Raw genomic sequence first — 53,481 nt, 5'->3', positions numbered from 1 at the left:
ATCTTTTTATTTTTTTCCTTCATGAACTTCACCTCAAGTATACCTTATGCGAGGATCGACGAAAGCAAGTGCTATATCTGCAAGTAGATTCCCAATTTGAAGAAGTAGGGCAAGCAATAAAAGATAAGCCATAACAAGATATTGATCATGATTGAGGAGAGCACTGTAGAAAAACGGACCCATCGTCGGTATATTTAAAACTATGGAGGCGATTATCGTTGAACTAAAAACTCCGGGTAAAGACATCCCAGCAATTGTTACCAAAGGATTTATTGCATTTTTGACGGCATGTTTCCATGTGACATTCTTCTCACCTATTCCACGAGCCCTTAATGAAAGAATCATGGGAGAATTCAACACATCCATCATGTTACCACGCATAATTCTCATAAGCCCTCCAATACCTCCGGCACCAATAGCTATCATTGGTATCCACAAATGCTTAGAAAGATCTATGAATTTTGCCGTAGACCAAGGAGCTCCGATGTATTGAACAGAAAAAAGACCTCCGACAGATCTGCTTCCAAGAGATAAAGCCAAATACATCAAAAGCAATGCAAGGAAAAAATCCGGTATTGACATGCCAATATACCCTAAAAACGTAGCCATGTAATCTCCCACACCATATCTATGACGGGCAGAATAAATTCCAAGTGGAATTGCAATAAGCCATGTAAATGCCATAGAAAGTAAAGAAACCACTACTGTCCATCCCATGTATTGCCATATAAGATTTGCCACTGGCATTTGATAAGCAAATGAATATCCGAAGTTACCATGGAAAATTATATTTCCAAGCCAGTAAAAATACTGATCTATAGCCGGTTTGTTAAGACCTAATGTTTGTTCAAGCATCTGAACTGTTTGAGGAGACACTCTTGGGTTATCCATGTATTGACTTACAAAACTTCCAGGTTCTAATTTTATAATTGTGAAGCATATTACAGAGATTATAAACATCATTGGAATCATTATCAATATTCTTCTTATTATGTAGGAAAGCACGATCTCACCTCTTTTTGGATAAAGGGGTGAGATAACATCTCACCCCTTTAAATTTACTTCAAATACGTAGTATATGTAGTAGCAGCTATTTGATCATTTGATATAAAGAAGTTACCAATATCATTTTGAACGGCTACTAAAGTGTTTGGAACAGCGATAAAGATATATGGGATTTCAGTTGCATAAATTTCTTCCCATTGATAATAGTATTGTGCTCTTTCTGCAAGTGTCATCTGAGCCTGGCCCTCAGCAAAATCATTGTAAACAATCTTTTCCCACCACATCATATGATCAAATAAAGGTGTATGAGTTTTTGAATCCATAGTGGAAAGGTGATTTACATAAAGAGAATATCCCGGACTCCATATAGGCCTTCTCATAGCAGGATCTAATGCGTCTCCCCAACTAAACAAGCATGCATCAAAGTTACCTGCTATAACAGTATTTACAGTAACACCAAATTCCAAAAACTGAAGATTTAATTTTATTCCTACTTTTTGCAAATCCTTTTGATATATAACTGCTATTCCAGACATTGTAGGACTATCATTCCATGTTAAAAGTGTAAATTCAACAGGTTGACCATCTGGAAATTGTCTTACTCCGTTTGGTCCCATTTTGAGTCCAAGAGAATCAAGTATACCATTTGCCGCTTGAAGATTGAAATTTCTTGCAAGTGATGATGCCTCTGGATCGTAAAAAACATTTCCTGGAAGAACTGCCGGTATATCGCCGGTAAAATTTGCAAGTCCATTATAAACTTCATTTATTATCTCATTTCTATCTAAGGCGTATTCCATAGCTTCTCTAAATTGTAAATTTCTGAAAAGTGCTTTTAAATTCGGATTTTTATCATCGAAATTGAAGGTTATAAATGGGTGGGGAGTAGCATTCCCGCTCGATTGAAGATTATAGACGCTAAAGGGAGCTCCTGCCAATTGCTTTTGTTTTAGATATGGAAATTGGGAAGCACCTATTCCAAGCCAACTTATTTGTCCTGATTGGAACATTGCAAGTTGCGTTTGTGGATCTTTGACTATCAGAAAATCAACTTCATTAAAATATGGAAGTTGATTTCCGTATGGATCTACTTCCCAGAAATTTGGGTTCCTTTTTAAAATTACTTCTTGCCCAGGAATATATTTATACAACACATAAGGTCCTGTACCTACGATCTGATCTGGCGATGTATTTACAGTCCACGCCTGGTTGTAATAAGAAGGATCTGTGACTTTTGAATTGTATTGCGGCAAATAATTTGCAAGTATATGTTCTGGAAGAACATAAGATTTTTCTAAAGCTGTAAAAAATGGCCCATAAGGTTTTGGAAGTAATGCGGCAACCGTGTAATTGTTAATTTTTACCCATTTAATAGGAGTACCTCCAATTGTATATTCGTCCCATTCATTTCCAAGAGCATTTTTGTCCATCACGACATCATTAAAAGTAAAAAGCACATCATCGGCTGTAAATGGTACTCCATCTGACCACAAAACATGGCGAAGATGAAATATGACTTCTGTTCCGCCAGATGATATATCCCAACTTGATGCCAGTGCGGGTTCAACTTCATTGGTTATTGGATTGGCCTGAACAAGAGGACTAAAAAGTTGTCCATCAACAGTGTAGGCTGCCGATGATAACGTCCCGTAATAGTTCCAAGATTGTGGCTCAGAACCGAGTACTAAATACAAAGTTCCTCCGTATTTCCCCGGCCCTTGAAAAAGATTAGATGCTTCGGTAAAAGGATCTGATGGTAAGGCTGCAAATACGATAAAAGAAAGGACTGACAGGATCATCAGAATTACCAAAAACTTTTTACTCATTTTCAACCCTCCAATCTAAAATGCCCATTAGGGATACAACTAAACTTTGCTTATCGCCATTCTCACACTTCCACCACTTTTCCCTAACAACTCCTCCGCTTCTTTTACGGAAGAATTGGTTAAAGCCATTATTATGGCTACTTTTGGTCTCATTCCCGATACTTTCAACAATTCTTCGGCCTTTGACTTGGAAACGCCAGTTGCACTGACGATTATGTTTATAGCCCTTATGACTAATTTTTCGTTTATGGGAGTAACATCGACCATCAGATTTTTGTAAACTTTGCCAAGTTTTATCATCGAAATTGTACTTAACATGTTCAAAGCCATTTTTTGTGCCGTCCCGGCCTTTAGCCTTGTTGATCCCGTTACAACTTCAGGACCGGTTATGACTTCTATCGGTATATCAACCATAGAAGATAATTTAGCGTTGCCGACGTTGGATATAGATCCAGTTAATGCCCCAAGTTGTCTTGCCTTTTCAATAGCACCCATAACAAAAGGCGTCCTTCCACTTGCCGAAATTCCTATCACCACATCTTTGGAAGAAACATTGTTTTTCAAGATCTCCTGCGCACCACCTCCCCAATCGTCTTCAACATTTTCCAGTGATCTTATCATCGCCTCCGGCCCGCCGGCCAAAATGGTTGTAAAAGTTCCAACCGGTAAATTGAATGTCGGTACCGTCTCAACCGCATCTATCATTGCAACACGGCCGGAGGTACCGGCTCCGACATATACACATCTGCCCCCATTTTTTATAGCCGATGATATTTTTTCTGCCAGTTTAGATATACTTTCTAAAGTTTTTTCCACCGCCAAGGCTATTGTTTTATCTTCTGCGTTCATGATTTTTGCGATTTCCAATGAATCCATCTTATCTATTTCTGAAGTCTTGGGATTCGATCTTTCGGTTTCAAGTTCCTCTATTTCTTCAAATTTAGGCAAAATACACCTCCGGATTGTTTTGATAAACTTATAATGGTATATATACAAGTATGTAAAAATTATATATGTGTTTACATTCTTGAACAAATGTCATATTAAGTGGTTTTAGGCTTTATTTGGCGAATATAAACATTTATCTTCTAAAATCTTGATGTTTCAAAGATAATCATCGATTTAAACTTAATTTCATAAATATGATATACTGAAACATGAAAGAATGCCTGCCGGAGTTAAAAATTATTCGAGGATAAATTAAAAAGGTGAAAAGATGAAAACATGCAAATGGTACAACGTTTGTCCGATGAGGATGTTTTATGAAAAAGGTCTTTTGGAGGAACACTGGATAAAGGAATATTGTAAAGGTAATTGGGAAAATTGTGTACGTTATCAAATGGAAGAAAATGGAAAATACCATGAAGATTGGATGTTACCGAATGGGGTGCTCGACGAAAACTTGCACAAATATTTGAAGAATGATAACCTTTAAAAAAGGTGAATTTTATTTGATCGCTTTGTCAATTTGGAATTTTGTAAAAATAGGGATATAATAACTTTAGGTTTTGAGAAAATCACAGAATTTTTAAGGAGGCAACACGAATGAAAGGTACTGTCAAGTGGTTTGATTCAAAAAAGGGGTTTGGGTTCATAACGGCAGAAGATGGCACTGATATTTTTGTTCATTATTCAGCCATTCAAGCGGGGGGATACAAGGAGTTAAAGGAAAATCAAAAGGTTACTTTTGATGTTACGGAAGGCCCAAAGGGAAAACAAGCATCTAACGTTAAACCTGCTTAGAACTTATAGGCTGCTTCGTGAAAAGCGAAGCAGCCTTCCTATACCCATTGGTTTGGATTAAAAACAGATTCAAAAATTTTCAAGTCTTCATCCGAATAAAGGCACATTCTCACTAAATTTATCTGAGAATGATGTCGTGAAAAGTATGCGTTCAAAGTTTCATAAAAAATCTTTGCACATCTGTCTTTTGGGAAACCGTATATACCCGAACTAATGGCAGGAAAAGCGATGCTTTTGATTTTCATCTCATCTGCTTTTAAAAGTGCATTTTCAAAGGCAGCGGATAGTTTGCGATCTTCATCTCCTTCGCCCCATATTGGGCCGACGGCATGAATGACGAAATGCGCTGTGAGTTTTCCGCCCGAAGTTACTGCCACTTTTCCCGTTTCAACAGGACCGTATTTTGAGATGTAATCCCGTGATTCTTTGTCTATATCCGGCCCGCCTGATCTCGATATCGCAAGCGCAACCCCGCCGCCATGGGAAAGATGCGAATTGGCAGCGTTAACTATGGCTTCAACTTTTTCTTTTGTTATATCGCATTTTTCAACTTCTATTTTAGTTCCACCGATCTCAAATTTTAACATTTCACACCGGATATATCGGATTTAGAAACTCAGATGTATATTCGTCTAACATTTTAAAATCAACTTTCACTTTTGCGATATATTTTTTCTCCAAGAAAGGTTTCGCAATCTGCGGAAACAGAACGTAACTGAGTAAATCTTCGTCGTTTTGGGCAAGATCTCCTATCTCTTTTTTCGCTTTTCCAAGTACCGGATCAAGTAAATCCGCGGGTCTTACATTTATAGGTTTTTCATTTCCCAGTATTTTCTTTACAATTTCATCGCTTATCGGCGCCGGAGATTTTCCATACATGCCTTTAACGTAGTTTTTGGTTTCTTTGGTAACCATTTTGTATCTTTCGCCGTTCAAAACATTCAAAACTGCCTGAACACCAACAATTTGACTTGTGGGTGTCACAAGCGGAGGAAAGCCGAGATCTTCTCTTACCTGTGGAATTTCTTTCATAACATCATCGTATTTGTCTAAAGAGTTTTGAGCCTTAAGTTGACTTACAAGGTTTGAAAGCATCCCGCCCGGTACCTGCGCCGAAAAGATCCTTGAATCTATCGTTGTCATGGAAACATCATCTGTTTTATGGGCCGATCTGACTTTTATGAAATGTTCGTTGACATGATTTATTTTGTTCATGTCAAGATTCACAGAAAACTCTTTGCTGTCTTTCAAAGCCATTACGAAAGGTTCTGCCGCGGGCTGACTTGTACCGTAAGCAAGAGCACTTGTGGCCGTGTCTATCACATCGGCTCCTGCCTCTATTGCCGCCCAGTAAGCGGCGTCTGCAAGGCCACTCGTGAAATGAGAGTGAACTTCAATGGGAAGTGAAAAGTTTTTCTTCAATTCTTTTACGAGTGCATGTGCCATGGGTGCTGTCAGAAGGCCTGCCATGTCCTTTATGCATATCGAATCTATACCCATTCCCACGATCTTTTTTGCAAACTCGACGTATTTTTCTATCGTGTGAACAGGGCTTACCGTGTAACTTATGGCGCCTTGCACATGCGCACCGTATTTTTTGGCAAACTCTATCGGCTTTTCGAGATTTCTCGGATCGTTTAGGGCATCAAAAATTCTAACCACATCTATGCCGTCTTCTATCATCTTTCTTATAAAGAGTTCAAGCACATCGTCCGGATAATTCGAATATCCGAGAATGTTTTGACCTCTCAGAAGCATCTGTAATTTCGTGTTTTTAACGTGCTTTCTTATGATTTTTAACCTTTCCCACGGATCTTCGTTGAGATATCTCAAACACGAATCAAAAGTCGCTCCACCCCACATTTCAAACGCAGAGTAACCTATCTCGTCCATTTCTTCCAAAACAGGAAGCATTTCAGATGTCTTCATTCTTGTTGCAAGCAGAGATTGGTGGGCATCTCGAAGCGTTGTATCCATAAAATTAATTTCTTTCATAAAAGCCTCCTCACCAGATTACAATTTACCTGACTTTGAAAAACTGTAAAAGCCATCCGTGGCAACTACGACATGATCGAGTAATTTTATTCCGAGAATTTCGCCTGCTTCCTTTATCCTGTAAGTTGCATCTTCATCTTCCTTGCTTGGCTTTGGGTTTCCCGAGGGATGATTGTGCACCACGATAACACCGGAAGATGGATATCTAACGGCTATGCCAAAAATTTCTCTCGGATGGATTAAAGAAGAATTTGCCGTTCCAACGGTCACGTCTTTTACCGCTATGGCGCCAAGTTGCGAATTTACAACTATGACTCTGACATATTCAACAGGCATCAAGGTCATATCTTTGCAAAAATCATAGACATCATCCGCTGATTTTAAAAATTTCTTTTCTTTCAAAGATTCTTTCCACATTCTCTGTCCTATTTCAAGTGCGGCTTTAATCGTCAGCGCTTTTGTTTTGCCTATTCCGCAAGAAACATCGCGCAGTTCTTCGATTGGTGCATTTTTCATCTTAACAAAAGAACCTTCGAATTTGTTCATGATTTCTTCTGCAACTTCAACGACGTATTTGCCTTTTGTGCCGGTTCTCAAAAGAATCGCCACAAGTTCAGCGTCGCTAAGCGATTCTATTCCCCTTTCTATCGCCCGCTCTCTTGGCTTTTCCATATCAAATAAAGAGGCAGGCGTCCCCGAAGGAGAAAAACCTGTATTCGTTTTCAAGTGCTAATTTGTACGCTTCCATCACGAGATCCCTCCCTGCAAATGCCGAAACAAGCACTATCAAAGACGATTTGGGAATGTGAAAATTGGTTATCATCGCATCTACGACTTTGAATTCGTAAGGCGGGTATATGTAAAGAGACGTGTTACCGTAAAGATTTCCGGTTTTAGCCCACGATTCAAGTGTTCTGACGACGGTTGTGCCAACCGCGAAAACCCTGCCTTTTTTGTTAACTATTTCGCTGGCCACTTCCGGCGGAATTCTGTAAAATTCCGTGTGCATCTTGTGAGCCTCAACTTCATCTGTTTCTATCGGCCTGAAAGTATCAAGGCCGACATCAAGTGTTATCTTTAATATTTTAACACCCATTGCAGATATTTTTTCAAGCAATTCTTCTGTGAAGTGAAGTCCTGCCGTCGGGGCAGCAACGGATGCCGGATCTTTTGCGTAAACCGTCTGATATTCGGATGGATCAGACGTTGTTTTCGTTATGTAAGGCGGAAGTGGAATTTCACCGATCTTTTCAAGTTCGTCATCTTCGACATCGAATTGAAAATATCTTGTCCCATCATCCAAATGCTCTATGCATTTTCCTTTTGCACCGTTGAAAATGATCTCGGTACCGACTTTTATCTTGCCGCCGGGCTTTACAAGTGTTTGCCAGATTTTGTCTTCTATTTTTTTCAGCAAAAAAACCTCAACTTTTGCGCCGGTTGTTTTATGGCCTATTAACCTTGCATGTATAACTTTGGTCTCGTTGACAATTAAAAGATCGTCGTGATTTAAATAGTCAGTTATGTTGTAAAAGATCCTGTGTTCTATTTTACGGGTGTCTCTATGTATGACCATGAGTTTTGCGTGATCTCTGGGCGTTACAGGATTTTGGGCTATTGCCGATTTTGGAAGATAATAATCGAAGTCTTCTAATCTCAATTGATAATGCCTCCTGTGGTAAAATATATTCTGTATCAGATTATAACATCAAATGGAGGTTAAACTGTTGGCACTGAATACATCCAGGGATCTTGAGAAAGTCGTTATATACGAAGTTTTTGCAAGGGCTTACGGAGGTTTTTCAAACGTTGAGAAAGATCTCGAAAGAATAAAAGATTTAGGCGTTGATATCGTGTGGTTTATGCCCGTCCATCCGACGGGTGTTAAGAATAGAAAGGGTACACTTGGTTCACCTTACGCGATAAGGGATTACAGAACGTTAGATCCGTCTCTTGGCGGTGATGAAGATTTCAAACATCTTGTAAGATCAATTCACGATCTTGGAATGAAAGCCATGATGGATGTGGTTTTCAACCATATGGCAACAGATTCCGTTTTGGCATCTATTCATCCCGAATGGTTCATGAGAGATGGAAATGGCAATCCGACAAGGAAGGTTGCAGATTGGTCTGATGTGATAGATTTCGATTTTTCAAATGCCGATCTTTCGGCGTATCTTATAGATACCTTGAAATTCTGGGTAAAAACATACGATATCGATGGATTCAGATGTGATGTGGCCGGCCTTGTACCGGTGGCATTTTGGAACAGGGCAAGATCGGAACTTTCCGGTTTAAAGAATTTAATATGGCTGTCCGAGTCAAAGGATCCTTACCTTTATCAGGCATTTGACATAACTTACGATTACGATAGTTACGACATTCTAAAGGCTTATTTCAACGGAAATAATTCCCTTTCAAATTATGCCGCTAATTTCGAATATCAAAAGCAGATTTTCGACGATCATATAAAATTAAGGTTTTTAGAAAATCACGATCAGGAACGTATCGCAAAATATGTCTCGCAGGACAAATTGCGTGCATGGACGACCCTTTTGATGGCTCAAAAGGGCGCAACTTTGCTTTACAACGGCCAGGAGTTCGCGATCAAAGAGAGACCGGATATTTTCAACGAATTTCATTTCGATTTTTCAAATGGTGACGCTGATTTTCAGAATTTCATGAGAGAAACGATAGAACTCAAAAAAACAACGCCATCTTTATCTTACGGAACGATAAACGTGCTAAAGACAGATCACTACGCCTCGGCCATTTCCATTTTAAGAAGGGCAGACGGAACTTTGGTGCTTTACATAGGAAACTTTGATGAAGGAGCGGTAAAAATAACGGTCGATTTTGATGGTATCTTTTCGAACACTTACATTCACGCTTTTGACCATGTAAAAAAAATACCATATACTTTTTATGTAGACAAAAATGGAAAAGCCACATTTGATCTTGACGATTACATTTTGATATCGGCTTACAAAGAAGGTATTTGACATGGATATACTCAGATCTTTTTTGAATGAACTGAAAATGATTTACAGATCTAAAAGCATGATATTTTTAACGATAGTCGTTCCAATAGCGCTCATGCTTATTCTCGGCTATATCTTTCCAAGTATGATAAATCCCCAAAATTACAGGGTAGCCGTTTACAACGAAGATACCGGAGAATATTCAAAGGTCATTCTTTCTCTTGTTTACGGCATGCTTAAAGGAGACAGTTTTAAATCTGTCAGCAGTTACGCGGAACTCACAAAAGGTCTTAACGATGGAACTTTTGACGGAGCCATCGTCATACCGACGGGATTTTCAAAAAATGTCGAAAATTCAAACAATTTTTCTTTGAATTTCATGCCGTCAACCGCGAATATTCAAACATCCGTGGTGATATATCAAGCATTGCGATCTATTCTTTCCGAAGTAAGTAACGGCGTCATGATTTACAACATACTTGAACTTTACAAGAAACCCAACGCTAAAATACCGATAGGCCCTCCGCAACTTTCTTTTGAAGGACCGTCAGGCGCAAATTTGAACTACATAGATTTCATGATACCCGGCATTGCCGCTCTTATCGCGATGGCAAGTATAGCGATAACTCTTTCAACTTCAGTATCTTACGAAAGAGAACATGGAATTTTGAACGGGATCATCGTAAGCAACGTGAACAGGTCTCTTTATTTAAGTGGAAAGACGCTTGCTTACACGATGGATGGCGTTATAAAGGGTGCAATTGCTCTGCTGACGGCACAGATTTACTTTGGCAGTGGCTTTAACGCACCGTTGAGAACGCTTTTGATACTTGCACTCGGAAGTTTTGCCTTTGCAAGTTTCGGTATCATAATATCAACGCTTTCTCCCAATCAAAAGATATCAAGCGCGATAATAATAGGCTACGTGGTACCTACAATTTTTGTAAGCGGACTTTTCATGCCTATCGATCAGATGCCCCATGTAGCCCAGATAATTTCAAAATTCTTTCCTTTAACATTTATGGCAGACGCAATGCAGAGGGTTAACATATTGAATTACCAGATTTCGCAGATATTGACAGATATCATACCTCTTTTGATATACGCGGCCGTGGCGATTTTCATAGCCTTGATGGTATTTTCGAGGATAGAGAAATTAGAGGAGGTTTGAATGATATTAAGATGTCGTCCTGAATTTGTCGAAGAGATTTGGGGAGACGAAAGTCTCGGAAAACTTTACGGTGTTGACGGAGAAATAGGCGAGGTGTGGTTGTGCTCCGGTCATCCTGAAAGAAAAACGATGATCTTGGATGATAAAGGTGAACGATTTGGATGGGAAGACATTTTGAAAATATGGAAATTTGATCGTTTTCCTTTCCTTATAAAGCATATAAAAACAAAAGAATGGCTTTCCGTTCAGGTTCATCCGGACGACGATGCCGCAAAAAAAATAGGAGAACCCTGGGGCAAACCCGAGATGTGGTATTTCGTCAAGGGTGGAACTCTTGTCAACGGTCTCAAAAAAGGTGCCCTTGAAAAATTAAAAAATGGAGATCGACAGTGGGATTCATTGCTTAACTTTGCAAACGTGAAGTCCGGAGAAGGCATGTTCATAAACCCCGGAACGGTCCATGCCATAGGGCCTGAGATAGAACTTTACGAATTCCAAATGACTTCCGATGTGACTTACAGATTTTATGATTGGAACAGAGGAAGGAAAACGCATTTTGATGAGGCCATGGCGTGTGCCAAAGAAATAACTGCCGAACCTTTTGTTTTCAACAAACTCGAAACATCGCACTTCAAAGTTGAACTTTTGAACAACGTTACATTTGCCGATCCTAAGAGTGTTTACCTTTCTTTGAATTCCGTTTTTGGAAATAAAAATTTCAAAGTACCGACGGCTTACATTTCGAACGACGGCGGAGACTTTCTTTCTAACGGCATGACCTTTAAAATGACACTGCCATGAATTATTTTTCCGTCGCGATATCGAGATACCCGATCCAATCTTTGATCTACGCTTTCGACGGTGAAATAACGCCGGGCACACGCGTTATCGTGGATATAAGGAACAACAAACATATTGGATACGTGCTTGAAAAAGTTAATCAGCCGGTATTCAAAGTTAAGGGTATTACCGAGATCATCGACAAGACATCTTTCATAGATGAAAAGATGATGACGATTGCCAAAGAATCATCTTTTAAGTACATGACCCCTATCGGTGAAATTTTAGATCTTTGCTTTCCTCCTTTTAAATTCAAAGGAAAAACGTTGAAAAAAGAAAGTGCCGGGAAATATCTTTCCCTCAAAGTTTCCGTTTCAGATATCTTTAAATTGCAATTCGATAAAAACGAGACGAAAATCGTTGAATTGTTGCTTGAGAATGGTCCAATGGAATATGCTTACGCTTTAAAAAATTTTTCAAAGGCATCAATTCAATCTTTGCTTAAAAAAGATATTCTGGCAATCACGGACTTCATAAGCAAACGGCAAAACGTGAAACTCAGCGCTGTTCAAAACCAAATCGTTGAAAACATACTTTCAAAACCTTCGATACCCCATTTGATAAACGGAATAACCGGATCCGGCAAAACAGAGATATATTTCGAAATAGCAAGTCATGTTATCAAATCCGGAAAGCGTGTCTTGATACTGGTTCCCGAGATCATACTAACTCCTCAACTTATGATGAGGATAAGAAGAAGATTTCCGGAGATAAAAATAGGAATGTATCACAGTGCCCTCGGCGCATCAAGAAAAACCGAATGGGACGATGTCGTAAGTGGAAATGTCGATCTTCTGCTTGGGACACGCAGTGCCGTTTGGGTGCCCATGAAAAACATAGGTCTCATAGTTGTTGACGAAGAGCAGGATGAATCTTACAAGCAGTATGCGATGAGACCTTATTACAACGCCGTCGATGTGGCGCAAAGAAGATCGGAACTCGAAGGGGCAATTTTCATCCTATCCTCCGCAACGCCGAGGATCGAAACGTATCACAAGGCGATTAACGGAGAAATTGAAATCAACAGGATAGAAGAAAGATCTGTGGGGGAAATTCCAGATATAAAAATAGTGGACATGAAAGAATCGAGAAGTCAGATTTTCTCAAATGTCTTGATAAACAAAATCGAAGAAAATTCAAAAAACGGAAATCAAACTTTCTTGTTTGTTCCTAAAAAAGGGTTTGCAAGTCGAATTCAATGTGCCAATTGTGGCTACATTTTCAAGTGTCCCGATTGTGATGTGCCTATGGTTTATCACAAAATAGACGGCGTGCTCAAATGTCATTATTGTGGTCATACAGAACCGGTGCCGACGATATGCCCTGTTTGTGGATCTTCAAACCTTAAAAAGGGGGGGATAGGAACAGAACGCGTTGAGCGTGAAATCGGCAAAATTTTCCCAGCCCTCAGAATAAAAAGGATGGACAGAGAAGAGGTCAAAGACATCGCATCGGTAGAAGAGACTCTTGAGGGAATAGCAAAAATGGAATTCGATATAGTCGTCGGAACAAAGATGATAACCAAAGGACTTGATTTTCCAAATATAGGTCTTGTCGGAGTCATAGACGCAGATCATTCACTTGGAATGCCTGACTTCAGGGCAAATGAACGTACCTTTCAGTTGCTCTCTCAGGTCAGCGGAAGAGCTGGCAGAGGCGTAAAGGGAGAGGTTGTTATCCAGACTATGGAACCGGAAAATCCAATCATAAAGGCAATTATGGATCAAAATTATGATGCTTTTTACCGTGCTGAAATAGATAGAAGAAAGATGGCCGGATACCCTCCTTTTAAAGAACTCATACTGATAACGGTTGAAGACAAATCGCCCCAAGAAGCCCTGAAAAATGCTCAGAAAGTGAAAGATGTCATATCGCAGGGACCTTTTGAAATTTTGGGGCCTGCAGAATCACCGATTTTCAAATTGATGTCGAAATACAGGTATCAAATTCTTTTGAAATGCGATGATCTTGACAAATCAATTGATTTTCTGTCTTTAAATGTTAAAACAGAATTGCTTGGTTTCGATCCTTTGAACGTTTTAAAAATAGATGTTCAACCATACTCTTTTTAATGGGAGGATAATCCTTGGAAATATTACTCTACATTCTAACTTATGCGGTTGGTGTGTTGACCGGTTTTATGAATGTCATAGGCGGCGGCGGGTCAGTGCTCACCCTTCCGTTGTTGACTTTTCTGGGATTAAGCGTGGGGGCTGCTAACGGTACAAATAGAGTTTCCATTCTTCTCCAAAATATAGTCTCTACTTACCAGTTTAGGAAGGGAAAAATTCACATTTTTCGAACTGCTTTGCCCTTTGCGATAATAGCCTCCATAGGTGCAATAGCGGGCACTTTTGTCGTTGTGAGTATCAATCAGGATGTTTTGAAAAAGGTAATCGGCGTTATCCTTATAATAATGGGTTTATTCATAGTTTTCGAGCCAAAGGTATGGGAGAGCGGGTCGAATATACCTAAAAAGTTAAAGTGGATGTCATACGTCGCGATCTTCGCAATAGGCTTTTATGGTGGCTTTTTGCAAGCAGGCGTCGGGTTTTTCTTCATAGCGGCACTTACTTTTCTTGGCGGATTCGACATAGTCAAAACAAACGCCATAAAAGTACTCGTCATAGCGGCTTACACCGTCTTTTCTCTTGCCATTTTTGTTTCAAAAGGCATGGTAAACTGGCCAATAGGCATAACCCTTTCTTTGGGAAGCATGACGGGAGCCTACTTTGGTACAAAATTCACACTTCTGAAGAAAATGAAATGGATAAGATATGTCCTCTTTGCGGCCGTTGTCGTAAGCGTTATAAATTTTTTCATTTAAATAACCAAACTCATTTTTTCAACGCGCCACCCGCTACGTGCTAAAACTTAGAGTAAATTTATCTTAGATCCATTTTGAACGAATTTTCCCCTGAATTTGTCTTCTTTGATAAGCATGTGGGAGTCAAGATCGCAATGCACAAATGCCCCGGTTCCGGCGGCTATGTGAACGCTTTGAGTTATTCCAAGGCTTGACTCTGACATACATCCTATCATAAGACCTACATTGGCGGTTTTTGCCATCTCGATTATGGCAAGCGCATCCGATACGCCAGACTTCATCAATTTTATGTTTATGAAATCCACGCAATCGTTTTTCATCAAGTTGTAAGCGTCATATTTCGTCCTTGCGCTTTCATCCGCCGCAACGGGAATCGGAGATTCATGCCTTACTAATTTTAACCCTTCAAAATCATTCCAGATCACAGGCTGTTCGAATATTTTCACGTTTATCACGTTATCGTAAACGAATCTGGCAAATTGTATGGCCTCTTTTGGAGAATATCCCTGATTCGCATCGACGACGTATTCGGCACCTTTGGTCGCATCCGATATGGCTAAGATTTTGTCCATATCTTCTTTTAGGTTCTCGCCGACTTTTATCTTGAGCACATGAAATCCCTGAGAAAACGTTTCAATCGACTTTTGGACCATCTTCTCTAAAACATCTATCGAGACGGTTTTGTCAGTTTCAATTGTATCCTTTGATCCTCCGAGTATCCTGTAAACAGGAAGACCGATTGAATTGGAAAGTGCGTCCAAACTGGCATATTGAATGGCTGCTTTGATGCTCGGAGCGGATTTTGAAAGTCCATCCATTACTTTGAAAATTTTGGCGTAATCTCTGACATCTAATCCCCTTACCATCTCTTTTACATTTGATTCAAGTGCGACAAGTGATGAAACAATCTCTCCGTTAACCCTGTAAGATGGTGAGGCCTCACCCATACCTATCGTTCCATCGTCAAGCAAAAGTTTTATCTCTATGTTCTCGGCTATATTTCTTGAACTTCCGGTTATGTGGAAGGTTTCGTGATATTCATACCTTTTAACCTCAAATTTCACATCTGATATTTTCATATCCTCTCTCCTATTCTTTCAAGGCCCCTTGCGTGAGGCCCGATATTATGAACCTTTGCATGAAGGCAAAGACGATTATCGTCGGTATCAAAGCCACAACAAGTCCCGCGCTCAAAACTCCCCACTGTATGCCCGCCTTTGAGATGAACGAATAAAGTGCGACAGGTATCGTGTATTTATCATCCGAGTTCAAAAACAAAGCGGCGGTGAAAAGTTCGTTCCAGTCATTTATGAATGAAAAACTGAAGATTGCCGCAATACCGGGCATCGCAAGCGGAACGGTTATTCTAAAAAGTGCACCGATTTTGGAACATCCGTCGATCATCGCGGCCTCTTCGAGACTTCTTGGAATTCTGACAAAGAATCCCCGTGCCATTATAGTGCTGAAAGCGGCCGCTATGTTGACGTAAAGAATTCCAAGGCCGATAAGACTGTTTATGAGGTTCAATTGTGAGAACATCGAGTACTGCGGAACCATCAAAAGATATGCCGGTATCATCTGAGAAAAAAACAGCAAACCTATGACGAAGTTTTTAAGTTTGAACTGGTATCTTGCAAGTACATAGCCGCTGAATATCGAAATTACAGTGGATATGACGGATGAAATAGACGAAAGCAAAAGGCTGTTTTTAAAATACGTCAGAAAATGCGCAAAACTGAAAAGATAAGAGTAATTCGAAAGTGTCAAAACTTTTGGAAAATAAATTATCGGGTAAGCATAAAGGTCTGACGGAACTTTGAAGGAAGTTAAAATTATCCAGTAAATTGGAATAACGGCTGCGATAAGGTAAATTGAAAGCATTGTTGCCCTGAATATTTTGTACTTTTTTGATTTTATCATCAAAATTCACCCGATCCGTGCTTTGATGTGAATTGCAGATAGAAGACAGAATAAACCATGAGAATCGTGATTATGAAAACTCCAACGGCCGATGCGAGGCTGTAATCGTTCTTGTAGTAGACTATGTTTATCATGTAAGTTGCAAGTATGTTGGTAGTTCCACCCGGCCCGCCGCGTGTCATACCGTATATCACATCCGGAAAATTCATGACCCATATCACTCTTAAAAGCAAAGTCGCGAATATGGTTGAACTGACGTATGGAATCGTAACGTGAAAAAATCTCGAAAAAACTCCCGCTCCGTCTATTTGTGCCGATTCGTAAAGTTCTTCGGGAATTGACTGAAGTGCCGCAAGAAGCATTATGGCAAAGAACGGAATTCCGTACCATATGTTAACCATTATGACAGAAAAGAAAGCCCACGACGGATCGGATAAAAAATTTATTCCCTGAGATATGATGTGGAGTTTCATCAAAATATCGTTTATAAATCCAAATTGCGCGTTCAAAAGCCATGACCACAATATACCTATGGCAAAACCGGACAATGCCCACGGATAAAAGACAAGCCCGGCGTAAATACCGCGCCCTTTAAATGGATCTCTCATCAAAAGCGCAAGGCCAAAGCCTAACACAAACTGAAAGACCACGGATAACACAATCCACCATAAAGTATTCCATAAGGCAGTCCAAAAAAGCGGATCTGAGAGTATTTTGTTGAAATTTTTCAGACCGACAAAATGGATATTTGAAAAATTGAAAACCGAATAATTTTCAAAAGCAAGGATGATCCCGTTGACGGTGGGATAAAATGTGAAGATCGATATGATCAAAATTACAGGCAGGATCATCCAGAAAATGAAAAGAGGGGCAGATTTTGCCCCTCCCTTCACATGGAGAACGCGTCTTTCCAAAAGTCGTACCATTTGTTAAGTGCCTCTTGAGGAGTCATGTTACCGAGCAAGACCTGTTGCATCGTATCTTGCTGGTACTCATTCCATTCTGTCCATTTCTTGTTGTTGAGAGGATAAGAGGTAAAAACGTAAGTTTCCGGGTGTTCAAACATGTACTGCCATGCTTTGAATACGCCCTGACTGAAATAAGGATCCGAGTCATAGACGGATTTCAAAACCGGAAGGGCTCCGTAATCTTTGCAAAAGTAGGCAGATATCTTTGGAGTCGTGAAGAATTTTATGAATTCCCATGCCATATCTTTGTTTTTAGAATATGTCGTTATTCCCCATCCCCCAAAACCATAACTTGGATATACCTTACCGGATGGTCCAATAGGCAGTGGAGCGGTCATCCATTGATCTGCCTTAAGCATTGTGCTTAAAAGGCCCGTTGTATCAGGATCCTGAAACAAAAACGGTGTCGTACCTGCCACGAATGCGTTGATCTGTTCATCAAAACCCCAATTTATCGAGTCTTTCGGGGCCGTGTATTTGTAAAAGTCTACGTACTTTTTCAATCCTTCAAGTGCCCGAGGATCTTTAAACCAAATTTGTCCATTTGTGAGTTTGTACATGTTGTTAGGATCTATATCGTTTATGTAGGATGTCGTTATTATGTCTATGAAATTCGTCGGAAGACCGGTACCTCTGAAATCGAATCCGTACTGATTCTTTTTGGAATCCGTTATTTTCAGAGAATCGGCGTAAAGTTCATCCATGGTTTTCGGAGGCGTTGTTATTCCGTACTTTGCAAGGATATCGGGCCTGTAAAACAGGGCTTTTGCGTAAACTCCATTTGGAATTATGTAAGGAATGCCACCCGTCACGCTGACGGCCTGCATCAACCCCGGTACTATGTCCTTTGAAGCATCCCATGTTGCGATGTAAGGTTGAAGGTTAATTAGTTTTCCGAGTTCAACGACACCTTCCAAAGACCAATCTCCGACCTCTACGATGTCAAGTGGCTGGTTTGTACTGAGCATGAGATAGATTTTCTGGTATGCCGTAGAGTATGGTGGGGATATCAGGTTTATCTGGACATCCGGATGGAGTGCTTCAAACTGGTCGATTATGTTTTGCAGTATCTCTGTTCTCGATGGGCTTGTAAAGACCTGAACCATGTTAAGTACGATTTTCGGAGCCGAAAAAGCAAAGATTGCCATCAGAAGAATTCCAATGGCTACAATCACACCTTTTTTCACAAAAATCACCCCTCTACCTTTGAAATGTGATTCTATTTGATCATATCATAAAATGCAAGGTATACCAATGTGGATTGAACATAACCAATTAGATCATTTTAACGCAACATTTGAATGATAAAATACATCTTGATATTTATCAAAGGAGATGAGGTGTGTTGTACATCTTTGTGAACGGAAAGATCCTTGATTCTAAATCGCCGGCGATCAAGGTGTTTGATAGGGGAATGGTATTTGGAGATGGGCTTTACGATGTTATAAAACTGCAGAATGGGAATTTCATTTTCTTGGAAGATCACATAGAACGCATGAAAAAAAGCGCTAAATTTTTCGGAATAAAATTTCCTTACGATTTGGAAGAAATATTTGAAGTAGGTCAGAAGTTATCCGCCATGAATGATTTAAAAGAAGGTGAACTTTACCTTCAACTCACGCGCGGTGTCGACATCATAAGAGATCATGTCTTTGAAGATGATTATGAACCTACCTTCGTTGAGATAGTTCAACCTGTAAGAAAAATGAATCCAGAAATATGGCAAGTCGGTGCCAGAGTTTTGCTGCATCCCGATTTACGTCATAATTTCTGCGAGCATAAAACCACCGATTTGCTACCGAACGTAATTGCCAAAAAATACGTGAGGTCAAGAGGCGCTTATGAGGCTTTGATGTTTCGAACGGATGAAGGTGGCAAATACGTAACGGAAGGCGCAAGTTCTTCTTACATCTTTTTTGATGGAGAAAAGATAATCGCACCAAAAATAGAAAATATTCTTCCTGGAATTACAAGAATAAAGGTGCTTTGGCTGGCAAAAGAAATGGATATCGAAGTCGAAGAGCGTCGTGTTTATATCGATGAATTACTGAAAATGAAAGAAGTTATACTTTTAAGTACACTTTCGAGAGTGCTACCGATCGTCAAAGTTGAAAATTTTGAATTCAAAAAAGGCGAGATCGCCAAAAAACTTGACGTTGCATTCATGGATCTCTGTGCTTCACATCTGAGCGTAAAGTAATTTTTACAGGGTGTTTTTCATCTCTAACGCGTAATCTGAATCAGAAAAATTGTTCACTCTTCACTTCTTACCGATCACTCATTAAACATTCGGCTTTTAAAGTTGAATTGGGTTGGTATAATTCTGCTTTGAAATATGATTTTTTTGTGGCATAATTATTTTTTGAGAGGTGATGATCCCGTTGATAGATATTTCAGGTAAAAATTACCCGACACTTTCTGACATAATCAAAGTTCCCGAAAATGACAGAAATTCCGTCAATTATCTTGGATCGCCTGGGGTGTTTCTTGTGATTTCGTCAAGTGTGAAAAAATCATCGGGATCCGGTTTAAAATATTCAGACGCTTTAGTTTCGGATAAAGATTCAAGGGTTAAAGTTAAAATATGGGGAGAGATAAAAAACGGATCGTTGCTCTTTGCAGATTACGAGTACAGCAAAGATTACAGATCTTTCTCTTTAAATCCCATAAGCATCATCGACGGAAACTCAAGACCCGATTTGCTGGAAATCATGATGCCGCATTTTGAAGTTTCGGGGTACGTTGAAATTTTAGATTCAATGATAGAAAACGTTAATTCGACATATCTTAAGCAATTGTTGAAAATCGTTTTTGACAAAGACAGCGAGACATATTCGCTCTTTTTAAAGGCAACGGCTGCCTCCAACAATCACCATGTTGGTATAGGCGGCCTTTTGTTTCACACAATTTCCGTTGCCAGACTTGCGCTTGACATTTCTTCAAATTATCCTGAAGTTGATAAAGATATGGTTTTAACGGGTGCACTTTTACACGATATCGGTAAAATTTACACTTACACGTCAGGGCCGGATTTCGAGTACACAGATGATGGAAAACTTGAAAATCATATCGTGATAGGAATAAAAATTTTGACAAGGGCAGTGGATAAAATACCCGATTTTCCAAAATACCTTGAGATGGTGCTTTTTCATGTGATCGCAAGTCATCATGGGGCATTGGAATTTGGTTCACCCGTTGTTCCCAAAATACCCGAAGCCATTGTCGTGCACTTTGCAGATGAGATAGATGCGAAAATGCGCACGATAATAGACACTTTAGATGTCACAGAAGAAGGATGGACTGACAAAAATCAATTTCTGGGGACAGAATTTTTTAAATGGAGGTTATCATGATAAAAGCTTTTATGATCGATCTTGACGGGGTTGTTTACAGAGGAGATACCATCAGAGAAGGATCAAAAGAATTTTTCGAATATCTCAAAGCAAATTCCATACCTCATTGTGTTGTGACAAATCATTCGAGTTTTCACAGAAAATATTATTCTCAAAAATTGAAACGTATGGGAATAGAAGTCTCAATGGATTACATCGTCAGCACGCCGTATGAAGTTGCAATACGTGTTAAAGATATGGGATACCATAAGGCTTTCATAATAGGACGTCAGGGATTGATAGATGAACTTTTTGATGTTGGTTGTTACGTGACAGATGAACCAGACGTCGTTATAGTCGGATACGATGAAAGGTACGATTTTCAAAAGGTCACAAAAGCAATAAGATGGGTTTTAAAAGGTAAACCTTTGTGGGTCGTAAATCCTGATAGACTGCTTCCGAAAGAAGATGGCTTCTATCCCGATTCCGGATCGCTTGCGGCACCGATTGTTTACGCAACAGAGATTCAACCTGTTTATTTCGGAAAACCAAACACTCACATATTTGAAATGGCACTTGATATAATGAAATCAAAGGCAGATGAAACTGTTATGATAGGAGACACTTACGAAACAGATATCGTCGGAGCAAAGAACTCCGGGATCAAATCGATATACATTGAAGGCATTCAATCTAATCCAAAGATAGACTCAAAACCTGATTACACTTTCAAAAATCTCGGCGAGGTTTTGGGAAAAATCGATGAAATCTTGAGTGAAAGAAAATGAAGTACATAGCGATAACGGGTGGAGTTATAAGTGGAATAGGAAAGGGTATAACGGCCGCTTCGATCGGTGCATCCCTGCAGTTGCATGGTCTCAAAGTTGAAGTGCTGAAGATAGATCCGTATCTTAACGTCGATGCCGGTACTATGAATCCAAATCAACACGGAGAGGTTTTTGTCACAGATGACGGGTACGAGGCCGATCTCGATCTTGGTCATTATGAAAGATTCTTGAACAGAAACATGACAAGATTTAACAACGTAACCGCCGGCCAAATTTATTCGAGTGTCATCCAAAAAGAAAGGGCCGGAGAGTATCTCGGAGCAACCGTTCAAATGATTCCCCATGTCTCAAATGAAATAAAATCGAGACTTTCAAAACTCAAAGGCGATGTTGTGCTCATAGAGATAGGAGGTACGGTTGGCGATATAGAGTCAGAGATATTTCTTGAATCTGTCAGAGAATTTTCCATGGACGTTGGACGTGAAAACTTTCTCTTTGTCCATGTGACTTACATTCCATATCTTAAAGTGACAAATGAATTCAAAACGAAGCCAACCCAGAATTCTCTTCAACTTCTTAGAAGAGTCGGAATTTTACCTGACATCATCGTGTTAAGGAGCGAAGAAAAGTTGCCGGATCCGACCATTCAAAAAGTTGCCCTTTTCGGAGGCGTCAAACCCGATTCTGTTTTTGGCCTTGAGGATGTTTCAAATATCTACTCAATACCCCAAAAAATTCACGACGAAAAGATGGACACGATGATCATGAACAAGTTAAAGATAAATCCGTCAAAAAATTTTGAATGGATTTATCCCGAACCGATAAAACAGCCGAAAATCGCCATGGTGGGTAAATACCTTGCCACCGATGATGCATATAAATCAGTGCTTGAAAGTGTTTTCCTTTGCGGATACAAAAAGCCAGAGTTAATTGATGCCGAAGATCTTGAGGGGCTAACGCAATCTGAAATAAAAGCATATCTCCAAAATTATTCGGGCATAATAATACCCGGAGGATTTGGAAAACGCGGCATAGAGGGAATGATAAATGCCATAAGGTATGCAAGAGAAAGCGATGTGCCTCTGCTTGGTCTGTGTCTTGGAATGCAACTTATGACGGTTGAATACGCGCGAAACGTGGCAGGATTAAATGGTGCCAATTCAACGGAATTCGATTCTCAGACTCCATATCCCGTGGTGGACATGATGGAAGATCAAAAAAAGCAAATGAAGATGGGTGGAACCATGAGGCTCGGATCAACCGAGATAAAAATTAGAAAATGGAGCAAACTCTACGATATATATTCAAAAGAAATCGTGAAAGAAAGGCATAGACATCGCTACGAGATAAACATATACGATTTCAGAAACATATTCAAAATAACCGAATCAGATCCATCCGATAGACTTGCTATTTCAGCCATGTCGGCCTTTGCGGAAGGTATAGAATTGTCAGGTAAAAAGTTCTACGTGGGTGTCCAATTCCATCCGGAATACACATCAAAAATAGGCACTCCTCATCCCATATTTCTTAACTTTCTCAAATCTTGCGAGATTTAAAAAAAGGCGTGGTGAATGCCACGCCTTTTTTGTTTCAAATCATTTATGGTTTGAACTGTGATGCCTGGTTTGTCGGGATAATCGGTGTTGCATTCGTAGATACAGAAGACGGCGAGAATGTCGGAGTTGCGCTTGCCTTTGTGGATGAAGAGGTTATGACACTTTGTACCTGTGCTATAACCTGATCTATTCCCTGATAATTGGGATTAACGGTTTTCAATTGTTTTAAGTAAGTTAATTCCTGCTGAGGACTGTTCATATCCTGAGCCATACTTATCAGAGTTACAAGTGCACCCTGTTTTATCGATGTTGACTCACCCGTGTAAGAAAGGCTTTGTAATCCGGATACAACGTAAGAGAGCATTGAATTTATCTGTGAGGCGTAAGTTTGATACGTCTGCGGGTTTGAGATTATAGGTTTAAGTAAATTATACTGATCCTGGAAATAACTAAGCGCAACTTGCTGATTTGACGGATCCAAACTGTAAAGTTTTGAAACGGCAACCGTTGAGTATGGAACAAGTTGATATATGGCTGTAAGTACCTGTTTCATTTCATCGTTAACCTGTGAAATTAGGGTGTTGTATTTGTTGTATTGCGCATTTATCTGGGCATCGGTCGTGTAACCCTGCTTTTTCAAGGTTTCAAGAGCCTGATTGAAGTTTATGGCACTTTGAAGATTTGTTTGTTCGTTGAAAAGATTAGTGAAATTCGTTCCGGTTGCGCTGTTCATGCTGTTTTGGACTTCGGCGAGTTTTTGTTGAAGCACGCTTACCGGCACGCCTGTGTAAGTTGCCGGGAAACTGCCTGCATTTGAATGGTAACTGAGGACGGCTGAATATTGCTGGTTGAGATTTGTCTTGTAAGTTTCAAGTGCCGTTTCGAATAACGCAAGCAATCTTGGATCCACAGAGGTGTTAACCGTTGCCTGTCCGGATGGATAAATGTAAGATTTCATGTTTTGTATGAATTGATCGAGTTTTGCGGTATCGGTAGACGGAATGGAGTAAAATTCCTTGAAATACGGTAATACCTGTCCTTCGAGTTGATATGAAAAACCATTCTGTTTTTTGTAATTGGCCAGCCATTGGTTGAACTTTTGTTGTTTGACATCGTTGACGAGCGTGTTGTAAACACTTGTTGCCTGAACAACGGCATCAAAATTATTGTAAAGTTTTTTTGCCTCGACGTTGATTATCTCCCAACTGTAACTTGTCTGGACAGGACCTATTATCGAGCCAGGAGTTGCGCTGAAAACCTGACTTGAAAGTGATCCGAGTTGTTGCATTGTGAGCCAGCCAATCTCTCCTCCGGTGGCAGATGTCGTTGTGTCAAGAGAATAATCTTTTGCAGCCTGACTGAAACTTAACTTTCCCGATTTTATAAGATTATAAACCGTGTTAGCCGTTGCCTGCGAAGAAAGAGAAATATGGGCAATCTTGACTTGATCGTAAGTGTTCTCAATCGTTGCCTTATTTGTTTCGTAATAACTTTGAACATCGCTTTGTGTTACATTCACAACCAAAGACATGACTTTTTGAGAGATCAAACTTTCTTCAACCTGCGGTGTTATGAAATTCTCAAAGTTTTGAAGAGAACCGTATTGTTGATTTATGTAATTAAGCGCCTGAGGATTAGATTTGTACTGGTTTACTATCGAATTGACCTGGTTATTCACATCTGTTTTTGAAACCGTTATGTTATCATTCTTGGCAAAATAATTTATAACTTGTTGATCGACAAGCGTGTTTATAGTGTTTAATTCAAGTTGTGGTTCGACAAATAATTGGTCTGGATCCTGCCCGTAAGTGTTTTTGTAATTCGAGTTAACATTTTGCATGTAATTGTTGAAATCTGTCGGCATTATCCAATAATTGTAAGAAAGCGGCGTTCCACCTTTTGTTACGAGTGCTATTGCCTGAGACGGAGATGGCGCATTTGTACTTTGCGCAGGACCGCTTTGACCTCCTATGTAGGCTCCGACACTCCACCATACAACCCCAACACCGAATGCTGCAACTATTACCCAGATAACTATTGCGGTGTGTTTTCTCATCCAATTCATATCCTTTAAGCCACTCCTTCCTTCTGATCGACGTGTTTCTTGTATTCAAGAAGCAATTTCAAAAGTGCTTTTAGATTGCCATCTTTTAACACGTCGGATAATATCATAACATTTTTTTGCAAATTTACAGAATGAAATTTTTTAAACTTTGAAAAATCGGCAAGAGTCTCTTTATCTCGAAAGACGAGTTCGACATTGCCGTTTTGGTACGATGCTTTTACGATTTTGAGATCGCAGATCAAAACTCTTATTTCCGAGTGAACGAAAAGATTTTCTGACGATTCTGGTATTTTCCCAAAACGATCGATGATTTCCTTCTTTATATCCTCTACCTCTCCGACAGTCTTGACGTTGGCAAGTCTTCTGTATATTTTCATCCTTTCCATTGTGTCCTGGACATAGTCTTCCGGTAAAATTGCCGAAGGCAAAGAAATGTCTGAATCGCAAAACTTCTCTTCGATCTTTTCTCCGCGCATTTTCTTTATGGTGTTGTCAAGGATTTCCCTATACATTTCAAGCCCTATGGCATCCACATGCCCATGCTGCTTTAAACCCAGCACCTCTCCAACACCACGTATTTCCATATCTTTAAGTGCTAAATTCATAGAACTTCCGAGTTCGTTGAATTCATCTATCGCGTTAAGCCTTTTCATGACTGTCTCAGAAGGCTCTTTTGTGTACATGAAATATATGTACGCCTTTCTTTCAGATCTCCCAACTCTGCCCTTTATCTGATACAACTGCGCCATGCCGTACCTTTCAACGTCATCAACGATCAAAGTGTTGGCATTTGGAATATCGACCCCATTCTCTATGACGCTTGTCGAAACGAGCACATCTATTTTACCCTTATAAAAACCGTCAACCGTTTCTTCAAACTCACGTTTTGGCATTCTTCCGTGCAGTTCGGCTATCACAATGGATGGAAGAATTGATCTGAGTTTATCTATAACCGTTTCTATGTCTTCTATTCTGTTGTGAAGGTAAAAAACCTGTCCGCCTCTGTTTATTTCCTTTAGAATGGCCATCGTGACTATTTTTTCGTTCCATTTCGTTATGAAGATGCGCGGTGGAATTCTGCCAAGAGGCGGGGTATTTATCACGGATATCGCTCTTATGCCGGAAAGTGCCATGTGAAGAGTTCTCGGAATAGGTGTGGCCGAAAGTGTAAGCACATCCATGCTCGTTTTAAGAGATTTCAAAAATTCTTTTTGTTTTGTACCGAATCGCTGTTCTTCATCGATTATCAAAAGGCCTATGTCTTTGAAAGAAAGTGCACCCGACAAAAGAGAATGGGTTCCTATTACTACATCCGTTTTCCCCTTGGCGATAGAATCCAGGAAATATCTTTTCTGAGATTGAGTTGTTTGGGAATAGATGAGCGCGACGTTGATTCCGAATGGTTCCATCCTTTTTTTGAACGTTTCGTAATGCTGCCTTGCAAGAATAAGAGTAGGTGCAAGAAGTGCTACCTGTTTGCCGTTGGCAACAGCCCTAAAAGCAGCCCTGAGTGCAACTTCTGTTTTTCCAAAACCCGCGTCTCCGCAAACAAGTCTATCCATAGGACGAATAGACTCCATATCTTCGAATACATCTTCGATGGCCTTCATTTGATCAGGAGTTTCAAGATAACCAAAACTTTTGGCGAAAGCCTCTTCGAGTTCTTGCTGTGGCATAAAAGCAAAACCATTGGAATTTTCACGCACGGCGTACAATTTCACAAGATCCCTAACTTCCGCTTCTATATCTGATTGGGCTTGATCTTTGATCCTTTTCCATTCTTTTCCATTTATGTCTGAAAGCGTAACGTCGGGAGAACCTACATATTTTCTGACCTTTGAGAATTTCTCGATAGGTGTGTAAAGAATAGAACCGTTTCTGTATTCTATCTTAAGATATTCGCGAATGCCGTCTGTGTCTTTTATTATTTCCGTACCCCTGTAAATACCTATGCCGTGATCCTCATGTACAACCGGAGCACCTATTTCTATCTCTTGAACGTAATCGTAAAAATTTACTTCCTTCTTTGAAGGCACGATGTTAGGAGATACCATGCCCGACTTTAGTTCGACAACGTTGTCCAAAGGCTTCTTTAAAGGCTGATGCGTAACGTGAATTATTTTTTTATGATCTATTCTATCGAAAGCGGAGTAGGCAAAGGATCTAAAAAGGGAGAGTAAATTAGGATCGTAAAGATCCATGATTTCTTTTTCGTACTCTTCGACATATTTTTGACATTCGTTAATTTCATAAACGATCATGTATTCGTCATCTGGGATAAAATCCAGTCCACACTGAGAATTTTTCCAAAAAATACCGGTCAAGCCATACAAATTTCTGACATTTTCAAGTAGATCGGGATGACCTTCAAGTCTTTTTTTGGCAAGTGAAAGTGATTCTTCGTCATTTTTAATTTCACAGGCCGGATATATCATCACAGAGTCGGCATTTTTAACGCTTAACTGTGTTTGAGGATCGAAAATTCTTATCGATTCAACGTCTTGATCAAATATTTCAATTCTCACTGCCTTTTGAACCGGCGAGAAGATATCTATTATATCTCCTCTTGTCGCAAATTCTCCAACACTTCTGACAGTTAAAACCTTTGTATACCCCAAATTGAAAAGTATTTCAGAGATATTTGAAGGCATCTTTGATCCCAAAGAAAAGTTTAACCCATCTTTTATAAAATCTTTAGGAGCGGTTTTCTTGAGAATTGCCATGACATCCGCTATGACAATTTTACCGTCTGTGATATCGTGAAGTGCCTCTACTCTTGATGCAAGTTCGTCTTTTATGGATTCGGCAGACTCAAAAGGTAAAAGGTTGAGATCTGACAGTATCGTGCTTTCAATTCCGAGTTCAAATAGGTTTGAATAAACGTCTCTGACGATTCTGTGATTCGGAAGAATGACAACTGACCCTTTTCCTGATTTGAATAAATTAACTATGACGGAAACTAACCCTGTAGTGCCCGATGAGTAAAAATTAATCTTTTCACCTTTAATGTTTAAGGTGCTTGAGATATTTTCAATTTCATCTAAATCTAAAGGCGTAAATTTATCACCTTTCCTTTACCAATTAGACTTCTCATAACCAACCTTGGTTTAGAAATTTATTCTTTGCTTCCTCTTGCTTTCAATTCATTTTCCGAAACAAAACGCTTTATCTTATCTTCAAGGGAAGGATTTAAATCTAAAAATGTTGCCCCATATTCATTTAAATCGGATAATTTCATATCTACCTTTCGAACGATCTGGGCTTTTTGATCCTTAAGTCTCACATTTTCATCTAAAAGCATGTTTATGATTATTATTTGCCCAAGATCCGCGTAACCGTTTGTCAGGAATCTCAAACCGCCGGCACTGATATCTTTTGTCATGAAATTAAAAACGTCATCCTTTTCAGCGGTTTTAAAAGTGCCGATTGCAACGAATTCTGTTCTTAAAAATCTTCTTTTTTGCATTTGCCTTATACTGCTCTTTAGTCTGAAAGTAATCTTTTGAATTCCATTGTTTTCAACATTTTCAACCGGCACGGCGTAAAAAGTGTAAACCACTCCTTTATCCATCACGGACAATTTGACCGTTTCTTCCACCGGTATTGATACCTTTGAAGAAATTTCGGCCTTTACGGTATCCAAATCAACATCCGTTACGGTTGATCTCAATTCACCGCCGGTAAATTCTTTAATCGAATCGAGTTCTATCTTCATCGTTAAGCCTGGCTTTATCCTATCAATTCCAACTTCCTCAGAAAAGTAAACCATGCTAATCACTCCAGTCCGAAAATCCGATCTTTTATTTCACAACCCCACGATAATTTTCAAAATTGACTCTTGGAAGCATGAATGATTTTCTGGAAAAAATTCACAATGAAGTTGTAATTATTCCCTTTGACAATTATACTATACTTGATCGACTTTAAACATGAAATATTTAACGTTAGCGTTGGCAATTCGATCCAACGAATTTCGTTGTGTATTTTTGCCCCTTTGGGTGTATCATTTTAATGAAAGGAAGGTGAGAATTCTCGAATTCCAAGAAATATTCGAGAAAAAGGTTATGAATAAAGGCGTATTGGGAATATTGAAATTTGCACTTTCGAGAGAAATAGAAGGAATGAAATTCTATCAAGAAAAGGTAAGGGCTGTCAAAGATCCCGACGTAAAAGAGGTTCTTGAACAACTTTCAGAGATGGAAAACGGACATGTAGATTACGTGAAAAAATTGATAGAAAACGTTGAAAAAGGAAAATCTGTATCGGAGGTTAAAGCACCCGAACAGAATCCCGATTTCTTCAAGAAACGTGAGACAAAAGAAATAGTTGGTGGCAAGGTAGATGAGATTGCTTCTGAACTTTCAATATTAAGAATGGCTTATCTTATAGAAGATGATTTTATGCATTTTTACGGCGATTCTGCGGAAAAGATCGAAGATGTCGACGCGAAAAATGTTTTTAAGATGTTAAGTTCATGGGAAAAAGCCCATAGAGACATGCTTCATAGCCTCTATGAAGAAATAAGCAAACAATACTGGGATGAAATGGGATTCACGCCATTGTTCTAACTGAAATAAAAATTACGAGGGTTTTCAACGGCGCCCCGGGATCTGAGAACTTGGCACGTCATAATCGAGAGTTAACAGAAACTCAGGAGATCCTGTCTGTTCTCTGGATAAGGATCTTTTTGACATTCTCAACTTGATGCCGGCTTTCAGTGAAAATATCCCAGATTGATTCCGAAGATCGGAGCGTGTCGTATTCCGTAAAATGAATAGATTCCGTTTAAAGGTATAAATGCCAGTGGTAGATATATCCCTATGTATAACCCTGACTGGCTTATATAATCAATGCCGGTATCCAGATATGGTATTACCAAAAGCACTGTCCCGAAGTTTATGTATGCATCAAAAACATCAGGCTTGATTGGCATAAGATACCTTTTGAAATAATATCCCATCTGAAATGGATTAAATCCTTCAAAGCCGTATGTGGATATCTTTGAAAATATAGGTACAGGAAGGGGAAAGCCGTTCAACGGCATATCTATGTCTATATCTGTTGTGTATTTCCATCCTGTGCCAAAGGCTGCAAGTGTTAATAAAATTATAAGTATTGAAATCAAAAACTTCTTCGATTTTCCTGTCATTCCATCACCAGTTTGCTCTCGAAAGATCTTTTGCAACCTCTTCGTCTGTCAGTTACAAATACTTTTGCGTTGTCGACGGACTTGTGTGTCCCAGTATCAACTGGATGTTTTCAATGTTCGTTCGCTCTATTCTTAAGATACAAAGTCGCCGTCGTCTGCTTTACCATTAAAGCACACTTTAATGAAAAGAGCCCATCGGCAACCCGAGGGGTCTCTTTCAGATCTTTGGGAGAGAAAAAATAGATTACATCTGAATTATACCATAACGAGGATCCTTTCGGATCCTCGGGGAGGTAACTTTGTAATTTCATAACAAAGGGGATGGATTATTTATTTCATACTTTAGACCCAAAAAGTGGGAAAAATGTTCGGAAGATATGATAATAAAGAACACAGGACTTGTAAAAAGTTGAATTGAGAAAGCCGTTACTTATCTGGGAAAAGTTCCGAGTTGATACACAAAAACTTTTTAAATTGAAATTGTTGTAAAATAGAATTATGACATCAAATGGAGAGTATGGTTGTTCGACAAGAATGGCGATGATATTTGATAGAGTGATTCGCGAGATTATGGGAAAATGTAAAATGTTTGGCATTGGTAAAACAGCAAAAAGCCATAAGAAATCGGCCGATAAAATAAAAGAATCATGAGACTTTGGAGTATTCATCCCGTTTACCTTGATCAAAAGGGCCTTGTTGCGGTATGGAGAGAGGGATTGCTTGCGCGGGCCGTTCTTGAAGAAAAAACAAGGGGTTACAAAAACCATCCCCAACTTCTAAGATTCAAAAATTCTTGCGATCCCCTTAAGTTTATAAACTTGTATATAAAATCGATATACTTTGAATCACTCAAAAGAGGTTATAAATTTGATAAATCCAAAGTTCACGATTACGAATCAGATCGGAAATTGGCCGTAACTTATGGACAGGTTGAATATGAATTTCATCACCTCAAAAACAAGTTAAAAAGCAGATCTCCTTCGAAATTTTTTGAATTGGAAAGGATAGATCCACTTGATTTAAAAGTAAATGAAATATTTTACGTCGTACCCGGACCTGTAGAGAACTGGGAAAAAGGTTAAAAGCTTTCTTTATCGGTCAAAAAGTTGTGCCATTCCATCCCCACATTGATCCCTCAAAATCAACGAAATTAAGATATATTCTTTCCTTTCTGACTCCCATGTTTTTCTCTACAAAATCACAAAGTTCACCAGATAATTTTGCGGCTTTGTCCGTTGGAAATCCTATACTTTTCAGTTCTAAAAATGCACAGGGATCTGCCTTGCCGTCAAAGATCATCTTCTTGGTTTCGACACTTACCATGACATATCTTTCCGGTTTATTTAGTGATTTTGCAATCAGATTTGAGAGATCTTTTAAGAATTTCTCCTCATTTTGTATACCGACATTTGTTTCTAATCTAAGATATGGCATAACAATCACCTCGCTTTTATTTTATCATGCATTAACGTGTAAAATGCAAAACAACTCTTTTTAAAATTGATTAAAACGTGATAATATTATCAGGATAGTGGGAGGAAAACATGAAAATTGTAATCATAGATTATGGATCTCAATACACGCAATTACTTGCAAGGCGTATAAGAGAAATGGGTGTTTTTTCAACAGTCGTAAATTCAAAAGATTTCAAATTCGATGGCACCGAGTTAGGCGTCATCCTCTCAGGAGGCCCGATGAGCGTTTATGATGAGGAGACCTTTGAACTGCCGGAGGAATTATTCAACAGAACCGTGCCGGTACTCGGGATATGTTATGGAATGCAACTCATAGCCAAAAGATTTGGAGGCAGAGTTGAAAGAGGGGAGATATCCGAGTACGGGTTTACAAAAGTATCGCTTTCGCATTCCGTGCTTTTCGAAGGCATTCCATCTGAAATAACGGCGTGGATGAGTCATGGGGACACGGTTAAAATTTTACCGAAAGGCTTCGTTCAAACAGCGAAAAGTCAAAATGATCTCATCGCAGCATTTGAATACAAAAACATACATGCGATTCAATTTCATCCCGAAGTTGCACATACCGAACATGGGACCGACATTTTAAAAAATTTCGTTTTCAAAATATGCAAGGCGCAACCGCAATGGACGATGGAAAGTTTTGTCGATTCAAAAGTAAAAGAAATAAAATCGATCGTCAAAGACAAAAAAGTCATAGGTGCGATTTCTGGAGGAGTTGATTCGACAATCGTTACTGTCCTAACATCAAAGGCGATAGGAGATCACTTGATTCCCATATTCGTGAATCACGGTCTTCTCAGAATTGAAGACATGGAGGTTCCGAAAGATCTGAAGAGAATCGGAATAGATGTGAAAGTTGTCGATGCTTCGAACTTGTTTTTCGAACGGTTAAAGGGCATAGAAGATCCTGAAAAGAAAAGGAAAACAATAGGAGAAACTTTCATAGAAGTTTTCGAAAAAGAGGCACTTTCATACGATGCAGAATTTTTGCTTCAAGGCACAATATATCCAGATGCGATTGAATCCGCGACCACTTCAAAATCATCCGTAAAGATAAAAAGTCACCACAACGTGGGAGGCTTACCCGAAAGGATGAATTTAAAACTTTTGGAACCGATAAGAGAGTTGTTCAAAGACGAAGTGAGGCGGGTCGGAAAAGAACTCGGCCTGCCGAATACTTTTATTCAGAGACACCCGTTTCCCGGGCCGGGTCTGGCCGTGAGAATAATAGGAGAAGTAACGCGAGAAAAGGCTGACATCTTGAGATCGGCGGATGACATCCTCACAAAAGTTTTGATAGAAAAGGGAGAATACTCTAAAATATGGCAAGCGTTCGCCGTTTTGCTTTCTTCCAGATCCGTCGGGGTTAAAGGAGATGCACGATCTTACGGATATGTGTTGGCCATAAGGGCAGTCGACAGCGTTGACGGAATGACGGCATCCTGGCATGATTTGCCACACGATATCCTTAAAGAAATATCAACAAAAATAACGGGACAGATTCCCGAAATAGGGCGCATTGTTTACGATATAACGGATAAACCGCCTTCAACGATAGAATGGGAGTGAGTTTACATGTTCAGAAAAGCTTACACGTTTGATGATCTTTTGCTTGTACCGCAATACAGCGAGGTGTTGCCGAAGGATGTTGATGTGAAAACCCACCTTACACGTGAATTGACGATCAACATTCCGATACTTTCCGCTGCAATGGACACGGTTACGGAATCGGATATGGCTATAACGATGGCACGCGAGGGAGGAATCGGAATCATTCATAAAAACATGAGTGTTTCAAAACAGGCAATGGAAGTGAAAAGAGTGAAAGTAACAGAAAACGGTGTCATAAAAGATCCGGTAACTATAAGGCCGGACGAAAGTGTCGAAGACGCCGAAAAATTAATGAGTTTTTACAAAATCGGAGGATTGCCTGTTGTTGAAAATCGTAAACTTGTGGGAATTCTTACGAACAGAGACATAAGATTTCAGGAAGAAAGAAGCATGAAAGTCAAAGAGATGATGACGCCTTTTGAAAAACTCGTAGTTGCATATCCGCCCGTAACGCTTGACGATGCCAAAAAGATCCTGCAAGCGCACAAGATCGAAAAACTTCCGATAATCGAGAAAGACGGTTCTCTTGTGGGATTGATAACCATAAAAGATATACGTTCTGTATACGAACATCCGAATGCGGCTCGCGATCTTCGCGGAAGACTTTTGGTTGGAGCGGCAGTTGGGGTTACGGATACGATTGAAAGGGTGAAAGCACTTGCTGATGCCGACGTTGATGTGATCGTCTTGGATACGGCACATGGTGATTCAAAAAGGGTTGTAGATGCCATAGTGAAAGTAAAGACTGCATACCCTAATTTGCAATTGATTGCCGGAAATGTCGCAACCGCCCAAGGCGTGAGAGATCTCGCGAATGCCGGAGTGGATGGCATCAAGGTGGGAATAGGGCCTGGATCGATTTGCACAACGAGAATAGTGTCAGGAATTGGTATACCGCAGATAACGGCCGTGATGGATTGCTCCGAAGAATCCTCAAAGTATGGTATTCCAGTGATAGCGGACGGTGGAATAAGATATTCTGGTGACATTGTAAAAGCAATAGCGGCAGGGGCGTATACGGTTATGATAGGTAATTTGCTTGCCGGAACAGATGAAGCTCCGGGTGAAACCATAATATACGAAGGAAGAAAGTTTAAAACTTATCGCGGAATGGGCAGTATGGGAGCGATGAAACTTGGAAGCGGAGACAGATATGCTCAGGAGAATTATACAGTTGACAAACTCGTTCCCGAAGGCATAGAAGGCATGGTGCCTTACAGGGGTAAAACGGCTGAGATACTGTACCAGTTGATAGGCGGGCTGAGATCCGGAATGGGTTATTGCGGTGCGAATGATATAGAGGTACTGCACGAAAAAGCGCAATTTATAGAGATAAGTCAATCCGGAATGAATGAATCTCATCCTCACGATATCTTCATAACAAAAGAAGCACCGAATTATGAATCGAGAAGATGAAATATACCGAGTCGATTTTCAAAAATAAAATGTCTGTTTATCTTAATAAAACTGGTATTGTCTTTTGGGAGATGATCGTTATGGATTCAAAAATTTTTCTTGATAAACTTAAAGCACATGCCGGAAAAGTTGCCATCCTCACAGGAGCCGGCGTGAGTACGCCGAGTGGCATACCTGATTTCAGATCTCCAAACGGAATTTATTCAAAATATGATCCAGAAGAATTATTTGGCCTTGACAACTTTCTCTCACATCCATCTTACTTTTACAAATTTGCCGCTGATAACATATTCACAATGAAGGATGCAAAACCCAACGTTGTTCATCATATGGTGGCAAAACTTGAATCACTTCATCTCATAAATGGTGTTATCACTCAAAACATAGACATGCTCCACAAAAAGGCTGGATCTGTAAATCTTGCCGAAGTACATGGAAGTATAGAAAAAGGTCATTGTCTTAGATGTGGAAGGGTCTATTCTTTAGATGAAATGTACAATCTTACTTCAAATTCGCCGGATAAAGTTGCAAGATGTGAATGTGGTGGGATTATAAAGCCCGATATAATCTTTTTTGGAGAACCTTTGTCTGAATCTGAAATCGAAAAGGCATATGCCATGATCGAAAGTTCGACTTTAATAGTTGCCATGGGAACCTCTCTGGCAGTTTATCCGGTAGCATCTTTTCCTCAAATCGTTCTTCGAAATAAAGGAGAACTTGTGATCGTAAATATGGGTGCAACACAACTTGATTCAGAAGCATCGTTGATCTTTAAAGTGCCACTTGAACATTTTGCGCAAGAAGTACTATCGCTGCTTGCTTATACTAGACCCGCTTTAGATTCCAAATGATCTTTAGATCTGGCGGGATACCCTCGAAGTGACCAACACCGTGTAGCACGGATCGGACACAGAAAGAGTACCTGCCGGATCTAAAGATTAGAAACCTGAAATTGGCTTGACGTGTATTTAGTTTTGATTGCCAAGTTCGATGGCTTTTATTATCGAAATACCTGCCTCAAGACGCGTTACATCTGACGAAGAATCGGATGTTATTCCAAGTTTTATGGCAAGCGTTTGATAACCGTAAACTTTTGCGACAATCTTAAGTCCTAAAAATCTCATCATTATTTCGGAAAGTGTTTCTTCATCGAGAAACTTTTTCGGATTTATCGTCGATGGTACAAGATCATCGTATACCGCTGTATCTATTATTTGCTTTGTCGAAAGTGAACCGACGTAATCCGCACCATTTTTTACGGCAAGCAGATTTCTTAAAAAATCCTCGACTGTTATCTTTCCGGAAGGCATAAAGAGATCTCCGTACTCTCCAAACAATCCGGCCTGTCCGAGGTATGATATATAAGTTGCGTATTCAGTCGAATTCAAGTCGTTGAAATGGTAAGCCGTGGCATTTTTGCCAATTGGCATACCGTTCCAGTTGATAGGCTCTCCGGTCTTGGCGTTTAGCAGATTGGATACGATTGGATTTCTTATTTCCGGTAAATAAACGAGTTTTACAGTCGATGTCGAATTATTTTCGTTGTTTATCTTCACATAATTAAGTACCAAAGGCCTGTAATCCAAAAAGATTTGTTTTGCCGTGTTTAAAGGTATAATTCCATTTGTGTCTTCAAAGAACGCATTTGACCAATTTGACCCGTAACTCGTCACCAATCCGAAATCGCTTACCGTTATATTGATGGTATTGGCGGGAAATGGTATGCCGTTGACAATTCTGTCGTAGACAAAATTGTATGCACCTTGAGGTTTATATCCGGCCTGTGGATTCAATCTTATTTGATTGAAATATGCCGGTTGTGCCTTCTTAAGAAATGATTCGACTATCTTTTGTGCCTCGTTTTCGTTTAAAGGAGTGGACTTTGGACTTTCGTTTTGGTAATTGAGGTAGAGATGATCGAGTGATCCATTCAGTGCATCTATACCTGCAAAGATGGATGTCACGGTGCCTGTTAAAGTTGATTTTGCCTCATTTTGATTCCACCAGTAAAGATTCCACACAATTCTCCCGTCATTTGAGTTGTAAGCAAGATTTGCACTTGTCAATTCAAGATTTGACGAAATTTCGACGATCTTTTTCAAATCATCCACCGCTGTTTTTTCGTCTATGAATTTGGTTTCTGCCAATTGTGCCTGATTGTTCTCTTTATCGGGTGCTTTACCCTGGCTGTTGACGATATTAGAAAAATAACCCCAGTTCAGCCATTGATCGTCTTCAAGTTTAAGTGGTTTACCCGTTACGGCATCTATTGCACCGTTATTTTGAGATAAAGCGTATACAAGAATTGCGGTCGATTGAGTTGTGGATTGCAACGGATAATATTCAAGCGTCAACAGATCGTCTGATAAGAATGCGGATTTTGCCTGTTCAGGCGTAAGAATATCGGAAGGATAGGGTAATTTTTGATCTGTCCAGTTCATTTGGTAATTTGTTATCCTTCCGTTTTGAGTATCAACGGATATTTGAACGTAATCATTTGAGAATGGTATACCGTTGACAGTTCTTTCCCACTCAAAAATGTACGATTGAGGAAGGGTTAAAGGTACCAGTTGATCCGAGTTGTTTATGTGAATTAACTGGTCTATTTTATTCGAATCTATTTTATTCAAAAATGATTCGGCCATTTTTCTTGCCTGATCTCTTGAAATTTTCGGAAAGACATACTTAGGTTGATTTTTGGATTGATTCCAGTAATTCATGCTTTCAACGTTGCCGTTTGACGCATTAATCGTGATGTTCAAACTTCCGTTTGATTGATCGTTTATCTGCGGAGACGACCATGATAAATTCCAGTTCTGGTGATCATCGTATGTGTTGTAATTGAAAGAGAAATTCGTGAAAGTCGACGAAACGTCAAAATAAGTTTTTGCTATGTTTATTGCCGATTGCAAAGTTATTTTTCCAGAATTTATATTTTCACCAAAGATCATTGCGGATAAAACAAAGATCAAAAAAACAAAAAGATATTTTTTCAAAACAGTCACCTCTTTCATAAATTCATAAGATACCCGTTTTCTTTCAACCATTCGTTGTATTTTGCGTATTGAGGGTAAAGTGATTTTACCTTTTCCCAAAACGATCTCGAATGGTTTCTTTCAACAAGATGCACAAGTTCGTGAATTACAACGTAATCTATGACTTCCATTGGAGCCATGATGATCCGCCACGAAAAGTTCAAATTACCATTTGATGAGCAAGATCCCCATCTTTTTTGCGCGCTCGTGATCTTAATTTTTCGATATTTAAAACCATATTTTGTAGCATATATGTCAACACGTTCAGCAATTATCTCGTAAGATTTGACTTTATACCATTTCAACAGAATTTCCTTTTCATCGTTCAAGTGACTTTCAGAAAGGAAAAATCCTTCATCAAAAATCATGGGGACCTTTTGATCTTTAACGATCTGCAATTTGTATTGATTTCCAAGGTATAAGAACATTTTTCTGTTTATGACTTTGTCTTTTAATTGTGATCTTCTGAGCATTTCTTTTTGCTTTTTTTCAATCCAGTCTTTGTGTTTTATGATCATTTGGTATATGATTTTTCGACTCATGGAATTTGGCGCTCTGACAACCAGATTCGCATCTTCCGTTATCTGAAGAGAGAGCGTTTTTCTTCTTGATTTTATGATTTTCACGCAACCATCCAAGATGCACATTTGCTTAATTATACCACTTGCCGATATCTTGAGATATTTTGGGTAGATTGACTGGACAGACTGATAAAAAAATCGCCTCGCATCTTTGAATACGGGGCGATTTGTCGATATGTTTTCAGAACCTATTTGGATAAAGAATAAAAGTCTATTCCGGGCCTCATGGCATTCCAATACCATCCTTTTACCCACGTACGTTCTACCCAATAGCCGTAAGGTTGATCAGTCCATATGTAAAGCGCATTTTCATGATCGAGCATGGCTATCTGCTTTGCAATTTCCGCGCGCTGAGCAGGATTAACCGTGGTCATTAAGGAATTCACAAGAGGATCCATATTTGTTTTCGCCCATGATGTATAACTTGCTCCAAGCGTCGAACCGTAAGCACCGGTAGACGCATAGTAAGCATCCGCAAAATCATATGGATCCGGATAGTCGGCTTGCCATCCCATCATGTACATCGGAAGTCTGCCGGCAAGGTAATCCGCAAGGAATGAGGACCAGGTTTCACCGACAACGTTTATCTGAAATTTCGGATTCAAAATCCTTGCATCGTTGGCAAGAGCCTGAAGTGCAAGTTCTCTTATAGAATTCCCGGTGTTGTAAACCGCCGTGAATTTGAATCCTTTTTGCCATATTTCCCCGTTGTAAGCCTTTTTGAAGTATTCTGTCGCTTTTTGAAAATTTTGTTCGTATTTTGGCAAGTTAGGATCATATCCGGGCAACCCTTCTATTATTGCGCTGTTTGGTTGCATTGCCATGTTGTTCCATCCCTGCTGAATGAATTGTTTGTATGGGAAAAGATAAGAAAATGCCTTTCTCACATCTTCATTTGAAAAGAAATCTGAAGGAATTCCATTTCCGTCCAATTTTCCCGATCCTACATACGAATTTCCCTGGGTGTTTATATTCCATGTGAAATAAATGTTGTCAACGTTGAGAGTCGGTAGGTCTTTTATAACCCTTATGTTTTTATTGTTTTCAACTTCGGTTAAGTATTGAACCGGAACATATATCGTATCGGCCTCACCGGATTGGAGATCCAGCAGTCTTGTTGTGAATTCATTGACATATTTTATAACGGCATATTTCGTAGGTGCTTCTCCGGCCCAGTATTTATCGAAACGAACAAAGGAGATCTCTCGTTGAGGTGTCATGTAGTTGATTGCATAAGGTCCCGTTCCGTTCTCGATCGAAAGTAAAGGATCTTCAGCGTGCGTTGGATTGTGATAAAGCCACCAATCATCCGCTAAACCGTTCCATGCTTTTTGATCTGCACACCATTTTTCATCCAAAATGGCCGAAATATTTGATCCGTGAGAAAGAATTTCAAGGAATGGCGGATAGGGCTGGGGAAGATGAATTATGACGTCATTACCCTTGATTTCGAAATCTTTTGCAAGTAAGTTAAAAGTATCGATAAGCGCCTGTTTGTATTTGTCGTTGGTAGGATTCTTCGTCCCATTTTCAAAAATGCCCAAAGAAGATAAACTTGAATAGTTCAAAGGATTACTAAGTCCTAACTCCTGAGCCACAACCTGAACTATGGATGTTACGTATTGACCGTCTATCATCGGGAAAAGTGGGCCGGCTAACATCCATGAAGGCCCTCCAGATCTGTCAAAAATAACTGCACGTTCAAGTGAATAAACAACGTCTTGTGGAGTCAAAATATCCCCGTTGTGGAAATAGACATTTTGTCTGATGTGAAATACGTATGTTTTTCCGTTGTCAAGAATGGTCCCGTCTGAAAGCGATGGAACATTTGTCGATAACATCGGCAAAAATTTTGTGGTGGATGTGCCATCGTACTGAATCAAATTGTCATACAACTGCCATATGACCTCTCCGGATGCTGTGTCGTAAGACCACGCTGGATCCAAAGAATCAATGGGTCCTATGATTTCTTCGACAAGCGTATTCGGATTAACCACATTTTGTGCCATTCCAACGGCAAAAAAGACCAAAGAAATGGCAAAGAGAATGAGTAAAACTTTTTTCATACCGTCTTGCCTCCTCGTACAACTTCAATAGATGTAGGTTGTATATCCTGATTTTAATCATATCAAATGAATGTTGGGAAATAATTTCGTATGTGCTAAAAGACTTTACGCAAATAAAGTTCTTGTGTTAAATTACACAAAAGATAAAAACAAAGTTAACGCGGATACATTTTTTTCATTTCCTATGCTATAATTTGAAATGAAAATCAATTCCAATTGAATTATATCAAAAAGGTGGTGCATAAGATGGATCCTCTTTTCTTGTCAAGAATCCAATTTGCCGTAACAACGGCTTTTCACATGTTGTGGCCACTTCTTAGCATCGGTTTGAGTTTTATGATGGTCATATTGGAAATAGCATGGTTGAAAACAAGAAACGAAGTTTATTACAGGCATGAAAGGTTCTGGTCGAAGATCTTCTTATTAACTTTTGGTATTGGTGTCGCAAGTGGTCTTGTGCTTGAATTCGAGTTTGGCACAAATTGGGCTGGATTTTCGGGTGTTGTCGGAGGATTTTTCGGGAACATTTTAGGCTTCGAGGGGTCGATGGCTTTTGCGCTTGAATCTGCCTTTTTGGCGATCTTCATCTTTGGATGGAACAGAGTTTCTCCCAGGGTTCATCTTGTTTCAACTGTAATGGTGGCGTTCGGTGCTTCACTTTCGGCATGGTGGATAATGGATGCAAATTCATGGATGCAAACTCCAACCGGTGTTAAAATCGTAAACGGCTCTGTTTTGTCTATAAACTATTTGACGGCGATTCTTAATCCATTCGCGACAATCTCTTTCTGGCACATGTGGGTTGCATGCATAGAAACGACCGTTTTCTTCGTTACCGGCATAAGCGCTTATTACATGCTAAAAAAACAAAATACCGAATTCTTCTTAAAAATCTTTAAAATTTCGATCATAATTGCGATCTTTGCAACACCGGTTCAAGTTTATTTAGGCGATCTTTCTGGAAAGTTAGTCGGTCAATATCAACCGGCAACGCTTGCGGCCATGGAATCTCACTGGAATACCAATCCCGCGGGTATCGGTGCAACATGGCATCTTATAGCCATACCGGACAGAGAAGCCGGAACAAACTCGTTTGTCATAAATGCTCCAATTCCAGGCCTTATGAGTTTTCTCGATACGGGATCTTTCACAGCACAGGTGAAAGGTCTGAAAGACTTTCCCGCACAGGACAGAGGACCGATAATCTTACCATTTTATTCATTCAGGTTGATGGTTTTGATAGGTTTTGTAATGGTCTTCATGATGCTATGGGCGCTTTGGTATTGGTTTAAAGGAAATTTGAAATATGAAAACACCTCAAGACATAAATGGTTCTGGAGAATATGGTACTGGGGGTTGCCGCTCGGATTCGTGGCGACAGAACTTGGCTGGATAACGCGCGAAGTCGGAAGACAGCCTTGGATAATCTACGGCATAATGAGAACATCACAGGGAGTTTCGAACCTTACGGTGGGACAGGTCATGGCCACTTTAGTGGCATTTATTCTGACTTACGTCACGTTGTTCGTACTTTTTGTCGTGTTTACGCGTAAAATATTAAAAGCAGGACCTGATTTTAAAAGCCCATTACCGGATTGGACAAAGGAGGCGAAGAAGAATGCATGAATTCCTTGCAAATCTGTGGTTTTTAATTCTTGCCTTTGAACTTGGACTTTACGCGATATTGGACGGAATGGATCTCGGTATGGGTGTATGGACTCTGTTTGACAAAGATGAAAATCGCATTTCTACCGAGATCACGCTTATTGGCCCGTTTTGGGACGCGAACGAAACGTGGCTCGTCATGGCGGGAGGCATTCTATTCGGAGCCTTTCCTGCGGTTTACGCAATAGGTGCAAATGCTTTGTACATTCCAATAATGATCCTTATCTTTGGCCTTATCTTCAGAGCGGTTGCCATAGAAATAAGAGATCATTCGAAAAACAAAAGGCTTTGGGATGTAATCTTCGGACTTGGCAGTCTTGCAGCCATATTTGGTCAGGGCTTTGCCGTTGGAGGACTTTTCGGTGGAATAAAAATAGGTCCTCATGGTTTTGCCGGAGGTCCATGGGATTTTTTGACTCCGATTTCATTTGTCCTGTCATTTGGATTTTTGTTCGGTTACATGATGATGGGTGCCGCTTACGTGGCAATGAAAACGGATGGTCAGATTCAGCGCAAGAATTATTCGAGAACGATTGTATCTGCAGTACTCTCAACGATTTTAACGGTTGTTGCTTTGATTTCTCTTCACTTTTTAAATCTTCCGGAGATGAAATTTTGGTTTTCAAGACCTGACGAATATATCCTGACGGTTTTGTATCTGTTTGCCGCTTTTTCAATTTTGATGGTAATTTTAAACGCTTACAGAAAGAAAAATGATAAACTGCCATACTTTTGGACATTAGTGTTAGTTGTCGATATCTTTGTCGCCGGAGTTGTCGAGGTCTTCCCTTACATAGTGCCACCGAATGTAAAGGCTGTCGATGTAGCCTCGCCAAATGAAAGTTTGATAGCCATGTTGATCGGTATAGGAATTTTCATTCCGATCATAATAGCCTACAACATTTACATAAAGAAGTACTTTAGGGGTAAGGTAAGCAAAGCGGGAAAATATGGTGAATACTGAAGTAACAGTACATGGCAAAAAACGAATTGATGATGTACGATTGAAAATTGATGATGGATGTCAGAAAAATTGACGATTGTCAATCGAAAATTGTCAATTTCTACGTGCTACGAGCCACAAACTACCTGCCATTAGGTGAGGCATACGCCATCGCTGCGATTCGAAATTTGAATTTTGTTTGGTATAATATACGAAAATATCATGAAAGGATTTACATTCTATGGCTTTGATTGGCTTATCCTGGGGATTGGTTGCGGCTTCTTTGTTTTTAGTTGCGAATCTTTACGTGACTATCAATTTGTTAGCAAGGATTTTCTTTGGGAAAAGAAAATTCAAGTGGCTGAAGAAAATGGGGGATTCATGGCATTACATACATTATGTGGGAAACATATCTGCATTTACCGCCGTTTTGCTTCATCTTTTGTTTTTCGAATCGCTTGCAAATTACGTTAACTGGATCTTAATTGCTTTCGAAGCGTGGATCGTCTTTTGCGGGATAACGATAAGATTTACAAAAGCGCCGATTAAACTAAAGAATGTTTTTAGGAAATCGAGTATGACCTGGTACATGTTTTCAATTTTTATAATTTTACTCGTTATATCTCATCTTCCATTTTTGCCGTTGATGATTTTCCCATTTCCAAAATTCTGAAAATTTTTACAAATCCAAATATCTACCAAACTGATTTTTTATGTATTTTGTGTTTATAAAAAACGTTTTTGTGGTTACATCCGTGACTTTTGTTGCGTTAACGATCCATAAAGAATAATCTTTGAATAATTGTTGGTAAAATGATTGTAAATTTTTGTAGCAAAATTTCGATTTTTCCAATTTTCAGATCACGCAATCCCTTGTGGGACAACCATTTCCAGCATTTCGCTCTAAAATCACCACATTTTCACTTTTGGACACCCCAGGGTATGATCATACTCACCCCTGTCTTACCCCCCTTAAAAAGCGCGATCTTGGAAGTCAAAATTTTCCTTATTTCATAGGTGTTTGAGAGAAATACCGTGGTTATCGAGAAATTTGTGATGTAAAATAGAACAAATGGATATTCAAATCTTGAAAGAAATCGTTTTGAAAACGATAAAATCGGTTGATCCGTACAAAATTACAAAGGAAAAATGTACTGTTAGACCGGGGAAAAAGAATTTTCTTGTGGCATTCGGAAAGGCCTCTTTGGGGATGGCAAAGGCCATCTCCGAGGTCTTTGAAATAAGTGCCGGCGTTGTGTCTACAAATGAAGATGCCTTGCCTGATAATGGCAGAATCGAATATTTTCAAGGTGGCCATCCTTTTCCGAATGCAGAGAGCGTTAAAGCCGCAAAAAGGACGATAGAAATAATACGATCTGCAACTGCCGAGGACCTTGTGATTTTTTCGATATCGGGCGGAGGATCGGCACTTTTTGAATATCCAAAGGTAGATCTTGAAATTCTAAACGAAATCACAAAGCAACTCATGAGATCGGGTGCCGACATTTACGAATTGAACACCGTTAGAAAATCTCTTTCGTACGTTAAAGGCGGAAAACTGGCAGGATTTACAAAAGCGAGAATTGTATCCTTTGTGATTTCGGATGTCGTCGGAGACGATCTCTCAACGATAGCCTCAGGGCCAACTTATCCGCAAAGTGTAAATACAGAAGATGCAATTGCCATTATGGAAAAGTACAAAATCAAAGTTCCCTCATTTCAAAGAGATGATGCCGCGCCACGAAAAGATGTAGATCATGTGATAGTCGCATCGAACAAAGATGCATGCGAGAGTGCGAGAAGATTTTTAAAGGATGTGGGATACGATTCTTTTTATTTGGGATCCGCAATTCAAGGCGAAGCACGCGAGGTCGCGCGTGTACTTGGCGGCATTTATACGGAAATAGAAAAAGGAAGTTCTGACTTTAAAAAGCCTGTGGCCGTTATAAGCGGTGGAGAGACCACGGTAAATGTCAAAGGGAATGGCCTTGGAGGGCGTAATCAAGAAATGGCACTTGCGATGGTTGAGATCGTAAAGGACAAAAAGATAACCTTTGCATCTTTCGGTACAGATGGCATAGACGGAAATTCTCCCGCAGACGGTGCCATTGCAGATGGTAAAACATTTGAGATGGCAAAATCCTTTAATCTTGATCCGAAAGAGTTTCTTTCAAGAAATGATGCTTTTGACTTTTTTGATAAAATCAATCTTTCAATCGTGACAGGCCCAACGGGCACAAATGTTATGGACATTCAAATTGCGATTGTGGAATAAATTATGTTGAATAAAATTTATTTTATTCGCCTATGCTTAATTATCTGAATATCTCTAAGGCTAACTACAAAATTACTGGTTAGGCATTATTTCAGTGAGAATTTCACTCATTAGAATTAACGCAATTTTACATAGAAAACGGTGTATAATAAAATTATGAAGATAAAAATCTTTTACGATAAGGCATTTCATAAGAAACTCATTGATTTATCTGAAAGTTCAAGAAAAGAAGATAAAATAATGTATGCCGAAATTGTGAGAACCATAGAATTGCTCGAACATTTTGGGAATAATCTTGAGGAGCCTTATTCTAAAACTTTCAAAAATTACAAATATGAGGGATGTGTCCTAAAGGAACTCAGAATAATTACCCTGGCGCAGTACAGGATATTCTATTTTATTTACAAAGGAAAAACTGGCATTTTGTTGTATTCTGCCATCAAAAAATCACAAAAATTGAATTCAAATATAATTGATCTGGCATACAAAAAAATGAAACGATATATAAATCTTATAAAGAAAGGAGAAATAAATATATGAACAAAGGTAAAGTCAAGTTATATTCATTCGATAACGAAAAAGAGCGTGTTTTAAAAAATCACCCAGAAATTAGAGATATTTATGATTCTCTCGAACTTAAATATAAGTTTATAGAAGCTCTAATTGAATACAGAATGAAAAACCATCTTACCCAAAGAGAATTAGCGGAAAAAATCGGCCTAACTCAGCAGAAAATATCCCAAATTGAATCTGGAAAGGTTAATCCACGTATAGATTTGGTATCCAAAATTATTTCGAAACTCGGAATGGAAGTCACTGTAAATACTCAATTATGATGCCATACTATACTAAACCAGTTTAACCGAATCATCGCTCCGGCAGGTGCCCCACTCGATGTCTGTCCTCGCTCCGCTGCGAAGGCCATCTCGAGGGCATCCTGCCATCCGCTTAAATTAAATGAACATTCGACTTTTAAATTTATTTAAGTATAACACATCACCCACACTATTGATAGACCCGTATAATTCTATTTTCACTTACACCACTCACCTTATCAAACATTTTACACCTTTTCTGAATTGTAAGCCGTATCGAAGAGAAGATTTACTTTGTTTATAAGGTCTGGTATCTCTTCGATGTCTTTGTACTTTATAATGGCGCTAAAGACATTTGTCGATCCATTTTTGTTTGAAAGATAGACATCCAGTTCGGGTTTTGATTTATTCACGTATGATAAGATCTTTTCTGCCTGAACGTCTGAATTTAACGTAACGTTCAATGGATAGAGATAAAAACCATCTTTGTCTTTCAAATGGAAGAATATCTGATTGCCGTAGACATATGAAGCGGATCTTACTTTCCAGTACACATTGTCAAAGGCAAGGTTTATCTCATCCATTTTTTTGTTCAACTCTTCTATTCCGTGAAATTTAAAAAGCACCAAAAACACATTTGTCATTCCCGATTTCGTGTTGAGATAAATATCCACATCATCGATAATTTTTCTCACGCCGTCTATAATCTTATCTGAAGGCACGTCCGCGTAGGTGGTTATACTTAAAGGATAGGTGTAGTAAGGTTCATCGCCGGTTTTATATTCTGTGAGAACACTGTTTCCCATAAGGGCAGAATTAGGTATCGATATAACGTTTTTATCTTTTGTGATAACCTTCGAGAAGAAAGTCTTTATGTCCACAACTTTTCCGATGGTTTGGGTTCCCCATATCCATGAATTTATGCCTATTATATCGCCATATTTTATCGTTCGCGAAGAGGTGGCAAAGACGCCGGACAAAAAATTCGATGCAACGGTTTGAACCGCAAAGCCGAGTATAACGCCACCTATTGTGCTTCCGGCCAGAACACCCGTTATGCTTATCTGGAAAATAGAAAGCACTATTGCTATTATGACGATGTACATCGCTATTCTTACCACCATGGTTACGACACCGTAAGATTCTTTTTTGGACTCCATTTTTCGTTCTATGTACTTTATAAGCGTACTTGTAACCATGAATCCTATGGCAACGACGATGATCGATCTGACACTTTCGTTTATCAACGGTTCATATACCTTGTATTTCGGGAAAAAATCCGTAAGAATTCTGTCCGTAAGAAAGCCAAAAAGTATCACAAGCACAATTCCGGCGGCAATTTCCGCGATTATCTTGAACAATTCCGCTTTGGTACGTTTATTTGTCAAAATTTATCAACTCAACTTTCAAATGGCTTGATCGGAGGATTTTGATCCATCTCTTTGATTATTTCTTCTATTGCCTTATCAAGTTGGAGATCACGTCCGTTTGCGATATCCTGAGGCAAGATATCGACCTCTATGTCAGGATCCGTCCCGTAATTTTCAACACCCCATCCGACATCCGTAAACCAAAAAGACATCTCAGGTTGGGTCGTTATCGTTCCGTCCACGAGCCAGTTCCTCGGCCATATTCCTATGACTCCACCCCACGTTCTTCTTCCGATGAGTTTTCCTATCTTCATGAGTTTGAAGGCATGACTGAATATATCTCCATCCGATCCTGCATATTCATTTGTGACTGCTATAACAGGCCCGTAAGGTGAATCTGTCGGATACGGTTGAGCACCCATCCATCTTGTGGAATCATATCCTATTCTTTTTCTTGCGAGTTTTTCCAAAAGCAATTGAGAAACCTCTCCTCCGCTGTTGAACCTCACATCCACGATCAACCCTTCTTTATCGAGTTCGGCAAGGAAGGATCTGTGAAACTCGGCATAACCGACTGCCATCATGTCCGGAATGTGGATGTAACCAACGCGGTTATTTGTGCTTTCATAAACGTATCTTCTGTTTTTCTCGACCCATTCTCTGTACCTTAAAGGTGTATCATCGCCGATAACTTTTATCCAGACATTTTTTATTTCTTCTCCTCTTTTAAGCGTTAACTGGACTTCCTGATTTGCCATGTTAACAAGTGCCATTGCGGGAGAAAATTTCTTATATAATTTTTGCCCATTTACGGCGATCAAAAGATCGCCTTCTTTTGCATCCGCTCCGGGTCTTTTAAGTGGCGGTGCGTATTCGGTCCATGGATCGCCGCCTATTATTCTGGAGATTTGGTAAGTGTCAAGATGTGAATCGTAAATCACATCGGCGCCAAGAAATCCCATTTTATATTCAGGCCTCGGTCTGTAATCTCCGCCAAGTTCGTAAGCGTGAGATGTCCCGAGTTCTCCCTGCATTTCCCAGATCAGATCAGAAAATTCGCTTCTCGATGATATCCTTTCAACGAGAGGATAATATTTGTCGAGAATTCTTTTCCATTCAACACCGGACATGTCTTCACGCCAGAAATAATCTCTTTGAAGCCTCCATGCTTCTTTAAGCATTTGCTGCCATTCGAGAATGGGATCAACTGAAATTTTTATTCGCGCTAAATCTATCCATCCGCCCTTCCTTCCTGCTTTTTCTTCTTTTGTAACTTCCGCGGATGTTGACAAAACCCTTATGCTGTTTTTTATTCTTACGATTATTGCCGAACCGTCTTCGGAAATTTTGAAATTAGACACATGATCGAGAAAGGTCTTTTCTTCGAGATCATTAAGATCGAAGTATTTCAACGTTGCATTGGCCGGCAATTCCAAACTGAAGATATCGTCGGTTATGGCTCCTTCAACAGGGAGGGACGTGTAAAATATTTTGTCCTTTGTCGCGCCGATATTTGTGTATATGCTTTCAGTTACGGGAAATGGCAATATTCTATCCTTTATTCCGTCAAAGTCTATGACGACATCTTTTACCTCTTCAGTACCTTTCTCTTCTTTAAACCCTTTTGGTATCGGAACAAATGGAGATGGAAGGTCTTTTCTCAAAGTTATAAGATATGGTCTCATTCCCTTCGGAAAACCAAGCGCAAAGTTCATTTTGTCGTAGACCGGATTGAATACGCGCAAAGAAATTATGTAAAGGTATCTTCCAAGCGGATCGAAGACCGGCATCATATCTTTGAGGACTGGCTTTGTGATTTCATGGATTTCGCCGGATTTGGTATCATATACTTTTATAATAGATTGAGTTCTGTTTATGTTGCAGGCATAAGATATCCATCTTCCATCGGAAGACCAGTTGAATCCATTTATTAGATAATACGTGTTTTTGTCTATAACTTTGGATTTTGAACTTTCAAGATCGATCCAGATGAGTTCGTTTCTGTTGTTCGATAAAACTATTTCGTTCGATTTCGGTGAAACTTTTATCTCGACAGGTCTGCCTGTATCTACTTCTATCTTTTTTGGATCTTGAGGATCGTCTAAACCGATGATTTCTATGTGATCCTCATTTCCGTCGTCACTTGCAAAGACGATGCTTTTTCCGTCTGGCAGATATCTGCTCAACCTGTACCTTACACCGCTTTTACCGTGATAGATCACGGGTCCTTCCCAGTTTGCAAAAGAAAGTGATTTTCCCCTTGAATTCAGTGCTAAAAATTTTCCATCTGAAGAGAGGGCACAATCTTCCAAATACTTTGCGGCATCTGTGAACTTTCTGTTCGTTTGAACCCGGGATCCTTCATAATCTACAGGTATTTGTGAAACCAGATCCTTTTTTACTTCTAAAAAGTAAAGGTTTCCACCGCTATGGTAAACTATATTTTTACCGTCCGTGGAGGCATTTCTTACGTAGAAATCGGCGTGGTTAGTGTGCCTTCTCAGATCATGACCATCCGGAAGGCAGGAATAGATATTCCCTATTCCTTCGTGATCGCAGACAAAATAGATTCTTTCCCCTATCCACATAGGGTTTGCAAAATTTCCTTTCAAATCTATCAATTTGTTGAAATTTTTCCCGTCTGAACTTATCAGTATTTCTCCGGCACGACCACCTTTGTACCTTTTCCATGTTGCCGGATCGATCGTGTTTCTTCCCACAACGACCCCTTTCCCAAAGCTCACGTTTCTTGAGTATCCGTAAGGAAGTTTTTCAAGGTTGTTGCCATCGACGTCTACTTCCCACAACTCGGTTATTCTTTTAAAAGGTTGTGCGTAATTGGTCGCAAAAATTATCCTGTCATTGTGCCAGCCCGCAACGGAACACGCAGTACTTCCGAGATATGTGATTCTTTTTTCTTTTCCTCCGGATGACGGTATAGCGTACACTTCGGGATTTCCCTCTTCGCGGCCTACAAAGGCTATCCATTTTCCGTCCGGTGAAAAGTAAGGCATTGTGACTTCACCTAAATTGGACGTAAGACGTCTCGGAGTTTCTCCTTTTACATCTGTAAGCCATAGATCGTCTTCGCAAACGAAAACGATTTTTTCTTCATGTATATGCGGAAATCTGTAATAACCTTGCATTTCATCCCTCCTCATTAATCCTATCAAAAAGATTTTACCATCATTTCTGCTGTAATTAAATTATCAATTTAATCCGAATTTAAGTTTTACATTTTTTACTTCCGATAAGGGCGTGTTTGGAGGCGGAGATTGGGAAATCACAATACCGTTTCCGGAAAATGAGATGTTGTTTGGAGACACAGAAAATCTTTCAAGAATTGAAAGTGCTTGGTTCAAAGGCAAGCCTTCAAGATTCGGCATTTTGTATGAAAGCAAATCATACACTTTTTCACGATTGTTGTTCAAGTTCAAAATGTATGTGCCTATTGAATGAATTAAAGGAGCGGCAACGTCTTCCCCATAATACAACCCTTTGGAAGGCTGATCTATCATCACGTAGATAGAATACTTTGGATGATTTGCGGGAAAAAATCCGTAAAAAAGAGAGAACCATGGCCCATTAAGAGAAACTTTACCGTTTTCAGCCTTTTGGGCTGTTCCGGTTTTGCCACCGACCGATACTCCCTTTATCTGTGCCGGTATACCGGTTCCTCTTTCAACGACTCCAACCATGAATTTTCTGACTGTTTTTGTGACTTCAGATTCAAATATTTTTCTCATAAATGGATGATAGGAATAAACAACGCTTCCCGATGGAGAGATTATTTCTTTAAGTACGTGAGGCCTTATCCAGTATCCGCCGTTGGCAACGGCGTTAAGGGCCGTTATCATTTGAATACCTGTAACTGCTATACTCTGACCTATTGCCATTTCTTGACCGCCTATTCCGTACCATTTGTTCGGAGGTGTAAGTATTCCATTGGTCTCTTGAGGTAAATCTATGCCCGTTTTATGGCCGAATCCAAATTTCAAAAACCAATCGTAATAAGCCTGCGGACCTATTTTCTTGATGAGTCTCGTGGCTATCTTCATTTCAGCCACATCGGAAGAATAAACAAGGGCATCTTTTAGACTTACAGGCCATGGATGAGGCTCGGCATCCCTTATAACAAGCGGAATTTTAGGATCCGGGATGTAATAAGGGCCACTGAATTTCGTACTTGTGCTCACGGCATCTTCCTGAAGTGCTTCGCAGAAGATCAAAGGTTTCATCGTTGATGCCGGCTGAAACAGATTCATGATCGGTGCATCGTACTGCCATGTGCTTGCCATGGCCAGGATATCGTTGTTTTGCGGATCTGTAACTATTACCTCTCCTCCATGTGCGTCATTTTCTTTTACATCTTTGTCTATCATCTGCTGAGCAAATGCTTGAATCGATGGATCGATCGTCGTTATTATCGAATCTCCGTTTAAAGGTTTAACAAAATTTTTTATACCGGATACCAAATTGTAAGGCCCGAATGAGTTGTAAAAAATAGCACCGTTCTTTTTTGGAGAGATGTATTTGAAATATCTGCTTTTTATGGCTTGAGCGATGACATCGAGAGAAGATGCCGTTTTTGTCTCAACGTAGGCACGTTGTATGTTCAAGAATTTGGATAAATCATCGGGAAGATCTTTTATCTTTTGCGCTTTGACAAAACCTACTTCTATGCCACCCTTTTGATTTGATATTATCTTTGATATCGCAGGTGAACGTGGATTTAACCCAAAGTACTTGACGGCTTCAACAACACGATCCGGATATTTCCATCCGTTTATTTTTGAAAGTGCTTTGGCATAACCTACGTCTATGTAGACATTATATGCTAAAGTATTTTGCATTATGGGTTGATTTTCCGATCCCATTATGTCTCCATAACTTGCGGGTATCGTGACTTCTGTTTTTGCGATTTGTATTCTTTTGAAATCTGCGGCTATTACAAAACTTCGAACCATGTAAATTGAAAGTGCGATAAGAAATATCAAAAGTACGAAATGTATGCGCTTATCCATATTAAATTTGACATGACAGAGATGCACAAAAGTTCAATTTTTTACAAAATGCGTTATAATTTTCAGAAGTGATCGAAGAATGATGGAGGAATTTTTATGGCAAAAAATGTAAAGGTTGGTGTTATAGGCGCAGGACTTATAGGTCAACTGGCACATATTCCCGCTTACATCGAAGCGGGAGCGGAGATCGTCGGGGTGGCAGATGTCGTTGAAAACAGGTTAAAGAAAGTTGCGGAGCAATTTTCTATACCCAAAACCTACACGAACTACAAAGATTTACTGGCAAATCCCGACATCGATGCTGTAAGCATATGCACGCCGAATTATCTGCATGCCCAAATGACAATTGACGCTTTGAACGCCGGAAAGGCCGTACTTTGCGAAAAGCCGATGGCCATGAACGCAAAGGAAGCCCAAAGTATGTTTGAAACATCTCGAAAAACGGGAAAGTTACTCATGATGGGATTTAACAACAGATTCAGAGGAGACGCGCAAAAGTTGAAGCAATTCATAGATGAAGGAAAACTTGGAAAGATATATTATGCCAAGATAGGGTATATGAGAAGACGCGGGACTCCAAAGGGATGGTTTACAGTCAAAAAGGAATCCGGCGGAGGACCTGTCATAGACATAGGGGTGCATGTGATAGATCTGACGAGATATTTGATGGGAAATCCTAAACCAGTCTCAGTTTCGGCTTCAACTTACAAATACTTTCCAGAATATCACATAGATGGAAAATATCCATGGGAATCTTCGGATGTCAAAGACAAACTAAGAGATGGAAAAGAAAATGATGTTGAAGATCTTGCTACTGCTTTCATAAGGTTTGAAGATGGATCGAGTGTTTTTGTTGAAACTTCATGGGCATCCAACATAGCGGAAGACAGATTTTATATAGACATGCTGGGAACGAAAATGGGAGGCGAGATAGATTCTTACAACCCAATACATAAAGGTTCCAAAAATAACGAAGGATCCATATCGCTTTATGGAGAAGAACTGCATTCTCTTGTGGATTACGATGTGAAGA

Annotated in this window: 44 protein-coding genes; 22 read left to right on the top strand and 22 right to left on the bottom strand. The window is 39.6% G+C overall.

Translation table 11 applies throughout. From position 1 onward, the window contains the following. Positions 1 to 33: 33 nt before the first annotated feature. Genes ACP5NR_RS06195 through murQ form a run of 3 tightly spaced genes read right to left on the bottom strand, consistent with a single transcriptional unit; the run spans position 34 to position 3,779 of the window. Positions 34 to 1,005 (bottom strand): ABC transporter permease, encoded by a 972-nt coding sequence (locus ACP5NR_RS06195; RefSeq protein WP_428006124.1) that lies wholly within the window; start codon positions 1,003 to 1,005, stop codon positions 34 to 36. A gap of 53 nt (positions 1,006 to 1,058) precedes the next feature. After that, positions 1,059 to 2,831: an ABC transporter substrate-binding protein gene (locus tag ACP5NR_RS06190; protein ID WP_428006123.1), complete on the bottom strand. Its 1,773-nt coding sequence runs from the start codon at positions 2,829 to 2,831 to the stop codon at positions 1,059 to 1,061. A gap of 39 nt (positions 2,832 to 2,870) precedes the next feature. Next, on the bottom strand, positions 2,871 to 3,779 hold the full coding sequence (gene murQ / locus ACP5NR_RS06185; protein WP_428006122.1) for an N-acetylmuramic acid 6-phosphate etherase: 909 nt from the start codon (positions 3,777 to 3,779) through the stop codon (positions 2,871 to 2,873). Positions 3,780 to 4,376: 597 nt separating this feature from the next. On the opposite strand from murQ, the gene ACP5NR_RS06180 reads away from it, so the two are divergent. Next, positions 4,377 to 4,574 carry a cold-shock protein gene (locus ACP5NR_RS06180; RefSeq protein ID WP_428004994.1) on the top strand — a complete coding sequence of 66 codons (198 nt, stop codon included), beginning with the start codon at positions 4,377 to 4,379 and terminating at the stop codon, positions 4,572 to 4,574. Positions 4,575 to 4,612: 38 nt separating this feature from the next. On the opposite strand, the gene ACP5NR_RS06175 is transcribed toward ACP5NR_RS06180, so the two are convergent. From ACP5NR_RS06175 to queA, 4 genes are read right to left on the bottom strand one after another with little or no spacing between them, the layout of a single operon-like run. Next, the gene (locus tag ACP5NR_RS06175; protein ID WP_428004993.1) at positions 4,613 to 5,161 is read right to left on the bottom strand and encodes a macro domain-containing protein; all 549 of its coding nucleotides are present in this window, start codon (positions 5,159 to 5,161) and stop codon (positions 4,613 to 4,615) included. 1 nt (position 5,162) lies between these two features. After that, complete coding sequence (locus ACP5NR_RS06170; protein WP_428004992.1) at positions 5,163 to 6,569, bottom strand: pyruvate carboxylase subunit B; 1,407 nt, start codon at positions 6,567 to 6,569, stop codon at positions 5,163 to 5,165. A gap of 18 nt (positions 6,570 to 6,587) precedes the next feature. Further along, positions 6,588 to 7,241 carry a RadC family protein gene (radC, locus tag ACP5NR_RS06165; RefSeq protein WP_428004997.1) on the bottom strand — a complete coding sequence of 218 codons (654 nt, stop codon included), beginning with the start codon at positions 7,239 to 7,241 and terminating at the stop codon, positions 6,588 to 6,590. Position 7,242: 1 nt separating this feature from the next. Next, positions 7,243 to 8,229 (bottom strand): tRNA preQ1(34) S-adenosylmethionine ribosyltransferase-isomerase QueA, encoded by a 987-nt coding sequence (gene queA / locus ACP5NR_RS06160; protein WP_428004991.1) that lies wholly within the window; start codon positions 8,227 to 8,229, stop codon positions 7,243 to 7,245. A 67-nt stretch (positions 8,230 to 8,296) separates the two neighbouring features. Between queA and ACP5NR_RS06155 the strand changes: the two genes are divergently transcribed. Genes ACP5NR_RS06155 through ACP5NR_RS06135 form a run of 5 tightly spaced genes read left to right on the top strand, consistent with a single transcriptional unit; the run spans position 8,297 to position 14,388 of the window. Continuing rightward, the gene (locus ACP5NR_RS06155) at positions 8,297 to 9,571 is read left to right on the top strand and encodes an alpha-amylase family glycosyl hydrolase (RefSeq protein WP_428004990.1); all 1,275 of its coding nucleotides are present in this window, start codon (positions 8,297 to 8,299) and stop codon (positions 9,569 to 9,571) included. 1 nt (position 9,572) lies between these two features. Then, positions 9,573 to 10,721 (top strand): ABC transporter permease, encoded by a 1,149-nt coding sequence (locus ACP5NR_RS06150; RefSeq protein WP_428004989.1) that lies wholly within the window; start codon positions 9,573 to 9,575, stop codon positions 10,719 to 10,721. Next, positions 10,722 to 11,522, top strand: a complete 801-nt coding sequence (locus tag ACP5NR_RS06145) for a type I phosphomannose isomerase catalytic subunit (RefSeq protein ID WP_428004988.1) — start codon at positions 10,722 to 10,724, stop codon at positions 11,520 to 11,522. Next, entirely contained in the window at positions 11,519 to 13,633 is a 2,115-nt protein-coding gene (gene priA / locus ACP5NR_RS06140) for a replication restart helicase PriA (RefSeq protein ID WP_428004987.1), read from the top strand. The genes ACP5NR_RS06145 and priA overlap by 4 nt, the downstream gene beginning before the upstream one ends. Before the next feature lie 14 nt (positions 13,634 to 13,647). Continuing rightward, positions 13,648 to 14,388 (top strand): sulfite exporter TauE/SafE family protein, encoded by a 741-nt coding sequence (locus ACP5NR_RS06135; protein WP_428004986.1) that lies wholly within the window; start codon positions 13,648 to 13,650, stop codon positions 14,386 to 14,388. 47 nt (positions 14,389 to 14,435) lie between these two features. On the opposite strand, the gene ACP5NR_RS06130 is transcribed toward ACP5NR_RS06135, so the two are convergent. The 4 genes from ACP5NR_RS06130 to ACP5NR_RS06115 are packed head-to-tail and all read right to left on the bottom strand — an operon-like array spanning position 14,436 to position 18,463. After that, entirely contained in the window at positions 14,436 to 15,467 is a 1,032-nt protein-coding gene (locus ACP5NR_RS06130) for an L-Ala-D/L-Glu epimerase (RefSeq protein WP_428004985.1), read from the bottom strand. Positions 15,468 to 15,477: 10 nt separating this feature from the next. Next, complete coding sequence (locus tag ACP5NR_RS06125) at positions 15,478 to 16,308, bottom strand: carbohydrate ABC transporter permease (RefSeq protein ID WP_428004984.1); 831 nt, start codon at positions 16,306 to 16,308, stop codon at positions 15,478 to 15,480. After that, positions 16,308 to 17,234, bottom strand: a complete 927-nt coding sequence (locus tag ACP5NR_RS06120; RefSeq protein WP_428006121.1) for a carbohydrate ABC transporter permease — start codon at positions 17,232 to 17,234, stop codon at positions 16,308 to 16,310. Before ACP5NR_RS06120 ends, ACP5NR_RS06125 begins: the two co-directional genes overlap by 1 nt. Beyond that, entirely contained in the window at positions 17,198 to 18,463 is a 1,266-nt protein-coding gene (locus ACP5NR_RS06115) for an ABC transporter substrate-binding protein (RefSeq protein ID WP_428004982.1), read from the bottom strand. Before ACP5NR_RS06115 ends, ACP5NR_RS06120 begins: the two co-directional genes overlap by 37 nt. A 155-nt stretch (positions 18,464 to 18,618) precedes the next feature. Here ACP5NR_RS06115 and ACP5NR_RS06110 point away from each other — a divergent pair, with 155 nt between their 5' ends. The 4 genes from ACP5NR_RS06110 (at position 18,619) to ACP5NR_RS06095 (ending at position 22,955) form a co-directional block, all read left to right on the top strand. Further along, complete coding sequence (locus ACP5NR_RS06110) at positions 18,619 to 19,476, top strand: aminotransferase class IV (protein ID WP_428006120.1); 858 nt, start codon at positions 18,619 to 18,621, stop codon at positions 19,474 to 19,476. Positions 19,477 to 19,657: 181 nt separating this feature from the next. After that, complete coding sequence (locus ACP5NR_RS06105) at positions 19,658 to 20,629, top strand: HD domain-containing protein (RefSeq protein ID WP_428006119.1); 972 nt, start codon at positions 19,658 to 19,660, stop codon at positions 20,627 to 20,629. Then, positions 20,626 to 21,396, top strand: a complete 771-nt coding sequence (locus ACP5NR_RS06100) for an HAD-IIA family hydrolase (protein ID WP_428004979.1) — start codon at positions 20,626 to 20,628, stop codon at positions 21,394 to 21,396. The genes ACP5NR_RS06105 and ACP5NR_RS06100 overlap by 4 nt, the downstream gene beginning before the upstream one ends. Next, positions 21,393 to 22,955, top strand: a complete 1,563-nt coding sequence (locus ACP5NR_RS06095) for a CTP synthase (protein ID WP_428004978.1) — start codon at positions 21,393 to 21,395, stop codon at positions 22,953 to 22,955. The genes ACP5NR_RS06100 and ACP5NR_RS06095 overlap by 4 nt, the downstream gene beginning before the upstream one ends. Positions 22,956 to 22,998: 43 nt before the next feature. On the opposite strand, the gene ACP5NR_RS06090 is transcribed toward ACP5NR_RS06095, so the two are convergent. From ACP5NR_RS06090 to ACP5NR_RS06080, 3 genes are all read right to left on the bottom strand, one after another. Continuing rightward, entirely contained in the window at positions 22,999 to 25,011 is a 2,013-nt protein-coding gene (locus tag ACP5NR_RS06090; protein WP_428006118.1) for a peptidylprolyl isomerase, read from the bottom strand. Positions 25,012 to 25,025: 14 nt separating this feature from the next. Then, positions 25,026 to 27,743: a DEAD/DEAH box helicase gene (locus ACP5NR_RS06085; RefSeq protein WP_428004976.1), complete on the bottom strand. Its 2,718-nt coding sequence runs from the start codon at positions 27,741 to 27,743 to the stop codon at positions 25,026 to 25,028. A gap of 392 nt (positions 27,744 to 28,135) precedes the next feature. After that, positions 28,136 to 28,789, bottom strand: coding sequence for a flagellar brake protein (locus ACP5NR_RS06080; protein ID WP_428006117.1), 654 nt, complete (start codon positions 28,787 to 28,789; stop codon positions 28,136 to 28,138). A 295-nt stretch (positions 28,790 to 29,084) separates the two neighbouring features. Here ACP5NR_RS06080 and ACP5NR_RS06075 point away from each other — a divergent pair, with 295 nt between their 5' ends. Then, entirely contained in the window at positions 29,085 to 29,588 is a 504-nt protein-coding gene (locus tag ACP5NR_RS06075) for a ferritin-like domain-containing protein (protein ID WP_428006116.1), read from the top strand. A gap of 146 nt (positions 29,589 to 29,734) precedes the next feature. Here the strand turns inward: ACP5NR_RS06075 and ACP5NR_RS06070 are convergent, their stop codons facing one another. Then, entirely contained in the window at positions 29,735 to 30,169 is a 435-nt protein-coding gene (locus tag ACP5NR_RS06070; protein ID WP_428006115.1) for a hypothetical protein, read from the bottom strand. Positions 30,170 to 30,816: 647 nt separating this feature from the next. On the opposite strand from ACP5NR_RS06070, the gene ACP5NR_RS06065 reads away from it, so the two are divergent. Continuing rightward, a complete protein-coding gene (locus tag ACP5NR_RS06065) occupies positions 30,817 to 31,251 on the top strand; it encodes a pyrimidine dimer DNA glycosylase/endonuclease V (protein WP_428006114.1) in 435 nt (144 codons plus the stop codon). 16 nt (positions 31,252 to 31,267) lie between these two features. Here the strand turns inward: ACP5NR_RS06065 and ACP5NR_RS06060 are convergent, their stop codons facing one another. Then, positions 31,268 to 31,603 (bottom strand): phenylpyruvate tautomerase MIF-related protein, encoded by a 336-nt coding sequence (locus ACP5NR_RS06060; protein ID WP_428004970.1) that lies wholly within the window; start codon positions 31,601 to 31,603, stop codon positions 31,268 to 31,270. 110 nt (positions 31,604 to 31,713) lie between these two features. Between ACP5NR_RS06060 and guaA the strand changes: the two genes are divergently transcribed. From guaA to ACP5NR_RS06045, 3 genes are all read left to right on the top strand, one after another. Then, a complete protein-coding gene (guaA, locus tag ACP5NR_RS06055; protein ID WP_428006113.1) occupies positions 31,714 to 33,216 on the top strand; it encodes a glutamine-hydrolyzing GMP synthase in 1,503 nt (500 codons plus the stop codon). A 6-nt stretch (positions 33,217 to 33,222) separates the two neighbouring features. Continuing rightward, complete coding sequence (gene guaB / locus ACP5NR_RS06050; RefSeq protein WP_428004968.1) at positions 33,223 to 34,674, top strand: IMP dehydrogenase; 1,452 nt, start codon at positions 33,223 to 33,225, stop codon at positions 34,672 to 34,674. Positions 34,675 to 34,754: 80 nt separating this feature from the next. Next, positions 34,755 to 35,525, top strand: a complete 771-nt coding sequence (locus tag ACP5NR_RS06045) for an SIR2 family NAD-dependent protein deacylase (protein WP_428006112.1) — start codon at positions 34,755 to 34,757, stop codon at positions 35,523 to 35,525. A gap of 117 nt (positions 35,526 to 35,642) precedes the next feature. On the opposite strand, the gene ACP5NR_RS06040 is transcribed toward ACP5NR_RS06045, so the two are convergent. From ACP5NR_RS06040 to ACP5NR_RS06030, 3 genes are all read right to left on the bottom strand, one after another. After that, positions 35,643 to 37,670 carry a YcdB/YcdC domain-containing protein gene (locus ACP5NR_RS06040; protein ID WP_428004966.1) on the bottom strand — a complete coding sequence of 676 codons (2,028 nt, stop codon included), beginning with the start codon at positions 37,668 to 37,670 and terminating at the stop codon, positions 35,643 to 35,645. A 14-nt stretch (positions 37,671 to 37,684) separates the two neighbouring features. Further along, complete coding sequence (locus ACP5NR_RS06035) at positions 37,685 to 38,335, bottom strand: M48 family metallopeptidase (RefSeq protein ID WP_428004965.1); 651 nt, start codon at positions 38,333 to 38,335, stop codon at positions 37,685 to 37,687. Between the two features lie 143 nt (positions 38,336 to 38,478). Next, positions 38,479 to 40,356, bottom strand: coding sequence for an ABC transporter substrate-binding protein (locus tag ACP5NR_RS06030; RefSeq protein ID WP_428004964.1), 1,878 nt, complete (start codon positions 40,354 to 40,356; stop codon positions 38,479 to 38,481). A gap of 246 nt (positions 40,357 to 40,602) precedes the next feature. On the opposite strand from ACP5NR_RS06030, the gene ACP5NR_RS06025 reads away from it, so the two are divergent. From ACP5NR_RS06025 to ACP5NR_RS06000, 6 genes are all read left to right on the top strand, one after another. Beyond that, the gene (locus ACP5NR_RS06025) at positions 40,603 to 41,982 is read left to right on the top strand and encodes a cytochrome ubiquinol oxidase subunit I (protein ID WP_428004963.1); all 1,380 of its coding nucleotides are present in this window, start codon (positions 40,603 to 40,605) and stop codon (positions 41,980 to 41,982) included. Continuing rightward, the gene (locus ACP5NR_RS06020; protein ID WP_428004962.1) at positions 41,975 to 42,985 is read left to right on the top strand and encodes a cytochrome d ubiquinol oxidase subunit II; all 1,011 of its coding nucleotides are present in this window, start codon (positions 41,975 to 41,977) and stop codon (positions 42,983 to 42,985) included. Before ACP5NR_RS06025 ends, ACP5NR_RS06020 begins: the two co-directional genes overlap by 8 nt. 220 nt (positions 42,986 to 43,205) lie before the next feature. Then, the gene (locus ACP5NR_RS06015; RefSeq protein ID WP_428006111.1) at positions 43,206 to 43,637 is read left to right on the top strand and encodes a hypothetical protein; all 432 of its coding nucleotides are present in this window, start codon (positions 43,206 to 43,208) and stop codon (positions 43,635 to 43,637) included. A 414-nt stretch (positions 43,638 to 44,051) separates the two neighbouring features. After that, complete coding sequence (locus ACP5NR_RS06010) at positions 44,052 to 45,239, top strand: glycerate kinase type-2 family protein (protein WP_428006110.1); 1,188 nt, start codon at positions 44,052 to 44,054, stop codon at positions 45,237 to 45,239. 156 nt (positions 45,240 to 45,395) lie between these two features. Continuing rightward, the gene (locus ACP5NR_RS06005; RefSeq protein ID WP_428006109.1) at positions 45,396 to 45,779 is read left to right on the top strand and encodes a type II toxin-antitoxin system RelE/ParE family toxin; all 384 of its coding nucleotides are present in this window, start codon (positions 45,396 to 45,398) and stop codon (positions 45,777 to 45,779) included. Next, positions 45,776 to 46,075, top strand: coding sequence for a helix-turn-helix transcriptional regulator (locus ACP5NR_RS06000; RefSeq protein ID WP_428006108.1), 300 nt, complete (start codon positions 45,776 to 45,778; stop codon positions 46,073 to 46,075). The genes ACP5NR_RS06005 and ACP5NR_RS06000 overlap by 4 nt, the downstream gene beginning before the upstream one ends. Before the next feature lie 227 nt (positions 46,076 to 46,302). On the opposite strand, the gene ACP5NR_RS05995 is transcribed toward ACP5NR_RS06000, so the two are convergent. The 3 genes from ACP5NR_RS05995 to ACP5NR_RS05985 form a co-directional block, all read right to left on the bottom strand. Then, on the bottom strand, positions 46,303 to 47,442 hold the full coding sequence (locus ACP5NR_RS05995) for a mechanosensitive ion channel family protein (protein WP_428006107.1): 1,140 nt from the start codon (positions 47,440 to 47,442) through the stop codon (positions 46,303 to 46,305). An 11-nt stretch (positions 47,443 to 47,453) separates the two neighbouring features. Further along, positions 47,454 to 50,570, bottom strand: coding sequence for a S41 family peptidase (locus ACP5NR_RS05990; RefSeq protein ID WP_428006106.1), 3,117 nt, complete (start codon positions 50,568 to 50,570; stop codon positions 47,454 to 47,456). Between the two features lie 63 nt (positions 50,571 to 50,633). Continuing rightward, entirely contained in the window at positions 50,634 to 52,448 is a 1,815-nt protein-coding gene (locus tag ACP5NR_RS05985) for a penicillin-binding protein (RefSeq protein WP_428005241.1), read from the bottom strand. 96 nt (positions 52,449 to 52,544) lie between these two features. On the opposite strand from ACP5NR_RS05985, the gene ACP5NR_RS05980 reads away from it, so the two are divergent. Next, on the top strand, positions 52,545 to 53,481 hold a 937-nt coding region (locus ACP5NR_RS05980; RefSeq protein ID WP_428006105.1), incomplete at its 3' end, for a Gfo/Idh/MocA family protein.

This window comes from Athalassotoga sp. (assembly GCF_049965695.1).
In the GTDB taxonomy this organism is placed as follows: Bacteria; Thermotogota; Thermotogae; order Mesoaciditogales; family Mesoaciditogaceae; genus Athalassotoga.
The sequence above is the reverse complement of the archived record's forward strand: the minus strand, read 5'-3'. Positions and strand labels throughout refer to the sequence as shown.

Excerpts from the sequence above, each read along its gene's own strand:
- ACP5NR_RS06190 (WP_428006123.1), bottom strand. The coding sequence starts at position 2,831 with ATGAGTAAAAAGTTTTTGGTAATTCTGATGATCCTGTCAGTCCTTTCT.
- ACP5NR_RS06180 (WP_428004994.1), top strand. The coding sequence starts at position 4,377 with ATGAAAGGTACTGTCAAGTGGTTTGATTCAAAAAAGGGGTTTGGGTTC.
- ACP5NR_RS06175 (WP_428004993.1), bottom strand. The coding sequence starts at position 5,161 with ATGTTAAAATTTGAGATCGGTGGAACTAAAATAGAAGTTGAAAAATGC.
- ACP5NR_RS06170 (WP_428004992.1), bottom strand. The coding sequence starts at position 6,569 with ATGAAAGAAATTAATTTTATGGATACAACGCTTCGAGATGCCCACCAA.
- radC (WP_428004997.1), bottom strand. The coding sequence starts at position 7,241 with ATGGAAAAGCCAAGAGAGCGGGCGATAGAAAGGGGAATAGAATCGCTT.
- ACP5NR_RS06150 (WP_428004989.1), top strand. The coding sequence starts at position 9,573 with ATGGATATACTCAGATCTTTTTTGAATGAACTGAAAATGATTTACAGA.
- ACP5NR_RS06145 (WP_428004988.1), top strand. The coding sequence starts at position 10,722 with ATGATATTAAGATGTCGTCCTGAATTTGTCGAAGAGATTTGGGGAGAC.
- priA (WP_428004987.1), top strand. The coding sequence starts at position 11,519 with ATGAATTATTTTTCCGTCGCGATATCGAGATACCCGATCCAATCTTTG.
- ACP5NR_RS06130 (WP_428004985.1), bottom strand. The coding sequence starts at position 15,467 with ATGAAAATATCAGATGTGAAATTTGAGGTTAAAAGGTATGAATATCAC.
- ACP5NR_RS06125 (WP_428004984.1), bottom strand. The coding sequence starts at position 16,308 with ATGATAAAATCAAAAAAGTACAAAATATTCAGGGCAACAATGCTTTCA.
- ACP5NR_RS06120 (WP_428006121.1), bottom strand. The coding sequence starts at position 17,234 with ATGGTACGACTTTTGGAAAGACGCGTTCTCCATGTGAAGGGAGGGGCA.
- ACP5NR_RS06100 (WP_428004979.1), top strand. The coding sequence starts at position 20,626 with ATGATAAAAGCTTTTATGATCGATCTTGACGGGGTTGTTTACAGAGGA.
- ACP5NR_RS06095 (WP_428004978.1), top strand. The coding sequence starts at position 21,393 with ATGAAGTACATAGCGATAACGGGTGGAGTTATAAGTGGAATAGGAAAG.
- ACP5NR_RS06090 (WP_428006118.1), bottom strand. The coding sequence starts at position 25,011 with ATGAGAAAACACACCGCAATAGTTATCTGGGTAATAGTTGCAGCATTC.
- ACP5NR_RS06085 (WP_428004976.1), bottom strand. The coding sequence starts at position 27,743 with ATGGCAATTCTCAAGAAAACCGCTCCTAAAGATTTTATAAAAGATGGG.
- ACP5NR_RS06080 (WP_428006117.1), bottom strand. The coding sequence starts at position 28,789 with ATGGTTTACTTTTCTGAGGAAGTTGGAATTGATAGGATAAAGCCAGGC.
- ACP5NR_RS06075 (WP_428006116.1), top strand. The coding sequence starts at position 29,085 with ATGAATAAAGGCGTATTGGGAATATTGAAATTTGCACTTTCGAGAGAA.
- ACP5NR_RS06070 (WP_428006115.1), bottom strand. The coding sequence starts at position 30,169 with ATGACAGGAAAATCGAAGAAGTTTTTGATTTCAATACTTATAATTTTA.
- ACP5NR_RS06065 (WP_428006114.1), top strand. The coding sequence starts at position 30,817 with ATGAGACTTTGGAGTATTCATCCCGTTTACCTTGATCAAAAGGGCCTT.
- ACP5NR_RS06060 (WP_428004970.1), bottom strand. The coding sequence starts at position 31,603 with ATGCCATATCTTAGATTAGAAACAAATGTCGGTATACAAAATGAGGAG.
- guaA (WP_428006113.1), top strand. The coding sequence starts at position 31,714 with ATGAAAATTGTAATCATAGATTATGGATCTCAATACACGCAATTACTT.
- guaB (WP_428004968.1), top strand. The coding sequence starts at position 33,223 with ATGTTCAGAAAAGCTTACACGTTTGATGATCTTTTGCTTGTACCGCAA.
- ACP5NR_RS06045 (WP_428006112.1), top strand. The coding sequence starts at position 34,755 with ATGGATTCAAAAATTTTTCTTGATAAACTTAAAGCACATGCCGGAAAA.
- ACP5NR_RS06030 (WP_428004964.1), bottom strand. The coding sequence starts at position 40,356 with ATGAAAAAAGTTTTACTCATTCTCTTTGCCATTTCTTTGGTCTTTTTT.
- ACP5NR_RS06025 (WP_428004963.1), top strand. The coding sequence starts at position 40,603 with ATGGATCCTCTTTTCTTGTCAAGAATCCAATTTGCCGTAACAACGGCT.
- ACP5NR_RS06020 (WP_428004962.1), top strand. The coding sequence starts at position 41,975 with ATGCATGAATTCCTTGCAAATCTGTGGTTTTTAATTCTTGCCTTTGAA.
- ACP5NR_RS06015 (WP_428006111.1), top strand. The coding sequence starts at position 43,206 with ATGGCTTTGATTGGCTTATCCTGGGGATTGGTTGCGGCTTCTTTGTTT.
- ACP5NR_RS06005 (WP_428006109.1), top strand. The coding sequence starts at position 45,396 with ATGAAGATAAAAATCTTTTACGATAAGGCATTTCATAAGAAACTCATT.
- ACP5NR_RS06000 (WP_428006108.1), top strand. The coding sequence starts at position 45,776 with ATGAACAAAGGTAAAGTCAAGTTATATTCATTCGATAACGAAAAAGAG.
- ACP5NR_RS05990 (WP_428006106.1), bottom strand. The coding sequence starts at position 50,570 with ATGCAAGGTTATTACAGATTTCCGCATATACATGAAGAAAAAATCGTT.
- ACP5NR_RS05985 (WP_428005241.1), bottom strand. The coding sequence starts at position 52,448 with ATGGATAAGCGCATACATTTCGTACTTTTGATATTTCTTATCGCACTT.